The sequence below is a fragment of the Albidovulum sediminicola genome, from assembly GCF_025751575.1.
GTDB lineage: Bacteria > Pseudomonadota > Alphaproteobacteria > Rhodobacterales > Rhodobacteraceae > Albidovulum > Albidovulum sediminicola.
Genome location: NZ_JAOWLA010000014.1, coordinates 54,643 through 110,240, shown reverse-complemented (window position 1 = coordinate 110,240; position 55,598 = coordinate 54,643). Strand labels below are relative to the sequence as shown.

At 67.8% G+C, this 55,598-nt stretch carries 54 protein-coding genes (2 of these 54 only partly in view); 19 read left to right on the top strand and 35 right to left on the bottom strand.

The annotated features are described in order from the left end of the window. From OE647_RS15025 to puuE, 4 genes are all read right to left on the bottom strand, one after another. A protein-coding gene (locus OE647_RS15025) for a nucleobase:cation symporter-2 family protein (protein WP_263722565.1) crosses the window boundary here: on the bottom strand, positions 1–303 show its 5' end (the start). The gene continues 1,185 nt to the left of window position 1, outside the view; the window shows 303 of its 1,488 coding nt (coding positions 1–303); its start codon is at positions 301–303; the stop codon falls past the left edge of the window. Between the two features lie 111 nt (positions 304–414). Next, a complete protein-coding gene (locus OE647_RS15020; protein WP_263722564.1) occupies positions 415–897 on the bottom strand; it encodes an ureidoglycolate lyase in 483 nt (160 codons plus the stop codon). An 85-nt stretch (positions 898–982) separates the two neighbouring features. After that, positions 983–1,822 carry a bifunctional allantoicase/(S)-ureidoglycine aminohydrolase gene (locus tag OE647_RS15015; protein ID WP_263722563.1) on the bottom strand — a complete coding sequence of 280 codons (840 nt, stop codon included), beginning with the start codon at positions 1,820–1,822 and terminating at the stop codon, positions 983–985. Beyond that, entirely contained in the window at positions 1,819–3,234 is a 1,416-nt protein-coding gene (puuE, locus tag OE647_RS15010) for an allantoinase PuuE (protein WP_263722562.1), read from the bottom strand. The genes OE647_RS15015 and puuE overlap by 4 nt, the downstream gene beginning before the upstream one ends. Before the next feature lie 154 nt (positions 3,235–3,388). On the opposite strand from puuE, the gene uraH reads away from it, so the two are divergent. Next, entirely contained in the window at positions 3,389–3,748 is a 360-nt protein-coding gene (uraH, locus tag OE647_RS15005) for a hydroxyisourate hydrolase (protein ID WP_263722561.1), read from the top strand. Here the strand turns inward: uraH and OE647_RS15000 are convergent, their stop codons facing one another. The 17 genes from OE647_RS15000 to OE647_RS14920 all read right to left on the bottom strand — a co-directional run bounded on the left by OE647_RS15000 (position 3,749) and on the right by OE647_RS14920 (position 21,253). Beyond that, on the bottom strand, positions 3,749–4,444 hold the full coding sequence (locus OE647_RS15000) for an ABC transporter ATP-binding protein (protein ID WP_263722560.1): 696 nt from the start codon (positions 4,442–4,444) through the stop codon (positions 3,749–3,751). Next, a complete protein-coding gene (locus OE647_RS14995) occupies positions 4,445–5,143 on the bottom strand; it encodes an ABC transporter ATP-binding protein (protein WP_263722576.1) in 699 nt (232 codons plus the stop codon). Continuing rightward, positions 5,140–6,084: a branched-chain amino acid ABC transporter permease gene (locus OE647_RS14990; RefSeq protein ID WP_263722559.1), complete on the bottom strand. Its 945-nt coding sequence runs from the start codon at positions 6,082–6,084 to the stop codon at positions 5,140–5,142. The genes OE647_RS14995 and OE647_RS14990 overlap by 4 nt, the downstream gene beginning before the upstream one ends. Next, a complete protein-coding gene (locus OE647_RS14985) occupies positions 6,081–6,962 on the bottom strand; it encodes a branched-chain amino acid ABC transporter permease (RefSeq protein WP_263722558.1) in 882 nt (293 codons plus the stop codon). The genes OE647_RS14990 and OE647_RS14985 overlap by 4 nt, the downstream gene beginning before the upstream one ends. A 61-nt stretch (positions 6,963–7,023) precedes the next feature. Next, a complete protein-coding gene (locus OE647_RS14980) occupies positions 7,024–8,319 on the bottom strand; it encodes an ABC transporter substrate-binding protein (protein ID WP_412174961.1) in 1,296 nt (431 codons plus the stop codon). Positions 8,320–8,413: 94 nt separating this feature from the next. After that, a complete protein-coding gene (locus OE647_RS14975) occupies positions 8,414–9,793 on the bottom strand; it encodes a hypothetical protein (protein ID WP_263722557.1) in 1,380 nt (459 codons plus the stop codon). Positions 9,794–9,850: 57 nt separating this feature from the next. Beyond that, positions 9,851–12,205 carry an aldehyde dehydrogenase family protein gene (locus OE647_RS14970; protein ID WP_263722555.1) on the bottom strand — a complete coding sequence of 785 codons (2,355 nt, stop codon included), beginning with the start codon at positions 12,203–12,205 and terminating at the stop codon, positions 9,851–9,853. A gap of 8 nt (positions 12,206–12,213) precedes the next feature. Next, complete coding sequence (gene deoC / locus OE647_RS14965; protein WP_263722554.1) at positions 12,214–13,188, bottom strand: deoxyribose-phosphate aldolase; 975 nt, start codon at positions 13,186–13,188, stop codon at positions 12,214–12,216. Between the two features lie 135 nt (positions 13,189–13,323). Next, positions 13,324–13,641: an N-acetyltransferase gene (locus tag OE647_RS14960; RefSeq protein WP_263722553.1), complete on the bottom strand. Its 318-nt coding sequence runs from the start codon at positions 13,639–13,641 to the stop codon at positions 13,324–13,326. 222 nt (positions 13,642–13,863) lie between these two features. Continuing rightward, positions 13,864–14,538 carry a DUF1523 family protein gene (locus tag OE647_RS14955; protein ID WP_263722552.1) on the bottom strand — a complete coding sequence of 225 codons (675 nt, stop codon included), beginning with the start codon at positions 14,536–14,538 and terminating at the stop codon, positions 13,864–13,866. 7 nt (positions 14,539–14,545) lie between these two features. Then, positions 14,546–14,821 carry a hypothetical protein gene (locus tag OE647_RS14950; RefSeq protein ID WP_263722551.1) on the bottom strand — a complete coding sequence of 92 codons (276 nt, stop codon included), beginning with the start codon at positions 14,819–14,821 and terminating at the stop codon, positions 14,546–14,548. Then, complete coding sequence (locus tag OE647_RS14945) at positions 14,818–16,164, bottom strand: DUF6638 family protein (RefSeq protein WP_263722550.1); 1,347 nt, start codon at positions 16,162–16,164, stop codon at positions 14,818–14,820. The genes OE647_RS14950 and OE647_RS14945 overlap by 4 nt, the downstream gene beginning before the upstream one ends. Beyond that, the gene (locus OE647_RS14940) at positions 16,161–16,652 is read right to left on the bottom strand and encodes a hypothetical protein (RefSeq protein WP_263722549.1); all 492 of its coding nucleotides are present in this window, start codon (positions 16,650–16,652) and stop codon (positions 16,161–16,163) included. The genes OE647_RS14945 and OE647_RS14940 overlap by 4 nt, the downstream gene beginning before the upstream one ends. Continuing rightward, positions 16,652–18,592, bottom strand: coding sequence for an AAA family ATPase (locus tag OE647_RS14935; protein WP_263722548.1), 1,941 nt, complete (start codon positions 18,590–18,592; stop codon positions 16,652–16,654). Before OE647_RS14935 ends, OE647_RS14940 begins: the two co-directional genes overlap by 1 nt. A 76-nt stretch (positions 18,593–18,668) precedes the next feature. Continuing rightward, positions 18,669–19,796, bottom strand: coding sequence for a hypothetical protein (locus OE647_RS14930; protein WP_263722547.1), 1,128 nt, complete (start codon positions 19,794–19,796; stop codon positions 18,669–18,671). Next, positions 19,796–20,176 (bottom strand): Imm10 family immunity protein, encoded by a 381-nt coding sequence (locus OE647_RS14925; protein ID WP_263722546.1) that lies wholly within the window; start codon positions 20,174–20,176, stop codon positions 19,796–19,798. The genes OE647_RS14930 and OE647_RS14925 overlap by 1 nt, the downstream gene beginning before the upstream one ends. Beyond that, a complete protein-coding gene (locus OE647_RS14920; protein WP_263722545.1) occupies positions 20,177–21,253 on the bottom strand; it encodes a hypothetical protein in 1,077 nt (358 codons plus the stop codon). It abuts the gene before it with no gap. 153 nt (positions 21,254–21,406) lie between these two features. Between OE647_RS14920 and OE647_RS14915 the strand changes: the two genes are divergently transcribed. Beyond that, positions 21,407–22,693 (top strand): acetylornithine deacetylase/succinyl-diaminopimelate desuccinylase family protein, encoded by a 1,287-nt coding sequence (locus OE647_RS14915; protein ID WP_263722544.1) that lies wholly within the window; start codon positions 21,407–21,409, stop codon positions 22,691–22,693. 81 nt (positions 22,694–22,774) lie between these two features. Here the strand turns inward: OE647_RS14915 and panC are convergent, their stop codons facing one another. Then, a complete protein-coding gene (panC, locus tag OE647_RS14910; RefSeq protein ID WP_263722543.1) occupies positions 22,775–23,614 on the bottom strand; it encodes a pantoate--beta-alanine ligase in 840 nt (279 codons plus the stop codon). After that, positions 23,611–24,435, bottom strand: a complete 825-nt coding sequence (panB, locus tag OE647_RS14905) for a 3-methyl-2-oxobutanoate hydroxymethyltransferase (protein ID WP_263722542.1) — start codon at positions 24,433–24,435, stop codon at positions 23,611–23,613. Before panB ends, panC begins: the two co-directional genes overlap by 4 nt. A 159-nt stretch (positions 24,436–24,594) precedes the next feature. On the opposite strand from panB, the gene OE647_RS14900 reads away from it, so the two are divergent. Together OE647_RS14900 and OE647_RS14895 are read left to right on the top strand one after the other, a co-directional pair. Then, a complete protein-coding gene (locus tag OE647_RS14900) occupies positions 24,595–26,064 on the top strand; it encodes an ABC transporter substrate-binding protein (RefSeq protein WP_263722541.1) in 1,470 nt (489 codons plus the stop codon). A 60-nt stretch (positions 26,065–26,124) separates the two neighbouring features. Next, a complete protein-coding gene (locus tag OE647_RS14895) occupies positions 26,125–26,466 on the top strand; it encodes a cupin domain-containing protein (protein WP_263722540.1) in 342 nt (113 codons plus the stop codon). Between the two features lie 38 nt (positions 26,467–26,504). On the opposite strand, the gene OE647_RS14890 is transcribed toward OE647_RS14895, so the two are convergent. Further along, positions 26,505–27,299: a L,D-transpeptidase gene (locus tag OE647_RS14890; RefSeq protein ID WP_263722539.1), complete on the bottom strand. Its 795-nt coding sequence runs from the start codon at positions 27,297–27,299 to the stop codon at positions 26,505–26,507. Positions 27,300–27,388: 89 nt separating this feature from the next. Beyond that, positions 27,389–28,594, bottom strand: a complete 1,206-nt coding sequence (locus tag OE647_RS14885) for an aminopeptidase P family protein (RefSeq protein ID WP_263722538.1) — start codon at positions 28,592–28,594, stop codon at positions 27,389–27,391. A 248-nt stretch (positions 28,595–28,842) separates the two neighbouring features. On the opposite strand from OE647_RS14885, the gene OE647_RS14880 reads away from it, so the two are divergent. The 8 genes from OE647_RS14880 (at position 28,843) to OE647_RS14845 (ending at position 36,584) form a co-directional block, all read left to right on the top strand. Then, positions 28,843–29,220: a hypothetical protein gene (locus OE647_RS14880; RefSeq protein ID WP_263722537.1), complete on the top strand. Its 378-nt coding sequence runs from the start codon at positions 28,843–28,845 to the stop codon at positions 29,218–29,220. A 73-nt stretch (positions 29,221–29,293) separates the two neighbouring features. Continuing rightward, positions 29,294–30,241: an ABC transporter permease gene (locus OE647_RS14875; RefSeq protein WP_263722536.1), complete on the top strand. Its 948-nt coding sequence runs from the start codon at positions 29,294–29,296 to the stop codon at positions 30,239–30,241. Beyond that, positions 30,238–31,050 (top strand): ABC transporter permease, encoded by an 813-nt coding sequence (locus OE647_RS14870; protein WP_263722535.1) that lies wholly within the window; start codon positions 30,238–30,240, stop codon positions 31,048–31,050. The genes OE647_RS14875 and OE647_RS14870 overlap by 4 nt, the downstream gene beginning before the upstream one ends. Beyond that, a complete protein-coding gene (locus tag OE647_RS14865; protein WP_263722534.1) occupies positions 31,047–32,654 on the top strand; it encodes an ABC transporter ATP-binding protein in 1,608 nt (535 codons plus the stop codon). Before OE647_RS14870 ends, OE647_RS14865 begins: the two co-directional genes overlap by 4 nt. Next, entirely contained in the window at positions 32,644–34,092 is a 1,449-nt protein-coding gene (locus tag OE647_RS14860) for an aldehyde dehydrogenase family protein (protein ID WP_263722533.1), read from the top strand. The genes OE647_RS14865 and OE647_RS14860 overlap by 11 nt, the downstream gene beginning before the upstream one ends. A 78-nt stretch (positions 34,093–34,170) precedes the next feature. Then, positions 34,171–34,911 carry a glucose 1-dehydrogenase gene (locus tag OE647_RS14855; RefSeq protein WP_263722574.1) on the top strand — a complete coding sequence of 247 codons (741 nt, stop codon included), beginning with the start codon at positions 34,171–34,173 and terminating at the stop codon, positions 34,909–34,911. A gap of 63 nt (positions 34,912–34,974) precedes the next feature. Further along, positions 34,975–36,003 (top strand): P1 family peptidase, encoded by a 1,029-nt coding sequence (locus OE647_RS14850; protein WP_263722532.1) that lies wholly within the window; start codon positions 34,975–34,977, stop codon positions 36,001–36,003. Between the two features lie 29 nt (positions 36,004–36,032). Then, complete coding sequence (locus OE647_RS14845) at positions 36,033–36,584, top strand: hypothetical protein (RefSeq protein WP_263722531.1); 552 nt, start codon at positions 36,033–36,035, stop codon at positions 36,582–36,584. On the opposite strand, the gene OE647_RS14840 is transcribed toward OE647_RS14845, so the two are convergent. Beyond that, a complete protein-coding gene (locus tag OE647_RS14840) occupies positions 36,585–37,373 on the bottom strand; it encodes an alpha/beta hydrolase (protein ID WP_263722530.1) in 789 nt (262 codons plus the stop codon). Between the two features lie 81 nt (positions 37,374–37,454). On the opposite strand from OE647_RS14840, the gene OE647_RS14835 reads away from it, so the two are divergent. The 5 genes from OE647_RS14835 to OE647_RS14815 all read left to right on the top strand — a co-directional run bounded on the left by OE647_RS14835 (position 37,455) and on the right by OE647_RS14815 (position 43,064). Beyond that, complete coding sequence (locus tag OE647_RS14835) at positions 37,455–38,933, top strand: NAD-dependent succinate-semialdehyde dehydrogenase (protein ID WP_263722529.1); 1,479 nt, start codon at positions 37,455–37,457, stop codon at positions 38,931–38,933. Between the two features lie 161 nt (positions 38,934–39,094). Next, a complete protein-coding gene (locus OE647_RS14830) occupies positions 39,095–39,628 on the top strand; it encodes a hypothetical protein (RefSeq protein WP_263722528.1) in 534 nt (177 codons plus the stop codon). Between the two features lie 156 nt (positions 39,629–39,784). Further along, positions 39,785–40,282, top strand: coding sequence for a peptidoglycan-binding protein (locus OE647_RS14825; RefSeq protein ID WP_263722527.1), 498 nt, complete (start codon positions 39,785–39,787; stop codon positions 40,280–40,282). Positions 40,283–40,440: 158 nt separating this feature from the next. Further along, complete coding sequence (locus OE647_RS14820; RefSeq protein ID WP_263722573.1) at positions 40,441–40,980, top strand: RNA polymerase sigma factor; 540 nt, start codon at positions 40,441–40,443, stop codon at positions 40,978–40,980. A 185-nt stretch (positions 40,981–41,165) separates the two neighbouring features. After that, positions 41,166–43,064 (top strand): vWA domain-containing protein, encoded by a 1,899-nt coding sequence (locus tag OE647_RS14815; protein WP_412174963.1) that lies wholly within the window; start codon positions 41,166–41,168, stop codon positions 43,062–43,064. A gap of 160 nt (positions 43,065–43,224) precedes the next feature. Here the strand turns inward: OE647_RS14815 and OE647_RS14810 are convergent, their stop codons facing one another. From OE647_RS14810 to OE647_RS14790, 5 genes are all read right to left on the bottom strand, one after another. Beyond that, positions 43,225–43,689: an Hsp20 family protein gene (locus OE647_RS14810; protein ID WP_263722525.1), complete on the bottom strand. Its 465-nt coding sequence runs from the start codon at positions 43,687–43,689 to the stop codon at positions 43,225–43,227. A gap of 120 nt (positions 43,690–43,809) precedes the next feature. Further along, positions 43,810–44,595 carry a trypsin-like serine peptidase gene (locus OE647_RS14805; protein ID WP_263722524.1) on the bottom strand — a complete coding sequence of 262 codons (786 nt, stop codon included), beginning with the start codon at positions 44,593–44,595 and terminating at the stop codon, positions 43,810–43,812. A gap of 76 nt (positions 44,596–44,671) precedes the next feature. Then, a complete protein-coding gene (gene glcF / locus OE647_RS14800) occupies positions 44,672–45,955 on the bottom strand; it encodes a glycolate oxidase subunit GlcF (RefSeq protein WP_263722523.1) in 1,284 nt (427 codons plus the stop codon). Beyond that, a complete protein-coding gene (locus OE647_RS14795) occupies positions 45,955–47,067 on the bottom strand; it encodes an FAD-binding protein (RefSeq protein ID WP_263722522.1) in 1,113 nt (370 codons plus the stop codon). Before OE647_RS14795 ends, glcF begins: the two co-directional genes overlap by 1 nt. 85 nt (positions 47,068–47,152) lie before the next feature. Beyond that, entirely contained in the window at positions 47,153–48,586 is a 1,434-nt protein-coding gene (locus tag OE647_RS14790) for an FAD-linked oxidase C-terminal domain-containing protein (protein ID WP_263722521.1), read from the bottom strand. An 85-nt stretch (positions 48,587–48,671) separates the two neighbouring features. Here OE647_RS14790 and OE647_RS14785 point away from each other — a divergent pair, with 85 nt between their 5' ends. After that, on the top strand, positions 48,672–49,373 hold the full coding sequence (locus OE647_RS14785; protein ID WP_263722520.1) for a DUF599 domain-containing protein: 702 nt from the start codon (positions 48,672–48,674) through the stop codon (positions 49,371–49,373). Positions 49,374–49,410: 37 nt separating this feature from the next. Continuing rightward, positions 49,411–49,770 carry a hypothetical protein gene (locus OE647_RS14780; RefSeq protein ID WP_263722519.1) on the top strand — a complete coding sequence of 120 codons (360 nt, stop codon included), beginning with the start codon at positions 49,411–49,413 and terminating at the stop codon, positions 49,768–49,770. Between the two features lie 9 nt (positions 49,771–49,779). Here the strand turns inward: OE647_RS14780 and OE647_RS14775 are convergent, their stop codons facing one another. The 4 genes in view from OE647_RS14775 to OE647_RS14760 are tightly spaced (each overlapping or abutting the next) and all read right to left on the bottom strand, a layout consistent with a single transcriptional unit that may run on beyond the window. Then, positions 49,780–51,861, bottom strand: coding sequence for a hypothetical protein (locus OE647_RS14775; RefSeq protein WP_263722518.1), 2,082 nt, complete (start codon positions 51,859–51,861; stop codon positions 49,780–49,782). After that, the gene (locus OE647_RS14770; RefSeq protein WP_263722517.1) at positions 51,858–54,617 is read right to left on the bottom strand and encodes a DUF4159 domain-containing protein; all 2,760 of its coding nucleotides are present in this window, start codon (positions 54,615–54,617) and stop codon (positions 51,858–51,860) included. Before OE647_RS14770 ends, OE647_RS14775 begins: the two co-directional genes overlap by 4 nt. Further along, positions 54,614–55,507 carry a DUF58 domain-containing protein gene (locus OE647_RS14765; protein WP_263722516.1) on the bottom strand — a complete coding sequence of 298 codons (894 nt, stop codon included), beginning with the start codon at positions 55,505–55,507 and terminating at the stop codon, positions 54,614–54,616. The genes OE647_RS14770 and OE647_RS14765 overlap by 4 nt, the downstream gene beginning before the upstream one ends. Next, positions 55,504–55,598, bottom strand: the 3' portion of a protein-coding gene (locus tag OE647_RS14760) for an AAA family ATPase (protein ID WP_263722515.1). It continues 913 nt past the right edge of the window; 95 of the gene's 1,008 nt are visible here — the last part of the coding sequence; the start codon falls outside the window, past its right edge — the gene reads right to left on this strand; it ends in the stop codon at positions 55,504–55,506. Before OE647_RS14760 ends, OE647_RS14765 begins: the two co-directional genes overlap by 4 nt.

The following is a 55,598-nucleotide window of genomic DNA, read 5'->3' as shown; positions in this document are numbered from 1 at the left end:
ATGGGCAAGCCCGATCGAGATCATCGGCCCGACCGAGGCAAAGGTCACCCCCATCATCACCGGAAGCTTGATGCCGAACCACTGCGTGGCACCCAGCGATTGCAGAAGCGTGACGATCCCGCAGACGAACAGGTCCGCCGAGATCAGGAAGGCCACGTCCTGGGGCTCGAGTTTCAGAACGCGCCCGATGATGAGCGGCACCGCGATGGCGCCGGCATACATGACCAGCACATGTTGCAGACCAAGGGTGAAGAGCTTGGGCACCGGAAGGAGTTCATCCACCGGATGGGTCTTGTCGGTCATCATTGTCCTCCGTGGGGCGGATGTTATTCGCGCCGTCTTCGCATCGCCCCGATGATGCGCTCCGGTTAGCGCGCTGCCCCGCCCTGTTTTCCTCCCCGGGCGGGACGGCGCTCAGCCGGTGACCCGCCAGGTTGCGGGATACCGGTATTCCTCCAGGTTGGGACCCTCACCGATGCGGTCGACGACGGCGAAAAGACCTGGCGCCGAAAGCGGGGTCAGGACGCCGTGCCAGGTGCCACGGTGCAGGTTGGCCCCCTGCCCCGGCGCCGTCAGGAAGGCCCGCGGTTGCCCGGGGATCCCGCCCTCGTCGGGGGCGACGATGACGAGGAACGGATGGGCCGTCATCGGCACGAAGGCCTGCGAACCGTCCGGGTGACGTTCGACCAGGTCGAAGTCGTATGGAAGCGCGCGTGGCGCGGCGTCGAAGATCGAGATCCCCGCTCGGCCGGTTCCGAAGTCGAGCATCGCGCGATCGTGGTGGCGCCGGCAGAGCCCCTCGTTGATCAAGCGGAAGTCGCCGCTGGCCTCAAGCACCTCGCCGAAAGGGGCGAAGGCTGGCGCGGTCAGCGGTTCGGCGCGGATCGTCCGGGTCATGGCCGGGCCGGACCGCTGGGCCGGGGGCTCTGCCCCCGGACCCCCGGGATATTTGCGAAAAGAAGAAGCGGAGAGACACGGGAGATCATCGTCCGAAGCCCCCCGGGCCGCGCAGTTTCGCGTGGCGGTTCACGTCTTTGTAGAGCAGGTAGCGGAAGGGGCCAGGGCCTGCGGCGTAGCAGGCCTGAGGGCAATAGGCCCTGAGCCACATGAAGTCGCCGGCCTCGATCTCGACCCAGTCGCGGTTGAGTTTATAGACAGCCTTGCCTTCCAGAACATAGAGCCCGTGTTCCATCACATGGGTTTCCTCGAACGGGATCAGGCCGCCGGGCTGGAAGGTCACGATGTTGACGTGCATGTCATGGCGCAGGTCGGACGGATCGGCGAAACGGGTCGTCGCCCAGCGGCCATCGGTATCGGGCATCGCGATGGGGGTTACGGTGCGGTCGGAGCTCACGATCGGGTCGGGCGTCGCGATGCCTTCGGCCGGTTCGTAAAGCTTGCGGACCCAGTGGAAATGCACCGGCGCGCCGGAGCGGTTCCAGAGCCGCCAGGCGCGGCCTGGCGGGATGTAGGCGTAGCCGCCGTCGTCGAGCACATGATCCTGACCATCCAGGGACAGCGTGGCTGTGCCCTTGGTCACGAAGATTACCGACTGCGCGCCCGGTTCGTTGTCGGGCGCGTCGGAGCCGCCGCCGGGGGCGACCTCCATCACATACTGGCTGAAGGTCTCCGAGAATCCCGTCATCGGGCGGGCGATGAGCCACATCCGCGTCTCGCTCCAGCCCGGAAGATAGCTGGTCACGATGTCGGAAAAGCAGCCCTTGGGGATGACGCAATAGGCCTCGGTAAAGATGGCGCGTCCGGTCATCAGGGCGGTCTGCGGCGGCAAGCCGCCGGTCGGAGCGAAATAGGGGGCGGTCATCGGGGCAGAACGTCCTTCAGGCGGATCTCGGCGATGCGTTCGACTTGGGCGCAGGCCTCGGCAAACTCGGTTTCGGTGTCGTTGGCGATGCGGCGATGGAAGGCGTCGAGGATCGAGGCCTTGGTGTTGTCGCGCACCGCGATGATGAAGGGGAAGCCGTGGCGGGCGACGTAGGTTTCGTTCAACTCGGTGAAGGCCGCGCGTTCGGCGTCCGTCAGCGCGTCAAGCCCGGCGCTGGATTGTTCCTGCGTCGATTCCGCCGTCAGCCGCCGCGCCTGCGCCAGCTTGCCCGCAAGGTCGGGATGCGCGGCCAGGACGCCCAGGCGTTCGTCCCGGGTAGCGGAGCGGAAGATGCGGGCAAGCGCGTTGTGAAGCCCCGTGGCACTGTCATGGGCGGGGCCCAGCTCCAGCTCCCAGGCGCGTTCGGCGATCCAGGGGGAATGTTCGAAGATGCCGCCAAAGCGGGCGACGAAGGTGGCCTTGTCCATGCGGCTCGGGCGGTCGAAGCGGCGGGGCGGGTGGGTGGCCGCCCAATGCCGGGCTATGTCGAGGCGGCGCGGGAACCAGACGCCCTCGTGCCCGCGGGCGTAGTCAAGGAACCGGCGCAGACCCGCGATCTTGCCGGGTCGGCCGATCAGGCGGCAGTGCAGCCCGACGCTCATCATCTTGGCGCGGCCCGCCTGGCCTTCGCGGTAAAGCTCGTCGAAGGCATCCTTCAGATACTGATAGAACTGCTCGCCCGTGATGTAGCCCGGCGCGGTGGCAAAACGCATGTCGTTGGCTTCGAGCGTGTAGGGAATGACAAGCTGGTCGCGGTCCCCGGCCTCGATCCAGTAGGGCAGGTCGTCGTCATAGGTGTCGGAGATCCAGTCGAGCCCCTGTTCCGCCGTCAGCCGCACGGTGTTGAGCGAGCAGCGCCCGGTGTACCAGCCGGTCGGACGGCTGCCCACGACCTCGGTGTGCAGGCGGATCGCCTCGGCGATCTGGCGGCGCTCCTCCTCCTCGGGCATGTCGCGGTGTTCGACCCATTTCAGCCCGTGACTGGCGATTTCCCAGCCTGCCGCCTTCATCGCGGCGACCTGTTCGGGCGAGCGCGCCAGCGCGGTGGCGACGCCGTAGATGGTGACTGGGATCGCCATTTCCGTGAACAGGCGGTGCAGACGCCAGAATCCGGCGCGGGCGCCGTATTCGTAGATCGATTCCATGTTCCAGTGCCGCTGGCCCGGCCAGGGCTGGGCGCCGGCGATGTCGGACAGGAATGCCTCGGACCCGGCATCGCCGTGCAGGACGCAGTTCTCGCCGCCTTCCTCGTAGTTCAGGACCAGGCTGACCGCCACCTTGGCGCCGCCCGGCCATTGCGCGTCCGGGGCGTCGGGGCCATGGCCGGACATGTCACGGGGATAACGGTTCATCGATCGGCTCCGGCTTGAAAGGTCGGTTCAGGCATACGCGCGCTGCGACATGAATATTATCAAAAAAATCCAGAAAGTCTTTTCGGCTTTACAGGAGGTCGCATTCCGCAAGCACCCGTCGCATGATGCGCGCGAGGATCAAGGAGGGCGGATCATGTCCGAGGGCTATCTGACGACGCATGTTCTGGACACCGCACGGGGCGTGCCTGCCGCGGGGCTTGAGATCGAGTTGTTCCGGCTTGAGGGCGGTGCGCGCCAGCCCTTGGCACGGATGCGCACCAACAGCGACGGCCGGACGGACGGGCCGATCCTGCCCAAGGGCGATTTCGCCACAGGAGCATATGAGCTGGTGTTCCATACGGGCGCCTATCTGGATGCGACGGGTGCGCCGCCGGAGGCGCCGCGTTTCCTCGACGTGATCCCGATCCGCTTCGGCATCTCGGACGCGGCGGCGCATTATCATGTGCCGCTTCTACTCTCGCCCTTCGGCTATTCGACCTACCGCGGCAGCTGATCACACGCCGACATAGGTGGCGAACTGCGGCGCGGCGGGCGTCAGGCCCGCGGCATCGACCGTTTCGGCCACGGTGCCGCCGGTCATGAAGGCCACGCGATCCGCGACCGAGAGGACCGCATCGACGCGCTGTTCCACCAGGATCGTGGCGACGCCGGTGGCCTTTAGCGCCACCACCGTGTCGCGGATGAGCGCGATCATCGAGGGTTGCAGCCCCTCGGTCGGCTCGTCCAGAAGCAGCACCTTCGGCTCCAGGCAAAGCGCGCGGGCGATGGCCAGCATCTGCTGTTCGCCCCCCGACAGGGTTCCGGCGGCCTGGCGCAGACGTTCGCGCAGGCGCGGGAACAGGCTCAGCACCTCTTCCCGCGTGCGGTGGCCGCGCTGCCGGGTCATCAGGCCGATCTCGATATTCTCCGCGACCGTCAGCTCCGCGAACAGGCGGCGGCCCTGCGGCACGTAGCCGATGCCGTGGCGGGGCACCTCATGCGCGGGAAGGTGGCCGATATCCACCCCGTCGAGGACGATCGACCCCGCCGAGGCCGGAACCAGCCCCATGATGGTCTTGAGCATGGTGGACTTGCCCGCGCCGTTGCGCCCCATGACGCAAAGCACCTCGCCCGAGCGCGCCTCGAGCGTCAGGCCGCGCAGGACCTGGACCGCGCCGTAACCCGCATCGATGCCCGTCAGCGTCAGCATTCAGCCCCCCAGGTAGGCGGCCTGCACCGCCGGGTTGGCCCGGATCGCCTCGGGCGTGCCGGTCGCGAGGACCTCGCCGAAGTTCAGGACGGTGATCCGCTGGGCCAGGTCCATGACCACGTCCATGTTATGTTCGATCAGCAGCACGGTGGTCTCGGGCACGATCTGGCGCACGAGGTCCTTGAAGGTCTCGATCTCGGCATTGGCGAGGCCCTGCGTGGGCTCATCGAGGATCAGGAGCCGTGGTTGCAGCGCCAGGCCCATGGCGATCTCCAGCACCCGCTGGTGGCCGTAGCTCAGCGTCCCGGCGATCTGGCCCGCGCGCTCGGCAAGACCGACGCGGGACAGGGCGGCCTGCGTCTCCTCCGCCAGGTGGCCGCCGCGGCGCTGCACGGCCAGCGCCACGTTGTCAAAGACCGTGAGGTTGGCGAAAACCTGCGTGATCTGGAAAGTGTAGGCGATGCCACGCCGGACCCGGCGGTGGGCGGGCATCCGGGTGATGTCGGCCCCATCGAAGCGGATCGAGCCCGATTGCACCGGGATGCGGCCGCACAGAAGGCTGACAAAGGTCGTCTTGCCCGCGCCGTTCGGGCCGATCAGGGCGTGGATCTCCCCCTCCGCCAGGGTGAAGTCGACCCCGTCCACGGCCTTGAGGCCGCCGAAATGGCGGGTCAGGCCGCGCGCCTCCAGCAGCGTCACGGCAGCCATTTCAGCCACCTTTCCCTGAGCGTGCCCAAGATGCCCTTTGGCGCGAACAGGACCAGAAGCACCAGCGCCACGCCGACGACCAGAAGGCTCGCCGTGGTAACGGCACTGGAATAGTCGATCAGGTAGAACATGAGGAGCGCACCGACGAAGGGCCCCAGGACCGTGCCCGCCCCGCCCAGCAGGACCCACAGAAGCGGCAGGATCGAGTACTGGGTCGAGGCGAGGCTCGCGCCCACATAGCCGAAGAGCAGCCCGTAGGCCGCCCCCGCCGCCCCGGCATAAAGGCCCGAGATCACCAGCGCGGCAAGCTTGCGCGCATAGGGGTCGTAGCCCAGCATCCGGCTGCGCTCCTCGTTCTCGCGCAGCGCGATCATCACCCGTCCGCTGGGCGACCGGACGAGCCAAAGCTTCAGCACCAGCCCGGCGGCGAAAAGCGCGAAGGCCGCGAAATAGCGCGGCAGGTCGGCGGACAGGTCGAAGCCCAGAAGCACCCGCGCCTCGCGCGCGATGACGATGCCTTCGTCGCCGCGCGTCCAGGCGGTGTTGTAGAGGATCGTCAGATAGCCCGCCTGGGCGAACATCAGCGTCACGATCATGAAGGCCACGCCCTGCGTGCGCAGCGCCAGCAGGCCGACCACCCCCGCCATCGCACCCCCGGCCAGCAGCCCGGCGATGGCCGCCGGACCCGCCGCGGCACCTGCGTGCTGAACCAGCATCCCGGCACCGTAAAGCCCCGCACCGAAGAACAGCGCGTGCCCCAGGCTCAGAAGCCCCGTGTAGCCGAAGGCGATGTTGTAGCCCATGGCGTAGGTGGCCAGCACCATGACCTTGGCGAAGTTGGTCAGGTGATAGGCGGGCAGCAGCACCCCGCCCGCCGCCAGCAGGGCCAGCGCGGCCAGGTGAAGCGCCCAGATCCTTGCGCCCGCACTCATAGCGCCCGCCTTCCGAAGAGGCCCTGGGGCCGGAAGACCAGCACCAACGCCACCGCCAGTGTCGCCACGATCTTGGCCAGCGTCGGCGCGAAGAAGGTGGAGATGACGCCGTCCGAAAGCCCGATCAGAAGCGCAGCGATCACCGTTCCGCGCAAGGACCCCAGCCCGCCGATGATGACGACGATGAAGGACAAGAGCAGCGGATCGGTACCCATCAGGTAATGCGCCTGCTGGATCGGCACGATCAACACGGCGGCGAGCGCGGCAAGCCCGCCCCCCAGCGCGAAGACGCCGGCATAGACGCGGTCCACATTGATGCCGAAGGCGCGCGCGGTTTCGCGGTCGTACTGCGTTGCCCGCATCACGAGGCCCACGCGGCTTTTCGCCAGAAGCCGCCAGACCCCCAGAAGCACCACGGCCGAGGCCGCCACGACCGCGATCTTGTAGCCCGAATAGCCGAACCAGGGCAGTTGGACGCGCAGGTTGAAGGGCGCGGGCACCGGGCGCGCATCGGGGCCGTAAAGCGACAGCGCCGCCTGCTGGAGGATATAGAGAAGGCCGATGGTGGCGACGATCGTCGCCTCCGGCTCATAGTTCAGGCGCTTGAGGACCGTCATGTCCGCAAGCGCCGCGATGGCGCCCACGAAGAGCGGGCAGAGGATCAGCGCGGCGGCAAAGCCCACCACGGGCGGCCCCGGCACCCATTGCGACACGAACCAGGCCGAGACGGCGCCCAGCATGAAGAATTCCCCATGCGCGACGTTGACGACCCGCATGATGCCGAAGACAAGGCTGAGACCGACCGCCGCCAGTGCCAGCACCGCCGAGGTCACCATGCCCTCCATCAGGGCCAGAAGCAGGAAAGGTCCGAAGCTCACGCAGGTCTCTCGGCGTCAGGGTCGCGGGGGCGACGGCCGCCCCCGCGTTGTAGGTACGGGATCAGAACGACTGCGTGGTGTAGTCGACCTCGTCCGGGTAGTACCCGTCCTCGAGGCTGGTCCGGTGGACGCGGATCAGCTTGCCGCCCTGCACCTGCGAGATATTCTGGTGCCCGAATGCCTGGTGGGTCTTGCCGTTGAAGGTCTTGTCGCCCTGCGGATGTTCGCGGCTTTCCGCGAACGCCGTCATCGCCTCGATCGCCTCGACCAGTTTCTGGCGGTCGGCCGGACCCTGGTAGCCTGCGGCCTCCATGCCCGCCTTGATGACAAAGAGCGTCTCCCAGACCGAGAACATATGCGCATAGGTCGCCACGTCCGCCGGATCGGTGACCGAGGCGCCGTTGTCATCGACCCCCACCGCGTTGCGGTAGAACACCTCATGCTCGGAGGCATCGGCCTGCTTGTAGCGCGGATGCGCCTCCCAGAAGTGCGAGCCTTCGAGGAATTCAAGCCCCGGCGAGGCGATGTCCACCGCTTCGAGCGAATCGATGAAGCCGAAAAGCTGCGGGCGCGCGCCCGAGCCGTAGAACTCCCCCAGCTCCTTCACGAAGGTCAGGACGGCGGGGCCGACCATGACGTGGTAGATCACCTCGGTCTCCGCCGGGATCTGCGGGAAGTAGCGGGTGAAGGAGGTCTCGGTCGGCGGGATCGCGATCTGGGCGATGACCTCCCCACCCTGCGCGGCGCAGGCGGCGGTGAAGTAGTCGCGGTGATCGTGGCCGAAGGCGAAGTCGGGGAAGATCATCGTGACCTTCTTGCCGAGGTTCTGGGTCACGAAGGGCGCCATGCCCTGCACCTGGCTCTTCACGTCGGTGATGCCCGGCTGAAGCGTCCAGCGGTTCAGCATGCCAGAGGCGACGTGGTGCCCCTCGGAGCAGACCAAGTAGGGTACCTTCATCTCGGCCGCGCGCGGTGCGGTGCCGATCACGACGTGGGAAAAGAGCGCGCCGAACACCAGATCGCAGTTCGACTGCGTGGCGAGCTTGCCGAAGACCTCGGCGCCGCGGGCCGGGTCGGTCCCGTCATCCTCGAACAGGATCTCGACCGGGCGGCCGTTGATGCCACCGGCTTCGTTCAGGACGTTCAGCGCGGCGGTCGCGGTCCGTTCGTACCACCGGCCGTAGGAGGCGCCGATGCCCGTGCGGTGAAGCTGGAAGCCGAGTCGAATGGGCTCTGCGCTTTGCGCATGGGTATAGCCGGGGAAGAAGGTGGGCAGCGCCAGCGCCCCTGCGCCCGCCGCCATACCCCCGAGAACCGAACGCCGGTTCGGGGTCTTTCCGATCAGTCTGGATGTCATCGGTCATCTCCGCTGCTGGAACCCGGCACGTGGCTTTCATCGCCCGCGCCTTGGGTCAAGATTGTGCGTACACGAACAAAAAGTCCATGCCTTTCTACCCTGAGGCAGGTGCTGACAGGAGCCACAGACCGAAGACGGTGTAAAGCACCATCAGCGCGGCGACCGGAAGCTGTGCGATTTTGCGGTTCTCGGCACCGGACGTCTTCGCGATATGGGCGGCGAGGAAGACCGCCAGCAGATGGGCCGTCAGGATGATCGCCCACTGTGCCTGCCAGATCAGACGGACGGAGCTTTCCCGCGCAAGGAACCCGAACCCCACCCAATGCTCCGGCAGTCCAAGAAGCGCCCAGCCGCGATGAAGGGGATCGTTCAGGGCCACCAGAACGTACTGGCCCGAGGTCAGAAGCGCGACGAGGTAATGGGCGATGTGGTAGCCCGTCGCGATGGGCAGGAAGGACAGCGCATAGGGTCCGGCGGCGCGGGCGAACCCTTGCGTCCCCGTCCCGGCAAGGGCCAGTTCCGCCCGGATCGCCGCGGCGATCAGCCCGGCCATCGCGGCCCAGGTCAGGAAAAGCCCGGCGCTGTTCACCCCCATGACCGCCGAGCGCCCCGGCACGTCGAGCGGGTTGATGCCGATCCACGCCAGCCACCAGAAGGTCTCATGCAGCCCGTCGAAGCTGACGGAGGCCAGGATCGCCGTCACGAAGGCCGCCTGCGACAGCGTGAGCGGCGCCATCGCGACGATCTGCGCGCCCGGCCAGCCAAGGCGCAGGACGACCCGGCCATCGTGCCGCTCGGCCCAAAGAGGCGATATCTTCGACACGAAGGCGAAATAGACGCTCAGGAACTCCCCCCGCTCCAGCCAGTCCTCGCCCTCGGCGGTCGCGAGGGTCAGGATGACGAGGTAATAGACCAGCGCCGCGCGGGCGAGCACGGCCGGATCGGCCGGGGCAAGCGACACGATCTCGAACCAGGCGAAGGCGAGGTAGCCGGCGACGGCGGGCCAATGCCCCAGGCGGGACAGGCCGATGCCGCCGCGCAGCCCCAGCACCCCGCGCAACGCGCGCACGGGGCCGCGCCAAGGGTCCAGCCCACGCCAGAGGTTGCCAAACACCGCGACAGCCAGCGTCAGCGCCACCCAAAGGACGACCCAGACCGTCAGCGTCAGCAGATTGCCATAGGGATCGCGGCTTCCGAAAAAGCCGATGGCGATCAGCGCCGCGAGAAGCGCGGCGGCGCACCAGCTGCCCGGATCGGACGGCACAGCGCGGCGCGACAGGAGCACCATCGATCGCGGTGCCGGCAGGCGGGGTGCCACGGCCACCATCAGCGCCGAAAGCGCCACGGCGATCCCGGCGCCGATCACATAGGGCCCCGTCGGCAGAACATGGAGGATCGCGCGCTGCGTCGCATGCGCCAGCGCCGCGCCCGGCACCCACATGATCGTTAAAACCAGGACCGCCAGCCGCACCATCACCGCCCCCTTCGGAGCCGACCTTGGCCGAATGCGGCGACGCGGGCAACCGATGCCTTATTCGCCGTAGGGCACCCAGATGTTCTTGATCTGCGTGGCGCGGCTCAGGAAGCCCCGGCCCTGACCCTCGGCCCCCAGCCAGTCGCGGTTCTGGACCCGCCAGGTCACCTTGAGGTTGCCCGCGCTTTCGGCCTCGACCATCCGCGCGCCCTCGGGGCTGCCGCAGTACCACATGGCGGCCACGTCGTCATGGGCGGCGAGCGTCTTTGCCAGGTCGTCGCGCGGGCCGGTGACGATATTGACCACGCCGCCCGGAAGGTCCGAGGTGTCGAAGACCTGGTAAAGATCCGTCGCGGACAGGGGCATGTTCTGCGACGGGACCGCCACCACGCGGTTGCCCATGGCGATGGCGGGCAGGATCAGGCTGAGAAGCCCCAGAAGCGGCGCATCCGTCGGGCAGGCGATGCCCATCACGCCGAAGGGCTCGGGCATCGCCAGCGTCACATGCGCGGATTTCGTGGCGTGGACGGCACCGTCGAACTTGTCGGCCTGCGCGGCGTAGTAGAAGGCGCGGCGGATGGCGGTCGCCACTTCCTCTGCCGGTTTCGGGGATCCGGCGGACTTCAGGCGCAGGGCGAACTCCGCCTCGCGCGCGGCGAGATTCTCGGCCAGGTAGTAAAGCACCTGGGCGCGGTTGTGCCCCGTGGCCCTGCCCCAGCCCGCGGCCTTGTGCGCGGCCTCGACCGCGTTGCGGATGTCCTTGCGGCTGCCCAGACCGGCCAGCCCGATGACACCGCCCTTGCCCCGCACGGCATAGGAATAGCCGCTGTCCGGGCGCTTCTGGGCGCCGCCGATGTAGAGCTTTGCGGTGCGGTCGATCGGTTCGACCCCGGCAGGCGCCTCCGGCACGGGGCCGGTTTCGAGCGTGACCGGCGCGGATTCCGCCTTGGCCTTGACCGGTGCCTCCGACAGGTATTCGCCCACCCCCTCGCGACCGCCCTCACGGCCAAAGCCGGACTCGCGGTAGCCGCCGAAGCCTGCGCCCGCGTCGAAGATGTTGGTGGCGTTGACCCAGACGACGCCCGCCTTCACCCTGGCCGCCACATCGAGCGCGAGGTTGATGTTTTCCGACCAGACCGAGGCCGCGAGCCCGTAGCGGGTGTTATTCGCCAGTTCCACGGCCTCATCGGGGGTGCGGAAGGTCGTCAGCGTGGCGACGGGACCGAAGATCTCGACCTCAGACACGATATTGGCGGGGGCGACATTGGTGAAGAAGCCCGGGGCGAAGAAGCTGCCCCTCGAGGGCAGCTGGCACGGCGCCTGGTGAAGGACGGCGCCCTCCGCCTGCCCCTGGGCCACAAGGTCGCGGATGCGGGCCAGTTGCACCGGATCGACGATCGCGCCGATGTCCGTGGACTTGTCGAGCGGGTCGCCAAGGCGGAGCTTGCCAAGCCGCGCGGTCAGGCGTTCGGTGAAGGTCCCCGCGATGCCCTCCTGCACCAGGATGCGCGAGCCCGCGCAGCAGACCTGGCCCTGGTTGAACCAGATCGCATCCACCACGCCCTCGACCGCGCCGTCGATATCGGCATCGGCGAAGACGATGAAGGGCGACTTGCCACCCAGTTCCAGCGTCAGCTTCTTGCCCGTGCCAGCGGTGGCCTTGCGGATCGCGCGCCCTACCTCGGTCGAGCCGGTGAATGCGATCTTGTCAACATCGGCGGCGACCAGCGCCGCGCCCGTGGCTCCGTCGCCGGTGACAATGTTCACGACGCCCTTGGGCAGGCCCACCTCGGCACAGATTTCGGCGAAGGCGAGCGCCGTCAGGGGCGTGTATTCGGCGGGTTTCAGGACCACGGTGTTCCCGGCGGCCAGCGCGGGCGCGATCTTCCACGCCAGCATCAGAAGCGGGAAGTTCCAGGGGATGATCTGCCCGCAGACCCCTACGGGTCCCTGGCCGGGGAATTCCTCGGCCAGCATCTCGGCCCAACCGGCGTGATGGTACAGGTGGCGCGCGACTAGCGGCACGTCGATGTCGCGCGTTTCCCGGATCGGCTTGCCGTTGTCGAGGGTTTCGAGCACCGCAAGGAAGCGTTCCCGCTTCTGGATGTGGCGGGCCAGTGCGTAAAGATGCCGCGCCCGGTCGTGGCCCGACAGCTTCGACCAGCGCGGAAGGGCCGCGCGGGCCGCCTTCACGGCGGCGGCCACGTCAGCCTCTCCCCCCTGAGACACGCGGGCCAGAAGGTCGCCCGTCGCGGGGTTCCGGACCTCGAACGTCGTGCCCGGCGGGGTGAATCGGCCATTGATGTAGTGCCCGAAATCCCCACGGGCAGAGAGCCATTTCAGCACCTCCCCCGCCGCTTCCGGGGCCGGTCCGTAATCCATGGTTTCGAGAATGTCAGAAACGGATGGCATGGGGCCCCTCATGCAAGCGCGTGACGCGAGGACGCGGCGTAGCGCCCGGTCACATGATGTTCCAACTGCCGTTCAATGTCGCCCAGCATCGACGACGCGCCAAGACGGAAGAGGTCGGGCCTGAGCCAGTCGTTGCCCAGTTCCTCCTTCATCAGGATCTGCCAGGCGATCGCGTCCTTGGCGGTCTTCATGCCCCCTGCGGGCTTGAACCCGATACGGAAGCCCGTCCGCGCGCCGTAATCGCGCAGCGCCCGCGCCATGACGAGCGAGACCGGAAGCGTGGCGTTCACCCCCTCTTTCCCGGTCGAGGTCTTGATGAAATCCGCGCCCGCCTGCATCGCGACCATCGAGGCCTTGTAGACATTGCGCAGCGTCTTCAGGTCGCCGGTGGCGAGGATCGCCTTCAGATGCGCCGCGCCAGCGGCCTCCCGCATCGCGGCGACCTCGTCGTAAAGGGCGCTCCAGTTGCCGTCCAATACATGGGCGCGGGTGATGACGATGTCGATCTCCTCCGCGCCCTGGTCGACGGCGTAAAGGATCTCGGCCAGCCGCAGGTTCAGGGGCATGAGGCCGGCCGGAAACCCGGTCGCGACCGAAGCCACCGGGATACCCGACCCGGCCAGCGCCTTGACGGCTGTCGAGACCATGGTGGGATAGACGCAGACCGCGCCCGTCGTCACGCGGTCAAGCCCGAGCCCCACCAGGATGCGATCGGCCAGCGGCTGGCGCGCCTTGGCGCAAAGCCGGCGCACCCGGTCGGGCGTGTCGTCCCCCGACAACGTCGTCAGGTCCATGCAGCGGATCGCGTTGACGAGCCAGGCCGCCTGCCATTCCTTCTTTACCGTCCGCCGGGTCGTCAGCGTGGCTGCCCGCCGCTCGGCTGCCGGGGTGTTGACGGCGATATGATCAAACCAGTCGGGCGTCAGAGGGACACCCGGGTTACGCTCGTTCCGGGACAGGGAATGGACCGCTTCGGCCTGCATGGGCATGTCCTTGAAGATGCGCTTGCGCGCCTATCCTAGCGCGTCACGCTAGCGAAAGTCGCGTCCCTTCGCAATCACGATACTTGACCTTTTGGTCAATTTTTCAAAGCCTGCAACGGTTGACTACCAGGCCCCTCAGTCCTTCAGCATCAAAAGCCATTCAGCGTAGGGTGCACTCCAGTCTCTTCTGACGACGGATCGCTTTCCGCCATAGCGATAGCCAAGCTTGCGATAGAAGGCCTGTGCCGCGACGTTGGCATCCCAGACGGTCAGACAGATCCCGCGCGGACCGCGGCGGGTGTCGGCGACCCAGAGCTTGGAATACGACAATGCAGAGTCAGCGCCATTCATGCGCGATACGGTGTAGCCCTCGACGGGCGTTCCCGACGGGGCCGACTTGGCGAAGAGCGCTCGGACAAAGCCTGCGCTGGCAATATCCATCAACACCAGCATTACCGGTGTATCGCGTTCAGAAGCCTGTCGAATCCGAGCGCCTGACATTGTCTTTCCCTCATGCCCTGAGGGCGATAGCGGTTCACGCCACCCCCCGAACCACGCGCCTGCCGGCGCGTGTTCCAAAAGAGTATCACAGCGTGTCGGGCCTGCCGCGCAACAATCCACGGCGGCGGCATCGCTGGCCTTGCGGGCGCTTCGCGGCGCGCGCCCGGTACCGCACTACCGGCGCGGCTTGCTTTTCCAAGTGCCGAGCCAGGCCCTGAACCGCCCCCAGATCCCGCGGGCCTTGGCCGTCGCCTGATCGGCCTGCGCATCGACGCTGTCCCAGGCCTCCTCCACATCCTCGATCACCGGGTCGATCATGCGTTCACGGAACTGGAGCCACATGCGCCGCAGCATGAAGAGGATGAAGGCCAGGAAGGTCAGGATGACGATGTTGACCCAAGGGATGATCGTCACATCGGGGCCCGCCACGGGCTTGATGCCGACCGCGTTGGGGAAGGTGGAGAAGTAGACGTTGCGCCAACCATAATGGGTGACCGACACCCATTGCGGCGCGGCGGAGGTGGATTTCAGGTCCTCCGCCTCGGTCTGGAGGTTGGCGGTGTCGAACTTGAAATACGGCGGCCAGTGCCAGCCAGTATCTTCATTGCGGTAGACGCGCGGGTCGCCGTCGGCATCGACCGCCTGGATGAACTGCACGTCGCGGTTGATGAGCCCTGTTGCCTGGTCATCCGGCGTCGCCCAGAAGATCCGCGTCCAGTCGTCCAGGTCCTGGCGTTCCTGGTAGGTGTTCACGATCCGGACGATGTCATGCTGCGGCAGCGTGTAATGGAAAAAGCCGAAGACGATCAGCGCCAGAAGCGTCAGGATGGTCCATTTCGCGTATTTCATCTTCGCCTCAGGTGTCATTCAGATAAACAAGGAGCAGCACGATCACGGTGGGGATCACATAGACCAGCCAGATCAGCTTGCGCCTCAGGCTCTTGCGGTAGTCCTGCAAACCCGCCTCGATATAGGCATCGCGCGCGGCCGGATCATCCCCGGAGACCGGGTCGTCGTCCCATTCCCTCTCCAGCCGCTCCCGCTCGACCGAGCGCGAGTAGACCGACAAGAGGAAATAGGCGGCCGTCATGCCGATGAAGCCGAAGACGGCAAGCCGGACGAAGGCGATCATCTGCGTTCCCTCCTCACCGCGCCCCAGGGGCCGACGACCTCGACGATATCGCGATCCCAGGGGCCGACGGTCATCCGCGGCTCATCCCCGAACAGCGCGCGCCGCGTGCCATCCTTGTCCATCTGGTATTCACGGGCAAGGAAGTCGGCGACATAGGCCTTTTTCGCCTCGGGCCAGCTACGGTAGATGTCGTAGAACAGTTCCTTGTGGCAGATGAAAAGCTGCCGGATGTCGAGTGGCGACAACTCCGCCAGAAGCATGTTCACCAAATCGCGGTCCTTCGACGGGCGGGCGCGCAGGGTGTAGAAATAGGCCGGGTGGCTGGGGCCGATGCGCGGGCGCCTGCCCCCCGTCTCCACCCAGCGCAGGAGCGCGGCCAAGCCCTGGAACGCCTCCGGCAGCCGGGGCCCCAGCGCGGTCGCCACCTGCCGAAGCTCCCGCCTTGTGCCGGCGCCGGTCTCCAGCCCCAGCCGCGTCGCGGCATCGACCAGGATGAAGTCCATCTTCTGCCGGAGGATCGCGCCCGCATCGAGCCCCCGCGCGCCCACGATCGGCTCCACCAGGTCATTGAGGTCAAGAAACTCCGCAACCGCGCGATGGTCGGAGAGATCGAGCACATACTTCATCGGCAGCGTGCCCAGCGCCGCACGCGGACCGACGGAGATCAGCGCCGGGTGTTCGACATCGCGGAACAGGTAGACGCCGCCGAAATGCGCGGTCCAGAAGTTGCCCTGATCGAAGGTCGTAGATTTCAGGCTGACCGGGTTCTTCGTCACGTCGCCGGTCTTTTCGGCCAGCCCGATCATCTCGGCGATCAGCACATCGTCCCACCAGCCGTCCTCCTCGGTCCGGAACCGTTCGATCAGGCCCGCGAGCTTGCGCCCTTCGGCAATGTGGTTGCCGGTGGTGTCGGCCACGACGGTGACGCGGCGGATGTCGAACAGGCGCTTCGGCTCGGTCAGGTCGAAGACGGTGTTCTCCAACTCCCCCGCCACGGCGTCACGGGCGGTCAGGGTGAACAACTCCGCCTCGTTCTCCTCGATGAAGCGGGTGAGGATGCCGCGAGAGGTCGAGAACTTGGCATTCAGCAGCGGCGCGGTCTTCTGGTCGGTCGTCAGCAGGATGAACTGCCGGTTGCAGCCGTTCGGGTTGAGGTAGAGGTCATCGCCCAACTCATCCCCGATCTCCGGCGAATAGCCCGACAGGTCGATATGGAAGTCCGTGAGGCCTGTGGTCTGCCCCGTCAACGCCTTGAGCGCGCGGTTATACCGCTCCACCAGCGCGGGGCTGTCCACCGCGATGAGGTTGCCGAACATGAGGCCTTTGGCGATGAGGCGGTTCATTGGAGCCCTCTTTCTAGCCCCAATCGGTCAAGAGTTTCCTCCCACATCCGAGCTACCGCGTTCACACAGTCGGGTATTTCGCGATATTGACCGTCGTGCAGAACATACCAAAACTGATGCTCCTGCTTTCCCGCCATCAGGGCATTCAGGTCTAAACGCAAGGCTAGAATCCAGTGTTTATCTGTGGGATTTTTCTTTAGATCATAGTGCCTTGATCGGTTGGCAAGATCACGGCAAATGGACCACTCGGGTCGATCCGCAAGCAATTGATCGATCTCGACCTTTTTGACAGAGCCAGTTTCAATTAACCATTCTCGTAGAGAGTGCGCCCACAGAAAGTACGCTAGGACGAAATCTACCGCTTCATCGTTTGCATAGTTAAGAGGCCCCTTTGCGTAGCGAACGGCACGCTCTTGCCAACGACGCATACGTTTATAGTGGCCGATCCAGCCTTCGTAAGTGTCAAAACTCTTGTGAAGCGGCGTCATCACCCCCGCCCCTCCAGATACCGTCTCTTCGCCTCTTCCATCCGCCGCATGTCGCGGACGGCGCCCTCGATGGCCACCTCGTCGGACTTGTCGGCGTAGCGGAACTCGCTGTCGGCGTAGCGGTTGATTTCCTGTACCACCATCTCGACCGTGATGGGGCGGCGCAGCTCTCCGATCATCGCGCGCTTTTCGTCGTAGGGCTTGAAGAGGAACAGATCGGGGTTCTCCATCCATTCGTCGGGCAGTTCGAAGTCCATCGCGCGGACCTTGACCGCGTCGGTGATGTTCTTGATCGCGCGGCCGGTGAAGCGGTCGTCCGCCTCCTGGATCGCCTTGAGGTAGGTGCCAAGCTTGGCGATGGTGTCCAACTCCCCAATCCGCCCCCGGACCGCCTCATAGACCCGCACCAACCCGTCCTCCTTGGGGCGGGAATGGGTCTCGAAGCTTTCGGCCACCGCCCGCTTGATCTCCTGCGCGGCGTAAAGGTCGTGATCGCCCAGCTGGATCGTGTGGTTGCGCCCCAGCAGCAGCGCGAGGATGTCGATGTAATCCTCCCGCGTTTGCGGCCCGTCCACCAGGAACCGCGCGCCCGCCCGCTGGCGCAGCGCGTCGTCCACGTTCTCCGGGTAGTTCGAAAACATGCCGAAGGTGCAGTTGCCGCGCACGACGGTGTTGGCGCCGGCGAAAGCCTCCATCAGCACCGCCGTGATCTCCTGCTGGCCGGCAGAGGACTGGCGATCCCCGCGCTTGCCCGCGATCTGGTCGATGTCGTCGACGGTGCCGAAGCCGATGACAGAGGGGTCCATGACGGCCTGGATGAAGGCCTTGGCGTTCTGCCCCGACTTGCCCTGGTAGCTGTCCACGTTGTCGATCGACAGGTTCTGGTAGCGGAAGGGGTATTTCGCGGCCTGGCAGTAGTCGTTCAGAAGCCCCGCCATCATCTGGATCAGCGTGGTCTTGCCCGTCCCCGGCTTTCCGTCGCCCATGAAGGTGAAGATGAAGCCCCCCATCTCGGCGAAGGGGTTCAGGCGCTTCTCGAAGTCATAGGCCATCAGCATCTTGGCCAGGCGCATCGCCTGGTACTTGGCGATATGGTTGCCCACGACTTCCGAAGGTTTCTTGAACGCCATGACCAGTGCGGTCCCCCGCGCCTTGCGGGCAGGCTCGAAGCCGGAAATCGGGAAGTCGTCGGCCTTGACGCGGTAGTTGGCGCCGGTGAAGGCCGCCAGCCTCGGCGCGCCCTCGGCCCGCGCGCGCACCTTGTCCATAAGCTGTTCCGCATAGCCCAGGATCGTCGCGACCAGAAGCGTCTCATTCGTCGCATGCATCCCGATCTTCTGGTCCAGCTCCCACAGCGCCCCGTGCAAGGCGAGGGGCGCGTTGTCGGTCAGCACCTCCTCGGCCGCTCCGACCTCCACCGCCTGCTCGCTCGCCTGCGCGGCCAGAAGGAAGGCCATCGCGTTGCCGAAGGTATAAAGCACCGCCAGCGCCTCGGCCGCCAGAAGTTCCGAAAACTCAACCACCCGTTCACGGGGCAAGCGGTTCTCCAGGTTGGCCTTCTTCAACTCGATCAGCGCCGTCTGACCCGCGAAATGCTCCCCAACAGCCAGCGCGATCGAAAGCGCCCGGCGCAGCCCATGTGCGACCGCCGCCTGCGTGGCCGAGGTCAAGGGATCGTCCCCGTCGGTCTCCGCGATCCGGTCCAGAAGGCGCACCCCTTCGGCCCGCGCCATTGACCGCGTGACCAGCCCGGGCGTCGTCGACCGGAAACGCCGCTGCATCGAGGCGACCTCGGGCGACTTCTCCGCCGACGTCAGGCTCAGCCGCGGCGTGCCAAGGCGGGGCGTGTGGTCGATCCCCATCAGCATCTCCGTCGCCGCCGGATAATGCCCCCGGATCTCCTCTTCCTTAAGCTCCATCTCGTTCAGCGGCGTCGTCATCGAAAGCCCTCGATCCTGTTCTTCTTTTCACAAATATCCTCGGGGGGTCCGGGGGGCAGACAGCCCCCCGGCGCCCTCAGCCATAGACCAGCACCCGGCCCTCGCGCCCCACCACGAACTTCCGGACCGACCGGAACCCCTCCGGGTCCTTTTCCGCCAGCACCTGGAAGGGCCGCTGCGGCAGGATCAGCGACCGCGTCACGCGCGTGGCACCCGTCTCGGCGCCCATCCCGGCCAGCGGATCCAGGCGGAAGACCTGCCGCTCGGTCGTGGAAAACCAGCCCTTCTCGACCTCCACCCGCTCGCTCTCCAGATCCTCCACCGTCCAGGCCAGTGCCCAGTCCTCGCCCGCGGGCGACCGCGCCTCCTCCAGCACCTCGCGGATCGGGCCGGTCTGCAGCGTGAAGGCCGAAGAATACATCGGCCCCAGGTGCAGGCGGCGCAGACGCTTGGGGTGCAGGTCGGCAAAATCCGCATCAAAGCCGCGGGCAACGGTCAGCAGCTTCAGCCCGCCCGCCGACTGCGCAAGAAGATGCGCCTGCGCCTGCGGCCAACGCCCCTCGTCAAGCGGCAACGCCTTGCGCCCTGAATCCTCGACATCCATCAGGTAAAGAACCGGCACGTTCAGCTGGCTGTCATAGACGCCCCAATGCAGCAGGAACCCCCGCCGGCCCGAGGGCGCCTCGCCCGTGAACTGCGCCTCGGGATGCATCTGCGCGAAGTAGAGCCCTCCCTGCGCCAACGCCTCGTAGTAAAGCCGCTGCGACATCGCGTATTGCAGCCGGGTGGGCACCACCCGCTCGCCCAGGATCTGGCGCACCATCTCGTCCTTGAGGCGCGCCGCGTCCGGCATCCCGGCCAGATGCTTTCCCGCCTGGGCCGCATCGTTGGCCATGGTCACGATCTCCTGGAAGATCGGGAAGCCGCTTTCGTGCAGGTCGATGGTCAGGTGCCGCTGCCCGATCCCCGCGATCCGGCCGGAAACGAGGTACTTCAGGCTCAGCGCCTTGAAGCTCGCCGCGATCGCGCGGACATAGGCCTCCACCACATCGCTTTCGAGCGCGGAAAGCGCCCGGTCCCGCTCCATCGCCTCCGCGACCCCGGCAAGGCGGCGGGTGATGTGCTCGAACTTGGCGAAGTAGCGCCGCGCGGCCAGGTCGTCGTCCAACGCCTTGTGATCTGTGGTCAGGTCAAGCTCGGGCATCAGATCTCCTTGACGTCAACCCCGGCAATCGCCGCCAGCCGCAGGGTCATCGCCCGCGCTTCGGCATCCGCGTCCGAGGTCAGCACGACCATGCCCGGGACACCCGCGGCGCTTTGCCCCTCCGGCGAAAGGGCGATCTCGATAACGCCGCCGGGGCTCAGCCGGATCGCGGCGACGGCGCGGTAGGCGCTGTTCGATGGGTCATCCAGTTCGACGTGAAGCCCCGTGTGCCCCAGGTCGATGTCCTGCTGTTCGACCATCCGGGCGGCGGAAACCACAACGTAGCGCTCCTGCCCAGTGTCATCGCGCCACTGAAAGCCGACGCCAAGTGTGAATTCGTCGTCGATGACACCCGACCGCGCCGGCACGATCCTCAGCATCTAGCCCCCATACAGGTTCTTGTCGTGCTTCTCGACGATCGCGGCGAAGCGCCGGGCGAAGCGTTCGTCGGCCTTCGCCTTCTGCTCCAGCACCTTGCGGGCGAAGACCATCTGGTCCTCGTGGGCCTCCATCATCTCGGCCATGCGCTGGTTGGTCGCGGTACCGATCCCGGCCATGGCGGCCTGCGCCTCCTGGTCGGTCTTCACTCCAATCTCGTTGATCCGGTGCGCCACGTCCTGCTGCTGCGCGGTCTTGAGGGACTTCGTCAGCGCATCATAGAGCACCACCCGCTGGCGCGTGTCGGTCTGAAGCTTGTTGATCAGCACCATCTGCGTCGCCGCCTGGTTCTGAAGGCTGTCGACCCAGGTCTTGCCCTTCTCGATATAGCGCTCCAGCGTCTGCGACTTGGCAAGCTTCACCTGTTCGTCCTGCACCATCGCGTTGTAGCGGGTGTTCAGCGCGGCCAGCTCGCTTTCCAGTTTGGTGCGGGCGGCCGCGTCCTGTTCGACGCTGATCTTGTTTTCCAGTTCGATCAGCCTGGGGTCCATCGCAAGGATCTCGGCGCGCAGGCTCTCCAGCTCGCCCACCGTCGCCTCGCGGTCCGAAAGGGTCTCAGTCAGGTTCGCCTCAACCCGGCTCTTGTGGTCGTTCAGGACCGCAAGCTGGCCCTCCAGCAGCTTCACGATCACGTCCGACTTGCCGATCAGGTCCTGAAGCTTGTCGTCGATCGAGGCGCCCCTCAGCCGCTCCTGCCGCAGCGATTCCGACTTGCCGCGCGAAAAGATGCCGACGAAGCTTTCCCAGCCCGTCTTGTTGCGCATCTCGTCGAAGTCCTTCGAAAAGCCCGCCGTCACGTCGTCAAGCCCCATGATCAGCTCGGCGATGTTGGCGTTCATGACCTCGGCATGGCGGTGCACATCGGCCAGCGTCGCGTTCTCGATGTCGATCGAGATGTCGTCGCCCGTCTTCAGCTTGGAACGCGCGCTGTCGATCCGGCCCGTCAGATCCGCGATCTTGGCCTGCGCGTCCGCGACCTGCCTCTGGCTTTCGCGTATCTGTGCGTCGAAATCGGCCATGTGGTCCTCCGATGTTAATTCTCGTTACAATATGTGCGCCCCGATGCCGCAAGGAAGGGCCGTATGAGGGGAATATTCCAGAACCGCTCCCCCCCGTCACCCGCCAATCGCGCGCGGCTTGCAGCTTGGCGGGCCGGGCGCTAGCGTCCTTGCATGGATGATGCGCTGGGAACACGGATTGCCGGGGAAATCGCCGCCCGCCGCGACGACCTGATCCGGCTGACGCAGGATCTGATCCGCATTCCCACGCTCAATCCCCCGGGCCGCAACTACCGGGCGATCTGCGATTACCTGGCCGCGCGCCTTGCCGCGTCCGGTTTCTCGGTGGAGTTGATCCGGGCGGAGGGCGCACCTGGCGACGCGCCCGCACACCCGCGCTGGAACCTCGTCGCCCGGGCCGAGGGGGCAGCCCGGGGCGACTGCGTCCATTTCAACTCGCATCACGACGTGGTGGAGGTCGGCCACGGCTGGACCCGCGATCCGTTCGGGGCGGAGATCGAGGGCGACCGCATCTACGGCCGCGGCGCCTGCGACATGAAAGGGGGCCTTGCGGCCTCGATCATCGCGGCAGAGGCCTTCCGGGCCGCCTGCCCCGGCCATCGCGGCGCCATCGAGATCTCCGCCACCGCGGACGAGGAAACCGGCGGCTATGGCGGCGTAGCTTATCTGGCCGAACAGGGCCGCTTCTCGCCTGAACGGGTCCAGCACGTCATCATCCCCGAGCCCCTCAACAAGGACCGCATCTGCCTTGGCCATCGCGGCGTCTGGTGGGCCGAGATCGAGACCAAGGGCCGCATCGCCCACGGCTCCATGCCCTTCCTCGGCGACAGCGCCGTGCGCCACATGGGCGCGGTCCTGGCCGAGATGGAGGCGACCCTCTTTCCCCTGCTCGCCACCAAGCGGACCGAAATGCCCGTCGTGCCGGAAGGCGCGAAACAGTCGACGCTCAACATCAACTCCATCCACGGCGGCGAGAAGGAGCAGGAGGAAGGCTACACCGGCCTGCCCGCGCCCTGCGTCCCCGACCGCTGCCGCATCGTGATCGACCGCCGCTACCTGATCGAGGAGGACCTCGCCGAGGTCAAGGCCGAGGTGACAGCCCTGCTTGAGCGCGTCAAGGCCGCGCGCCCTACCTTCCAGTACGACATCCGCGACCTCTTCGAGGTGCGCCCGACCATGACCGAGCGCGACGCGCCCGTGGTCCGTTCCACCGCCGCCGCGATCGAGCGGGTGCTCGGCCGCCAGGCAGGCTACGTCGTCTCCCCCGGCACCTACGACCAGAAGCACATCGACCGGATCGGCCGGCTTCGGAACTGCATCGCCTACGGGCCCGGCGTGCTTGACCTCGCCCACCAGCCCGACGAATGGGTGGGGATCGGCGACATGACGGACAGCGCGAAGGTCATGGCGCTGGTCTTGGCAGACCTTCTCGCGCCCTGATCTTCTTCTTTTTCCAAATGCCCCGGGGGTGTGGGGGCAGCGCCCCCACCCGGGTCCGGGGCACGAGCCCCGGAAACCCGCTCACACCTCGATGTTGTCGATCAGCCGCACGGCCCCAAGCGTCGCCGCTGCCAGAAGCCGTACCGGGGCGGTGTGGGCCTCCAGCGGCTCCAGCGTCTCGGCGCCGCGCAGGTCCAGGTACTCCACCGCCGCGAAACCCGCTGCCAGAACCTGCGATCGCGCCGTCTCAAGCGCCTCCGCGACCGGGGCGCCCGCCCGGATCGCCTCCGCCGCGCGCTGCATCGCCTGGTGCAGGGCGGGCGCGACCGCCCGCTCCGCCGCCGTCAGGCGCACGTTGCGCGACGACATCGCCAGCCCGTCCTCTTCCCGGATCGTCGGGCAACCGATGATGTGGATCGGAATGTTCAGGTCCCTGACCAGCCGCCGCACGACCTGCAACTGCTGCCAGTCCTTCTCGCCGAAGAAGGCGCGGCCCGCCTGGGTCATGCCGAAAAGCTTCGTCACAACGGTGGCCACGCCGTCGAAATGACCTGGGCGGAACGCCCCCTCCATCGGCGCCGAGATCCCCGCCACCGTCACCTTCGACGCAAAGCCGCCCGGATAGACCTCCTCCGGCCCCGGCGCGAACAGCACGTCCACCCCGTCAGCCTCCAGAAGCGCCAGGTCATGCGCCTCGTCGCGGGGGTACTTCGCGAGGTCGTCGGCATTGTTGAACTGCATCGGGTTGACGAAGATCGTCACGATCACCCGGTCCGACTGCGACCGGGCCGCCCGCGCCAGGCTCAGATGGCCGTCATGCAGCGCCCCCATGGTCGGCACCACGCCGACAAGCGCGCCCGCGCGCTTCCAGCCAGAGACCTTTTCGCGCAGGGCCTCCGCGCTGCGGATCACTTCGGTCATGCCGGCGTCTCCATGGCGAAGACATGTTCGGGGGCCGGGAAGCGGCGCGCGCGGACATCGGCGGCATACTCCGCGATGGCGCGATCCGCATCGGCCCCAAGCTCGGCGTAGCGGCGCACGAATTTCGGGCGGAACTCGGTGAACATGCCCAGCATGTCGTCCACGACCAGCACCTGCCCGTCGCAATCGGCGGAGGCACCGATGCCGATGGTGGGCACCTCCAGCGCCTGCGTGATCTCGCGCGCGAGCGCGTCCGGCACCTTTTCCAGAACGACCGAGAATGCCCCTGCCGCCGCCACCGCGGCCGCGTCCCGGCGGATCCGGTCCGCATCGGCGCCCCGGCCCTGAACACGGTAGCCGCCCAACTGATTGACCGCCTGCGGCGTCAGCCCGACATGGCCCATCACCGGAATGCCGCGCGCGGTCAGGAAGGCCACGGTCTCGGCCATATGCGCGCCGCCCTCAAGCTTCACGGCGGCGGCGCCCGTTTCGGCGATCAGGCGCGCGGCGTTGCGGAAGGCTTGCTTCGGCCCTTCCTCATAGCTCGCGAAGGGCATGTCGATGACCATGAGCGCCTGAGCCAGCCCGCGCGCCACCGCCTGCCCGTGCAGGATCATCATCTCCATCGTCACGCCAAGGGTCGAGGGTAGCCCGTGCAACACCATGCCGACGCTGTCGCCCACCAGGACGATGTCGCAATGCCGGTCCACGAGCCGCGCCATCGGGGTTGTGTAGGCCGTCAGAACGACAAGCGGGGCGCCGCCCTTGCGCGCCCGGATATCGGGCGGCGTCGCGCGCCTCTGGTCTGACATCGCGCTCATCGCGGTCCCTCCCCTCGCAATTGCAGGGGCACTTTAGCTGCGATGCAGCATTGCTGCCAGCCTTTCGTGGAGGCCTCGGGACTTGATCGGGGCGCGAATGCCCGACACAGTCGAGCCAGCCGCCCGCCACCGGACGCGGGCCGGAGGGAGGGATGCGAGATGCTGAACCGACTGAGCCTGAGCGCGTTTCTGGCGATGACCGCAGGGACGGCCTTTGCTGCGCAGGACACGATCACCCTGGGCATGGTGCTGGAGCCGCCAAACCTCGACCCGACCGCAGGGGCCGCGGCGGCCATAGACGAGGTCGTATATGCCAATATCTTCGAGGGCCTGACGCGCTTCGGCCCGGACGGCTCCGTCCGTCCCGCGCTTGCCGCAAGCTGGGATGTGGAGGACGGCGCCAGCACCTATGTCTTTCACCTGCATGCGGGCGTGACCTTCCACGACGGCACGGCGATGGATGCGGAGGACGTGAAATTCTCGCTCGACCGCGCGCGGGCCGAGGACAGCGCCAATGCGCAGAAGGCGCTCTTCGCGGGGATCGAGACGGTGGAGGTCATCGACCCGCTGACCGTCAAGGTCCGGCTTTCCGCGCCGAACGGCAACTTCCCCTTCAACATGGCCTGGGGCGACGCGGTGATCGTCGCGCCCGAATCCGTCGAGACCGATGCGACGGCCCCGGTCGGCACCGGCCCGTTCCGGTTCGCCGAATGGGTGCAGGGCGATCACGTCACGATCGAGCGCAACCCGGACTACTGGGGCGAACCGGCGGCGCTGTCGAAGGCGACCTTCCGCTTCATCTCGGACCCGACGGCGGCCTTTGCGGCGATGATGGCGGGCGATGTCGATGCCTTCCCGAACTTCCCCGCGCCCGAGACGCTGCCGCAGCTGGGCGCCGACCCGCGCTTCCGGGTCATCGTCGGCTCGACCGAGGGCGAGACGATCCTGGCCATGAACAACAGGCAACCGCCACTGGACGATGCCCGCGTGCGTGAGGCCATCGCCCATGCGATCAACCGTCAGGAAATCATCGACGGCGCGATGTTCGGCTACGGGACGCCCATCGGCACGCATTTCGCGCCGCACAACCCCGATTACGAGGATCTGACCGGGCTTTCGGCCTACGACCCGGAACGGTCGAAGGCGTTGCTGGCCGAGGCCGGCGTCAGCGACCTGAAGCTGCGCCTGGCGCTGCCGCCGCCGACCTACGCCCGCCGGGGCGGAGAGATCATCGCCGCCCAGCTTGCCGCCGCGGGCATCGCGACCGAGATCACCAATGTCGAATGGGCGCAATGGCTTGAGCAGGTCTTCAAGGGCAAGGATTTCGACCTGACCATCGTCAGCCATACCGAACCCGCCGATATCAACATCTACGCCCGGCCGGATTACTACTTCCAGTATGGCAAGACCGAATTCGTGGCGCTGATGGACCGGCTGAACCTCGCGACCGACGCGGGCGAACGCAGCGCGATCCTGAAAGAGGCGCAGGAGATGATCGCGAAGGACTATGTCAACGGCTACCTCTTCCAGCTGGCCAAGACCGGCGTCGCCAACGCCAAGATCGAAGGGCTTTGGGAAAACGCCCCGACCCAGGCCAACGACCTGACCGCCGTCCACTGGACAGAGTGATGGCGACACGCCAGAAGCGAGATCTCACGCTCGGGTGCGCCCGACCATACCGGAGAGACCATGACCAACTTCCTGCGCATGACCGCCGAGGCGGCCACGCCCGAACACGAACGCCCGGACCCGGAAAAGGTGATCTCGGGCGATCCCCAGTTCACCACCTGGAATCTGGAGGACCGTGACGGACTTTATTGCGGCCTCTGGCAGGCGACGCCGGGCAAATGGCGGATCTCCTATGAGGAATGGGAGTACATCCGCATCCTTGAGGGCCGATCCGTCATCACCGCGGACGACGGCACCGAATACCCTCTGGGCCCCGGCGACAGCTTCATCCTGCGGCCCGGATTCTCGGGCACTTGGGAGGTGACGGAAACCATCCTCAAGGAATACGTCATCAAGATCTAGGACCGGTCCTCCAGGACCGGCCCGGCCCCCGGCATCCGTCAGACGCCGGGATCCTCTGCACCGACCTCGGTCGCGCCGTAGATCGATTCCGGCGACACGATCGTGGGCGGAAGCTCCACCCCGCGCGGCGACATCGTGGGGCCAAGGAGCCGCAGCGAATCCGCCTCGGTGCGGATGTTCACCTCGGTCGGGATGCTGACACGCTCGTAAAGGTCGATGATGTCGTGGTTGAAGAGCCGGATGCAGCCCGCCGAACCGGAATTGCCGATCGACTTCATGTCGTTCGTGCCGTGGATGCGGAAGTAGCTGTCGCGCCCGCCGCGGTAGAGATAAAGCGCCCGCGCACCCAGGGGGCTCGCAAGGCCGCCCGGCACGCCGCGCGCGAAGGGCCCGTAGACCTCGGGCTGGCTGCGCAGCATGTTGGCGGTGGGCTGCCAGCCCGGCCATTCCTTCTTCTGCCGGATAACCGTCTGCCCGCGCAGCGCCAGGCCCGCCCGGCCGACCGCGATCGGATAACGCCAGGCGGTTCCGTCGCCCAGGACGTAATAAAGGAACTTGGCATAGGGATCGATCTCGATGGTCTGCGCCGGGCGCTCGCCCTCATAGAAGACAAGCTGCCGGCGGTTCGGCCATTCGAGATATTGCGGCGGGACCGGCGGCAGGGAATATTCGCCGTCAACAAGCGGACCGTAGCCCTCGATCGGGGCGAAGCCGTAGCGGGTGACAGGGTCGTCGGGATCGACCTCCGGCGCGCGGGCGCAAGCCGCAAGCGCCGCCGATCCGGTGAGGGCAAGGAAGGAGCGCCGCGAGGGCTTCGTGATCAGGTCTGTCATCTTGTGTCCGCGCGTTTTTGTCGGTTTGCGCATCCCTAGCAAGATTTCCACCCGATTTGAAAGCCCTTCGCGCGGCGCTCCGGTTTGCGTCAGCCGATCACGTTGAAGCCAGGACCATAGGGATAATGGGTGATATCCTCGGCCCCATCCTCGGTGATCACGAGAATGTCATGCTCCCGGTAGCCGCCCGCGCCCGGCTGGCCTTCGGGAATCGTCAGCATCGGCTCCATCGAGATGACCATGCCCGGCTCCAGGACGGTGTCGATATCCTCGCGCAGTTCCAGCCCAGCCTCGCGCCCGTAGTAGTGGCTGAGCACGCCGAAGGAATGGCCATAGCCAAAGGTGCGGTATTGCAGCAGCTGGCGCTCTTCGAAGAAGTCGTTGATCTTGGCCGTCACCTCGGCGCAGGACACGCCGGGCTTGAGCAGGCTCATCCCGTATTCATGCGCCGCCACGTTGGCTTCCCAGATCTTGAGCGAGGCCGCGTCGACCTCACGCACGAACATGGTCCGCTCCAGCGCGGTGTAATAGCCCGAGATCATCGGGAAGGTGTTCAGCGACAGGATGTCGCCAACCTCAAGCTTGCGCGCGGTGACGGGATTGTGCGCGCCGTCGGTGTTGATGCCCGACTGGAACCAGACCCAGCTGTCGCGATATTCGGCATCGGGAAAACGGCGGGCGATCTCGCGCTCCATCGCGTCACGGCCCGCCATCGCCACGTCGATTTCCCGCGCGCCGACGGCAACCGCCTCGCGGATGGCGTAGCCACCCACATCGGCGGTGTTGGCGCCCGCGCGGATCAGCGCGATCTCGGCCGGCGATTTCATCATCCGCTGCTTCATCGTCGCGGGGGCGATGTCGAGCGTCTTCGAGGGCGACAGGAAGGACTTCAGCTTTTCGGATTGCAGCAGCGTCAGGTGATCGGCCTCGTAGCCGATGACCTTGCCGGGGCCCGTCACAGACAGGATCGCTCGCCAGTAGTTGTCACGCTGCCAGTCGGTATAGGTGATGTTGTCACCATGGCTGCGCCGCCAGGGCTGCGCCGCGTCGATCCCGGCCGAGATCGTGACATCCTGCGTTGCCGTCACGACCAGGCCGTAGGGACGGCCGAACGAGCAATAGAGGAAGCCCGAGTAGTAGGAGATGTTGTGCATCGAGGTGAGCACGCAGGCGTCCACGCCCTGCTCGGCCATGCTGCGGCGCAGACCGGCCAGGCGCGCCTCGTATTCGGATGCGGCGAAGGGCAGGATCTTCTCGCCCTGGTGGAAACGGTATTGCTGGGGACGTTCCGTCATTTCTTCAGACCTCACTTGATGGGGCCCGAATATGTCGCGGAACCCCGAAAGGTCCCGGCGTACAGGACTTGGGCGGATCGCTCCGCAAGCGTTGGGGCACTGGCCCCTGCGGCGACGCCATCGCCACGGCTTGGGTCGTCTTTACCGCGCGCCGATTGCCTCGGCCAGCCAGAAAACGACACCTTGCGGGCCTTCTTGTCGCGGGTTTTCACTGTTATTCAGATTGTGAGGCCGGATGAGGGGCAGAGATGGGCCAAGCGCTCGGAAGACTGATCCTGGCGTTGATCCTGGGCGCCGCCGCGACCCCTGCGGCCGCGCAGCCCCTCAGCCAAAGCATGTCAGAATGCGCCGCACTTTACGAGCTGACGGCCTGCCAGCTCAGCGACCCGGACCGCGCCGCGCGCCTGTCGCGCCATGCCGCGGCCTGGAGCGATGCCGCAACCGATCTGGCCCGTGCCGAGGGGCGCGCCGATCCGCAGGGCTTCGTGCTGCAATCCACCGCGACCAAATACGCCGAATGGGACGCGAAAGGCGCCCTGTGGCTGCTGTCGGGGGACTTCCGCGACTGGGCCGCCTACTGCCGGTCCCTCGGGCGCAGCCGGGGCCTCGACTTCGAACTGAACTGAGCCCGCGCTGCCACGCCCTCTGGACCGCCCGCCCCCTTCGCCATAGCCTCGACCCCACGGAAGGGGCGGAGGCATGGCACGATATCTTTTCAGACGCATGCTGTCGCTGGCGCTCAGCCTTCTGGCGGCAAGCCTGGTGATCTTTCTGGTGATCGAGGTCGTGCCGGGCGACCCGGCCTCCTACATGCTGGGCCTGAACGCCAGCCCTGAAACCGTGGACGCGCTGCGCGACCAGCTTGGGCTGAACGCGGCGGCGCCCGCGCGCTATCTTTCCTGGATTTGGGGCATGGCGCAGGGTGATTTCGGCCTCTCCTATACCTACAAGGTTCCGGTGTCCGGGCTGGTCGCCCAGCGGCTTGAGGTTTCGCTGCCACTGGCGCTTTACGCGCTGGGGCTGAGCGCGCTGGTGGCCTTTCCGGCGGGGCTTCTGGCGGCGGCCCGGCGCGGAAGGCTCGCCGACACCGCGGTTATGGGGGCGACGCAACTGGGCATCTCACTACCGAACTTCTGGTTCGCGATGCTGCTGGTGTTGGTCTTCGCGCTGCACTGGCGGATCTTCCCGGCAGGCGGCTTTCCCGGATGGGACGGCGGCATCGGGGCCGGGCTTGCCGCCCTGACGCTGCCCGCAATCGCGCTGGCCCTGCCGCAGGCCGCGATCCTTGCGCGCGTCCTGCGCTCGGCCCTGATCGAGACCGAGGGTCAGGACTATATCCGCACCGCCCGCGCCAAAGGGCTGACGCGCACGCAGACCATGATCCGCCATGCGCTCCGGAACGCGATGATCCCGGTGCTGACGATCCTCGGCATGCAGTTCTCCTTCCTGCTCGCCGGAGCGATCATCATCGAGAACGTCTTCTACCTGCCGGGCCTCGGCCGCCTGATCTTCCAGGCGATCACCCAGCGCGACCTGATCGTTGTGGAATCGGTCGTCATGATCCTTGTCTTCGCGGTGATCCTCGTGACCTTCCTCGTCGATCTGGCCTATGCCCTGATCGACCCCCGCCTCAGGCGGCGCGCATGAGGCTTTCGCTGCATCTCGGTCTCGCCCTGACGCTGGCGGCGCTTCTGGCGGCGGGCGTGTCGCTTCTCTGGACGCCCTATGATCCCGCCGCCCTTTCCATCGCCGAAAAGCTTCGTCCGCCCTCGGCCGCGCATTGGCTTGGCACCGATCACTTCGGGCGCGACATCGCCGCGATGCTGATGGCGGGCGCGCGCACCTCGATCGCGGTTGCGCTGGTGGCGGTGGGCATCGGGATGGGCTTTGGCGTGCCGCTGGGCCTGCTGGCCGCCGCCCGGCATGGGGGAACGGTGGACGAGGTCGTCATGCGCGGCAACGACCTGATCTTCGCCTTCCCCTCGCTGGTGATCGCCATCCTGATCACGGCCGTCTTCGGGCCGTCGGCGCTCAACGCGATCCTGGCCATCGGCATTTTCAACATCCCCGTCTTCGCGCGTGTGGCGCGCGGGGGGGCGCTGTCGATCTGGACGCTCGACTTCATCCGCGCGGCCGAGGTGGCGGGCAAGGGCGCCGCCCGGATCTCGGCCGAACATATCCTGCCCAACATCGCGAACCTGCTGATCGTACAGGGCACGATCCAGTTTTCGCTGGGCATCCTGGCCGAGGCGGGCCTGTCCTATGTCGGCCTTGGCGCCCAGCCGCCCACGCCCAGCTGGGGCCGGATGCTGGCCGAGGCGCAGACCATGGTGACGCTCGCCCCACATGTCGCGATCTTCCCGGGACTGGCCATCGTGCTGACGGTCTTCGGGCTGAACCTACTGGGCGACGGGTTGCGCGACCGGCTCGATCCACGCCTGAGGGCGCGGCCATGACGCTGCTTTCGGTTCGCGACCTCTCGCTATCCGTCGGCCCGGCGCCGATCCTGTCGGAGGTGTCCTTCGACATGGCAGAGGGCGAGGTCTTCGGCCTAGTCGGCGAAAGCGGATCGGGCAAGTCGATGACGGCGCTGGCCCTGATGGGCCTTCTGCCCGGGAACGCCCGCGTGACGGGGGCCGCACGCTTCGGCGCCATCGACCTTCTGGCGCAGGGCGAAGGCGCGATGACCCGGCTGCGTGGGCGCGACATCGGCATGATTTTTCAAGAGCCGATGACCGCGCTCAACCCGATGAAGACGATCGGCGACCAAGTGGCGGAGACGCTCCTGATCCACCGCGCGGCCTCGCGCGGCGCGGCGCGCGAGGCCGCGCGCGAAAAGCTCGACCGCGTGGGCCTGCCGGGGGACCGCTTCCCCCTGTCGCTTTACCCGCACGAACTGTCGGGCGGCCAGCGCCAGCGCGTCGCCATCGCCATGGCCATCGCGCTGCGCCCGAAGCTCCTGATCGCGGACGAGCCGACGACGGCGCTTGACGTGACGACCCAGGCGCAGATCCTCGACCTGCTCGGCGGGCTGGTCCGGCACGAGGGGCTGGCCTTGATGCTGATCACCCACGATCTGGCCGTGGTCGCGGGCATGGCAGAGCGGCTGGCGGTGATGCAGCGTGGCCGCATCGTCGAGGCGGGCGGAACCGAGGCCCTGTTTCGCGCGCCCTCGCAGGATTACACCCGCCGCCTTCTGGCGGCCTCAGGCCACAGACCCGCCCGAGCCGCACGGACCGCCGGGCAGCACTCGGCACCCTTGCTTCACGTGGAAGATGCGGTGCGCGAATACATCCTGCCCCGCCCGTCGGCGCTGGCCCCACATCCGCGTTTGCGCGCGGTCGATGGGGTGAGCTTCTCCATCGGGGCCGGCGAAAGTCTGGGCCTCGTCGGCGAAAGCGGATGCGGTAAGTCCACGCTGACGCGGGCGATCCTCGGGCTCGATCCCTTGCAGGGCGGCAGTATCCGGCTGGGGGGCAGCACGGTTGCCGTGGGCCGGATCATGCCCGCCGCGCTGCGCGCCCGGATGCAGGCGGTCTTCCAGGACCCCTATGGCAGCTTCAACCCGCGCCACAGCGTCGGCCGCCTCGTGTCGGAACCCTTCCACCTGACCGGGCGCCCGCCCGACGCCGACGACCGCATCGCCGCCGCGCTGGAGGAGGTCGGCCTGGCCGCCGCCGACCGCCATCGCTACATCCACGAATTCTCCGGTGGGCAGCGCCAGCGTATCGCCATCGCCCGTGCCCTGATCATCCGGCCCGACCTGATCGTTCTGGACGAGGCCGTCTCGGCCCTCGATGTGCGGGTCAGGGCGCAGGTTCTCGACCTGCTGGCGCGGCTTCAGGAGAGCCACGGGATGGCCTATCTCTTCATCAGCCACGACCTTTCGGTCGTGCGCGCGCTGACGGATCGCGTCCTCGTCATGCAATCGGGCCGCATCGTCGAGGCGGGACCAACCGAACGGGTCTTCGCCAGTCCCGACCACCCCTACACCCGCCGCCTGATCGCGGCGACGCCCACGATTCCCGCCGCCTGGAAGGAGGCCGCCCATGCCGATTGACCGCATCTGGTTCGACCCGACCGAAATGCTGATCGGCGGGGCCTGGCGCCCGGCGTCGCAGACGCTGCCGGTCGAGGACCCCTCGACGGGGTCCGAGATCGGGGCCATCGCGCGTGGGACCGGCGAAGACATTGACGAGGCCGTGGCGGCCGCACAGGCCGCGCGCGAGGGCGATTGGGGCCGCATGACCGCGGCGGAGCGGGGCCGGGTGCTGAGCCGGATCGGTCGCCTCATCCTCGAACGGGCCGAGGATCTTGCCGTGCTGGAGGCGACCGATGTCGGCAAACCCCTGAAGCAGGCGCTGGCCGACGCGCTGGCGCTCGCCCGCTACATGGAGTTCTACGGCGGCGCGGCCGACAAGGTGATGGGCGAAACCATCCCCTATCTTGACGGCTACACCGTCTATACGCTGCGTGAACCGCACGGGGTGACCGGCCATATCGTGCCCTGGAACTACCCGATGCAGATCATCGGCCGATCCGTCGGCGCGGCGCTGGCCATGGGCAATGCAGCCGTCCTGAAGCCGGCCGAGGAGGCCTCGCTCACCGCGCTGGCCTTTGCCCGTATCGCGACGGAAGCGGGGCTGCCGCCGGGCGCGCTGAACGTGGTGACGGGCCTGGGCGAGGAAGCGGGGGCCGCCCTGCCCGCCCATCCCGGCGTCAACCACCTGAGCTTCACCGGGTCGGTCACGGTGGGCAGCCTCGTTCAAGGGGCGGCCGCGCGCAACATCGTGCCGGTGACGCTGGAATTGGGCGGCAAGTCGCCGCAGGTCCTTTTCGCCGATGCCGATCTGGACGCGGCGTTGCCGTTCCTCGTCAACGCCGGGGTCCAGAACGCGGGCCAGACCTGCTCCGCCGCCTCGCGCATCCTGGTCGAGCGGTCGCGCTACGACGAGGTCGTCGCCCGCATGGCCGCACGTTACCGGGCGCTGTCGGTCGGCCCGGCCAAGGCCGACAGGGATGTGGGGCCGCTGATCTCCGCCCGGCAGAAGCAGTTGGTGGAGGGTTATCTCGCGCTTGCCGATTCTGCCCGGATCGCGGCCCGCGCGGCGCTGCCCGACGACTTGCCGGCGGGCGGCCACTACGTCGCCCCGGCGCTGATCGAGGGGATCGGGCCGGACCATCGCCTGGCCAGGGAAGAGATCTTCGGCCCCGCGCAGGTCGTCCTGCCCTTCGCGGACGAGGAGGAGGCCGTGGCGCTTGCGAATGGCACGGACTACGGGCTTGTCGCCTCGGTCTGGACCGACAGCGGCGCGCGGCAGATGCGGATGGCGCGACGGCTGCGCGCCGGGCAGGTCTTTGTCAACAACTACGGCGCGGGCGGCGGAGTGGAGCTGCCCTTCGGCGGTGTCGGGAAATCCGGCCACGGGCGCGAGAAAGGGTTCGAGGCGCTTTATGGCTTCTCGACGCTGAAGACGGTCGCGGCGCGGCATGGTTGAGCGGGCCATAACCGCGGCACGGCGGCCTTTCCGTTTCGTGCCGTCGCGTGCATGGTGGGCATGACAACGGAGGCAATGGTGCGGCTCGAAGGCAAGACAGCGATCGTGACCGGGGGCGGATCTGGCTTCGGCGCCGGTATCGTGCGGAAATTCACGGCCGAGGGCGCCCGCGTCCTCGTGGCCGACATCAACCTCGACGCCGCGCAGGCCGTGGCGAATGAGGTTGGCGGCGAGGCGGCGCAGGTCGACGTGGCCGACGGCGCGAGCGTCACGGCGCTGGCAAAGGCGGCGCGCCGCGCGTTCGGGGCCCTCGATATCCTGGTCAACAACGCCGGCATCACGCATCTGCCGACCCCGCTCGACGAGGTGGAGGAGGACGCGTTCGACCGGGTCTTCGCGGTCAACTGCAAGTCCGTCTACCTGACCGCGCGGGCCTTCGTGCCAAGGATGCGCGCGCAGGGCGCGGGCGCGATCCTGAACGTCGCATCGACCGCCGGGCTGTCGCCCCGCCCGCGCCTGAACTGGTACAATGCCTCCAAGGGCTGGATGATCACGGCGACCAAGGCGATGGCGGTGGAACTGGCGCCCGACGGTGTGCGGGTCAACGCGATCTGCCCGGTGGCGGGGGAAACCCCGCTGCTGAAAAGCTTCATGGGCGAGGACACGCCGGAGAAGCGTGCGAAGTTCCTTTCCACCATTCCGATCGGGCGCTTCTCGACCCCCCAGGACATGGGCAACGCGGCCGCCTTCCTGTGTTCGGACGAGGCATCGATGATTACCGGTGTGGCGCTTGAGGTCGATGGCGGGCGCTGCATCTGAGGGCGGACCGGGGGCCAGCCCCCGGACCCCCGGGATAATTGGGAAAAGAAGAAGGGAGGCGCGATGCGGCCGGGGCCGAGGAACCTGATCACCGATGTCGAGGGGCTTCTGGTCGGCAACGCGGAGGATCACCGCATCCGGACGGGCACGACCGTCCTTCTGGGCGCGCGGCCCTTCACGGCGGCGGTGCATGTGATGGGCGGCGCGCCCGGCACGCGGGAGACCGACCTTCTGGCGCCCGACCGGCTGGTGCAGGAGGTGGACGCGCTGGTGCTGTCGGGCGGATCGGCGTTGGGGCTCGATGCGGGCTCGGGCGTGGCGGATGCGCTGCGCGCGGCGGGGCGCGGCTTCGATGTGGGCGGGCAGAAGGTTCCGATCGTGCCCGGCGCGATCCTCTTCGACCTGTTAAACGGGGGAGACAAGGATTGGCGCGAGAACCCCTACCGCAGCCTTGGGGCGCGCGCGCTTGAGGCCGCGGGGCATGATTTCGCGCTTGGGACTGCAGGGGCCGGGACGGGCGCGACGGTGAAGGGGCTGAAGGGCGGGCTCGGGTCTGCCTCGGTGGTGATGGAGGACGGAATGACGGTCGGTGCGCTAGTGGCCGTGAATGCCTTGGGCACCGTCACCATGGGCGCAGGGCCGCAGTTCTGGGCAGCGCCTTGGGAAATGGGGACGGAGTTCGGGGGCCTCGGCCCCGGCCCCACGCCGGACCCGGGTCAGGAGCCAATGCCCGACAAGGGCCCCGGCGCGGCCACGACCATCGCCATCGTGGCCACCGACGCCCGCCTCACACAAGCGGAGGCACAGCGCCTCGCGGTGGCCGCCCATGACGGCATGGCACGCGCCATCGTCCCTTCGCACACGCCCTTCGACGGCGACCTCGTCTTTGCCGCGGCGACCGGGGCGCGGCCACTGTCCGACCCGGTGGTCGGCCCGTTCCGGCTGGGTCACGCCGCCGCCGTCTGCCTTGCCCGTGCCATCGCCCGCGCGGTTTATCTGGCCGAGCCGCGGGAGGGTGATATCCTGCCGGCCTGGCGGGCCCGTTTCGGAACGTCCCCAAGCGGACCGGGCACCCGCGATCCGCACCCTTGACCCAGATAGACGCAGGAGAGACCAGGATGATGAAACGTGCACCCGCCCTACTTGCCGCCGCGCTCTGCGCCCTGCCCGCCGCGGCGGACGAGGTCGTTGATACGCTGAACTCCGCGATTGCCGCCTATGAGGGTGGCGACGTGCAATACGCGCTTGAGGAACTGGGTTACGCACAACAGCTTCTTCTGACGATCAAGACGGATTCGCTGCAGACCTTCCTGCCAGAAGCGCCGGAAGGCTGGACCCGCACCATCAACGAAGAGATGAACACCGGCCTTGCGATGATGGGCGGCGGGGTCGGCGCCGAGGCGGTCTATGAGGGCGGCAGCGACCGGATCACGCTGCGTCTGATGATGGACAATCCCATGGTTGGGGCGCTGGCCAGCATGATCCCCAACGCCACGATGATGGGCGCCAAGATGGAGCGTGTGGGGCGTGAGAAATTCATGAACCAGAACGGCGAACTGACCGGGCTGATCGGCAACAGGGTGCTGGTCCAGGTCAGCGGCGGAGAGGTCGAGGCGATGCTCGGCCTGCTCCAGGCGATGGATTTCGCGGCGCTGGCGGGCTTCGGCCGCTAGTCAGCCCAGAAGCGCCTGCATGAGCGGCGTCTCAGACGCCTCCAGCCCTTCGATGACATCGAAGTGGTGACGGCCCGGTTCGATCGTCACCGGGCAGGCCCAGGCATTTCCCAGGCGGCGCGCCTGGTCGAGGAAGGCCGGGCGTTCGGCGCCGCCAACCCAGACATGGGCCGAAAAGCCCGGTCTGCGCGGCAGGAGTGCGAGGCTTTCCGCCCGCGCCTCGGCCGCATTGAGGTGCAGGTCGGCGTTCATCGCGGTCTCGATCAGCGGCGTCAGGACCGAGAGCGGAGAGATCGGTACGATCCGCTGAAGCCGGGCAGCAAGCTCGGCTGGCAGGGCCGCATCGACATTGCCGAGCCGGGCGGACAGGTGCCCCCCTGCGGAATGGCCGGTCAGGACGATGGGACCGGGCACCTCTGCCGCGATGCGGGGCAGCGCGCGGCGCATCTGCGCCGTGATCGCGGCGATGCGGGCGCCGGGGGCGAGGGTGTAGGCGGGCAGGGCGCAGGCCCAGCCGCGCGCGAGCGATCCGGCCGCCAGATGGGAATAGTCGCGCGGGCCGAAGGCGCGCCAGTAGCCGCCGTGGATGAAGATCACCACGCCCTGCGGCTCGCCTTCGGGCAGGAACAGGTCGAACCATTCGGCCGGCGCCTCGCCGTATCTCAGGCCCGTCCGCGCCCGGTCGCCGCAGGCATCGCGGAAGCGCGCGGCCGCCTCGGCCCAGCGCTGAGGAAACTGATCACCATTGATAATATATTTTGCATTTGCGAACGCATCGTCATATCTCATCGCCGTCATCCGTTCGTTGCACCGCTGGACAACGCCTCCATGCCGGTGCATTTGATCAAATGCAAACATGAGGGGGCTGCCATGCTCGATTCCGCCACCGATCTTCGCGCGCGTCTCAAGGACCCGTCGCTTCTGGTTACCAAAGCCTATGTCGCCGGCCAATGGATCGACGCAGACGATGGCAAGACTTTTGCCGTCACCAACCCTGCCCGTGGCGATGTCATCTGCACGGTTCCCGACCTGACCCGCGCCGAAACCGCCCGCGCGATCGCCGCGGCGGAAGCGGCGCGCCACGAATGGGCCGCCCGCACCGGCAAGGAACGCGCGGCGGTTCTGCGCAAGTGGTTCGACCTGATGGTCGCCAATGCCGACGACCTGGGCGCGATCCTGACCGCCGAGATGGGCAAGCCGCTGGCCGAGGCCAAGGGCGAGATCCTCTATGGCGCCTCCTTCGTCGAATGGTTCGCGGAAGAGGCCAAGCGCGTCTACGGCGAGACCATCCCCGGCCACCAGCGCGACAAGCGCATCACGGTGATCAAGCAGCCGATCGGCGTCGCGGCCTCCATCACGCCGTGGAACTTCCCCAACGCGATGATCGCGCGCAAGGTCGCCCCGGCGCTTGCCGTGGGCTGCGGCTTCGTCGCGCGTCCGGCGGCGGAAACGCCCCTTTCGGCGCTGGCGATGGCGCTTCTGGCCGAGCGCGCAGGCCTGCCGGCGGGCGTCTTCTCGGTCATCACCTCCAGCCGGTCCTCGGACATCGGCAAGGAGTTCTGCGAGAACCACGCGGTGCGCAAGCTGACCTTCACCGGCTCGACCGAGGTGGGGCGCATCCTGCTGAAGCAGGCCGCCGACCAGGTCATGAAATGCTCGATGGAGCTTGGCGGCAACGCCCCCTTCATCGTCTTCGACGACGCCGACCTCGACAAGGCGGTCGAGGGGGCGATGATCTCCAAGTTCCGCAACAACGGCCAGACCTGCGTCTGCGCGAACCGCATCTATGTGCAGGCGGGCGTCTATGACGCTTTCGCCGAAAAGCTGGCGGCGGCGGTGGGCAAGCTGAACGTCGGCGACGGGCTTGAGGACGGCGTGACCACCGGCCCGCTGATCAACGAGGCGGCCGTCGCCAAGGTCGAGGAACATATCGCCGACGCGCTCGCGGGCGGCGGCACCGTCGTGACCGGCGGCAAGCGCCATGCGCTCGGCGGCACTTTCTTCGAGCCGACCGTCGTCACCGGCATCCGCCCCGACATGAAGGTCTCGACCGAGGAGACCTTCGGCCCCCTCGCCCCGCTCTTCAAGTTCGAGACCGAGGAAGAGGTCATCCGCCTCGCCAACGACACGATCTTCGGCCTGGCGTCCTACTTCTTCGCCCGCGACATCGGCCGCATCACCCGCGTGCAAGAGGCGCTGGAATACGGCATGGTCGGCGTCAACACCGGCCTGATCTCGACCGAGGTCGCGCCCTTCGGCGGCGTCAAGCAGTCGGGCCTTGGCCGCGAAGGCTCGCACCACGGGATCGAGGACTACCTGGAGATGAAATACATCTGCCTGTCGATCTGAGAACCGGACAAACGCGATCAATGGAAGCGAGGGCCTTTGCCCTCGCTTTTCCTTTAGGCGCAGGAAGATTCAAGCCGCACCGCGTTGACCTCGATCAAGGAACAGATCCGAAAACGCTGGCTGAATGGCGATGTCAGAGCAAGGTTCTCGGAGGCCATGTCATGAAGGGAGTTCTGCCCATTTGGGTGGCGATCCTGTGCATCTGCCTTGCCACCGGCGCCCAGGCCGATCTGAAGCAGCGGGGCGGCCGTTCCGTGTCGCACAAGATCGGGCCCTGGTACATTGGCAAGGCCCACTACGAGGATGGCTCGCGGGTCTGCTTCGCTCATAACCTCAACCACGGACGATCGCCCCCGCTCTTTTCCTTCAAGACGGCGGTCGGTGGCACATACGTCGGATCTTGGATCAGCTTTCAGTCAAAGAAACTTGCCGCCGACGGCGAGACCGTGCGCCTAAGCATCGGGGCCCTTTCGCTGGACCTGAAACACGAAGCGGGCGATGCGAACTACCTGTTCGGCCCGACCTACAAACGGGAAAACCGGCAGATCATAGAGGCCCTGCTTCAGGCTGAGCAAAGCGGCAGGCGTGCATTCTTCGTCGTCGACAAGGATGGCAAAACCTACAATTACAGCGCGGCCTCGACAGAAAATATGCTGGATTACATGAAGGGGGAGTGCGGTTTCAAGGCAGACTGATTGCTGCAAAGACCGGCTCCGGGCGCCGGTAATCCGATAACACGGCGCCGATTTTGCCTATCACGGCGCCCGATCGCAGGTTGGGGTCATCGAACAACAGCGCGGCGCAAAGGCACAGACCTGGGGGCGCGCCGCACGACCCCGAAAGGAACGAGGATGAAGATCAACCTGCGCAAATCCATGATCGCCGCGACCGCTGCCCTGTCGCTGGCCGCCACCTCTGCCACGCCTGTCCATGCGCTTGGCAAGAACGAAAAGAACTTCCTGCTGGGCGCGGGCGCGGCGTTGCTGCTCGGCTCGCTCTACCTGAAAAGCCAGCAGCGCGCGCAGACGCAGCAGGCCTACCGCACGCCCACCTACCAGCAGCCGACCTATCAGCAGCCCAGCTACCAGCAGCCGACCTACTACCAGCCGACGCAACCGGCCTATGCCAGCAGCGCCGCATCGCAAGCCTTCAACAGCTATTCGGCGGCTGAGCGGCGCCAGATCCAGGCCAAGCTGCAATCCTACGGCTACTATCGCGGCTCGATCGACGGCAGCTTCGGCCCGCAGACCTACCAGGCGGTCTCCGGCTACGCCGGCGCGACCCTGGGCACCGCCAAGCTTTCCTCGGTCAGCGGGGCTTACGAGGTCTACAGCAGCCTGCTGTACTGATTGAACGCACCCGCACTAAGCCCATCGCGCCCGCCCCGCAAGGGCGGGTGTTCGCGTTTCCACCGAGACCGAAAAGCGGGACCGAAAAGCGGGACCGAAAAAATCTCGCCCCGCCCCAAGGATTGACGCCGCCCTTGCGTCATAGTTCCGTCATGCGCATGCAAACACCGGACGAGGCCCTGGCGATTGCCGCCGCGAACGGAGACCGCGAGGCTTTCGCGGCGCTCCTCGATCGGCATTACGACCGGGTCTTCGCGCTGTCCTTCCGCCTGACCGGCGCGCGCAGCGAGGCCGAGGATCTGGCGCAGGACATCTGCTGCGCCCTTCCCGCCAAGCTTGCCAGTTACCGGCAGGAGGCACGCTTTTCCACCTGGCTTTACCGGGTCACGGTGAACGCCGCCCATGACCGCCGCCGCCGCGCCGCCACACGGGCCCGCGCCGCCGACGGCTGGGGCGACTGGGAAGTCAACCGCCGTGCCGGGATCGCGGAGGAGGCAGAGGCGCAGGACTGGCTGAGCGCGACAATGGCCCGGCTTTCGCCGGAACTGCGCGACACCGTCGCCCTCACCCTCGGCGAGGATCTGAGCCAGAGGGAGGCCGCCGAGGTTCTGGGCGTCTCCGAAGGCACCATCGCCTGGCGGATGAGCGAAGTGAAGAAGCGCCTGCGGGACTTCGCGCGGGCGGAGGGAATGCTATGACCGACGACCTCGACAAGCTGCGCACGGGCCTCGCGTCCCTGCCCCCGGCACCCGACCCGGCCGCGAAGGCCAAGGCCGTCGCACAGGCCATGGAAAGTTTCGAGCGCGCCCAAGAAACGGCGCAGCCGCCGCGTCCCATCTCGGACCGCTCCCAACGGGCGGGCTTCGTGACAGGAGTACGCGAGATGCTGATGAAACTGACCACCCGCCCGGCGCTGACCATGACCGCCTCGCTTGCCGCCATCGCGGTGGCGCTGACGATCTATCCGACGCTCCGGCAGGGGGCGCCGCTGCCGCAGGCCGCCGCACCGAAACCCGTCGCCGCGCCGGCTACCGCCCCGGCTGCCGCGTCCCTTCCCGCGCCGGAGGACACCCGGACCACCACCGGGGAGGTGACCGCCGCCCCCGCTACGCCACCGGCCGAAATCAAAGGCCAAGCCCCGGCCCAACCCGCCCCCGGCGTGGTCCTGCTCGAACAGCGGGCCGAATCCGATGCTGTGGCGGCGGTGGAAGGCCCCTCACCGCAGGATTTCGCCGACACCGGGCTCGCCGGGGGACCGCTGAGCCTGACGGATGCTGCCCCGGAAATGGAACCGATGATGGAGGCCGCCCCGGCCACCGTCGCGGCCAAGCGTGTCCTTCCGGATGCCCTGGTCCCGCTGCCTGAACCCGACACCGAGGCCTTTGCCAACGCCCCCAGCAACCCGGTGATGATCGCGGCCGAAGATCCGGTCTCGACCTTCTCGATCGACACCGACACGGCCTCCTACGCCGTCATCCGCTCCTCGCTCTCGCGCGGCGCGCTCCCCCCCCCCGAGGCCGTCAGGATCGAGGAGATGGTGAACTACTTCCCCTACGGCTATGCCGCGCCGGATGCGGGCGCGCCCCCCTTCCGAACCTCGGTCAACCTTTTCCAGACACCCTGGAACGCCGATACGGAACTGCTGCGCATCGGCATCCAGGGCCGGTTGCCCGCGATCGCGGAGCGCCCGCCCCTGAACCTCGTCTTCCTCGTCGATACCTCCGGCTCGATGCAGGACGCCGACAAGCTGCCGCTCCTGAAACAGTCGCTTCGCCTCATGCTCCCTGACCTGCGGGCCGAGGACCGGGTGGCCATCGTTGCCTACGCGGGCTCCGCCGGAACGGTGCTGGAACCGACCGCCGCCTCCGACCGCGCCACGATCCTCGCCGCGCTCGACAGGCTCGACGCGGGCGGCTCGACCGCCGGGGCCGAGGGGCTGGCGCTTGCCTACCAGGTGGCCGAAGCCATGGGGGGCGACGGCGCCGAGGGCCATGTGTCGCGCATCCTTCTGGCCACCGATGGCGACTTCAACGTCGGCCTGTCCGACCCCGGCGCGCTCAAGGACTTCGTGGCCGCGAAGCGCGACGGCGGCACCTACCTCTCGGTCCTGGGCTTCGGGCGCGGCAATCTCGACGACGCGACGATGCAGGCGCTTGCCCAGAACGGCAATGGCACGGCGGCCTATATCGACACGCTCTCAGAGGCGCAGAAGGTCCTCTCGGACCAGCTTTCCGGCGCGCTCTTCCCCATCGCCAACGACGTGAAGATCCAGATCGAGTTCAACCCCGCCGTGGTCGCGGAATACCGCCTGATCGGATATGAGACGCGCGCCCTCGCCCGCGAGGACTTCAACAACGACAAGGTCGATGCCGGAGAGATCGGCGCCGGCCATCAGGTGACCGCACTTTACGAGGTGACGCCGGTCGGAAGCCCCGCCATTCTGAATGACCCGCTGCGCTATGGGGCGGCCCAGGACAACGCCCTGCCCGACGCCACGGGCGACCTCGCCTGGCTCAAGCTGCGCTACAAGGACCCCGGCGCAAGTACTTCCCGGCTGATCGAGACGCCGGTCTCTCCGGTCGCAGGCGCGGCCGACGCCGACGCCCGCTGGGCCGCCGCCATCGCGGGCATGGGCCAACTTCTGACCGGGGCCAGGTATCTGGGAGACTGGGGCTGGGACGAGGCCATCGCGCTTGCCGGCGGAGCAAGGGGTGACGACCCCTTCGGCTACCGGGCCGAGGCGCTCCGGCTCATGCGGCTGGCCCAAAGCATCGCGCAGTAGACTTCTTCATTGCCCGAAATACCCCCGCCGGAGGCGGTGGGAGTGCCCGCTGCCCAGGCAGCGGGCGCGACAGATCGCTTGCGCCCCTGAAAGGGGCGCGCCGAATGTGAAAAAGGGCGCGCTCACCGCGCGCCCTTCCGCTCCGATCAGCGGGCCCTGCTCAGGCGTGATGCGTTTCGACCGCCCGGGCCTCGACCGTATCGCCCTTGGCGATCTCGATCCGGCGGGGCTTCAGCGCCTCGGGCACCTCGCGCACGAGGTCGATGTGCAGCATCCCGTCGACATGGCTCGCACCGGTCACGCGCACATGGTCGGCCAGCGCGAATCGGCGCTCGAAGGCGCGGGTCGCGATGCCGCGGTAAAGGAACTTGCGTTTGGACTCATCGGCCGACTTGCGGGCCGAAACCAGAAGCGCGCCTTCCTTGACCTCGACGTTCAACTCGTCACCCGAGAAGCCCGCGACGGCGATCGAGATGCGATAGGCGTTCTCATCGGTCTTCTCGATATTGTAGGGGGGGTAGGTCTGTTGGCCCACATCGGTGGACAGGACCCGGTCCATCATGTCGGCGATCCGGTCGAAACCGACGGTCGCGCGGTAAAGCGGTGCAAAATCGTAGTTGCGCATTGTCATCCTCCATCGAGCGATGCTGACGCCCTCCCAGGCAGGGACGGGCAGGAAAGCCGGGACCCGTCACGGCGCCCCGGTTCCTTCGATTTGGGTAGGGATTTGCAGGCTTTCAAGCCCTCAGGGCTTCACGAACTTCGCGCCCGAGGTGCCCTTGGTGAAGGCCGGAAGCCCCTTGGTCCCGCTCTGGTCGAAGATCGCCCGCAACTCCGCCAGACGCTGCTCCAGGTACATGCCCAGCGCCACGGTTCCCTCGGGCGTCGTGGCCATCCCCGACACGACCGAGACGATCCGCGGCGCACCATCCGTCAGGCTCAGAACCGGTGAGCCGGAGGCGCCGAAATCAACCTCGCAACTCAGCACCACCACCCCCTCGGCGCGGTCCTTGGTCCGGCATTCGGACTGGAAGGAGGGCGTCTCGGACCGCTCCCGCGCGTAGGAAAGGACCGCGACCCGGTCGCCCCGGCGGGGGCTTGTCCCGGTCGGCAACGGATTTGCGGTGGGCGGGCGGATCGGAAGCTCAAGCTCGATCAGCGCGACATCGGCCGAAACCTTGGAAATCCAGTTCTCCGCCCCGAAGACATAGTCCGGATGCGGCAGCACCCGCCGCGCCGTCCGCACGGCGGCCGCATGCCCGCTTTGCCAGCCCGCCCGGAACTGGAATGCGGCGGGCGGCATCAGGGCCTTGGTCGTCGGATCGAAAAGGCAGTGCGCGGCAGTCAGCACCAGATCGGGCTCGATCAGCGTGCCGGTGCAAAAGCCGCGCCCGTGGCCCACATCGACGCGGCCCACCGCCTCCCATCCGCGCACGGAATCGAGCGTGGTCAGCGCGCGCAGCGCAGCGTCCTCCGCGCGCGCGGCCAAGGGCAGAAGCGCAAGAATCAGGGGCAAGATCACGCGGCGCATAGGGCCATCCCATCCATGGCCCCATTTTCGCGGGCACTTCGGGCAAGATTAAGGCCGTGGCGCCGCGCCGCAAGCCTCAACCCAGTGCACGGGGCCTCGGCCCCCCGGTCGCCCAATCGATCAGTTCGACCGTGTGAACGACCGGCCGCTGCGTTCCCGACCCGATCTGCATCATGCAGCCGATGTTTCCGGCGGCGATCACGTCAGGCGTCTTCGCCTCCAGCGTCGCGACCTTGCGCCGCTTCAGTTCGCCCGAGATTTCGGGCTGAAGCAGGTTGTAGGTCCCGGCGGAGCCGCAGCACAGATGCGGGTCGGCAGGTTCGACCACCTCGAACCCCGCCGCCTTCAGCAGGTCCTTTGGCGCGGTCTTCACCTTCTGCCCATGCTGGAGCGAACAGGCGGCATGATAGGCCACGCGCAGCGCCTCGGGCGCGCGGGCCTCGGGCGCCAGCCGCACCAGAAGCTCCGAGATGTCACAGGCGAGCCCGGCGACCTCCGCCGCCTCATCGGCAAGGGGGGTGGTGCGGAACATATGGCCGTAGTCCTTGACCGTCGTTCCGCACCCCGAGGTGTTGATGACGATCGCGTCGAGCCCGCCGGCGCGCTTCTCGGCCATCCAGGCGTGGATATTGGCCGCGGCCGAGGCGTGGCTTTCGTCCGTGCGGCCCATGTGATGGGTCAGCGCCCCGCAGCAGCCCGCGCCTTGGGCCACCACAACCTCGCACCCCAGACGGCGCAGCAGCCGGATCGTCGCATCGTTGATGTCCGTGTTCAGCGCCTTCTGCGCGCAGCCGGTCATCAGGGCCACGCGCAGCTTGCGTTCGCCGCGCGCGGGGAAAACCTGCGGGTCGTCATTGCGGCTGACCGGCGGGATGGCCTTCGGCGCCATCGCCACCATCGCCCTGAGCCGCGGGTCCGGCAGGAACCGAGCGAAGGGCCGCGCCATCTTGGCCCCGAGCAGCGAGAGCCGGAAGGCCGTCGGGTTCGGGATCACCTTGGCCAGCACCCAGCGCAGCGCGCGGTCACGCCAGGGCCGGCGATAGGTCGCCTCCACATGCGCGCGGGCATGGTCGATCAGGTGCATGTAATGCACGCCCGAGGGGCAGGTCGTCATGCAGGCCAGGCACGACAGGCAGCGATCGATATGCTTGACCGTCCGCGCATCGGCCGGCCGCCCGGTCTCCAGCATCTCCTTGATCAGGTAGATGCGGCCGCGCGGGCTGTCCAATTCGTCGCCCAGCACCTGGTAGGTCGGGCAGGTCGCGGTGCAAAACCCGCAATGCACGCAGGAGCGCAGGATCTGGTTCGCCCGCGCGATGCCCGGGTCCTTGAGCTGGTCTTCGGTGAAATTCGTCTGCATCAGCCCATCCGCCCCGGATTGAGAATGCCCCGGGGATCGAACCGCGCCCGAAGCCCGCTTGTAATTACCTGAACCGCCGGCGCTTCCGGCTCGAAGACAGGAAGTTGCCCGCGCGTTCCGGCATCGGCGCGAAACAGGGTCGCGTGACCGTGGTAAGGCCGCGCCAAGGCGCGCGCGTCCGTCCCAGCCGGCAGGAGCGCCCAAAGAAGGCCGCCCCCCCAGTCCAGCACGACCTCCCCCTCAAGCCGCCGCGCGACTTCCGCCGCCTCCGAGGGTTTGAGCGAGAAGCGCCAGACATCGCCGGCCCGACCTTGGAAGGGCGCGACCTCCGCGACCTGCCGCCACAGCGCGGCCCCGTCCTCGCGGCGCACCACCTCGCCGAACCGGGCGAGATGCGCCTCCAGCCGCCCAGCGCGATAGGCGACCGATTGCGCGAATCCCTCGATCCGCACCAGCGCCCCCGCCCCCGGCAGGAACGCGGCGCCCGTGATGTCATAGGGGGAACCCAGCGCGGCCGAAAGCGCCGCCGCGGCGTCCTCGACCCCCACGCCCGGCAGCGCCAGCGTGGCCGCGGTCTCCGCGGCCGGCAGCACCTTCAGCGACACTTCCGTCAGGATGCCCAGCGTGCCCCAGGATCCCGCCATCAGCCGAGCCAGATCGTAGCCGGTGACATTCTTCATCACCCGCCCGCCGTTCTTCACGACCGCGCCCGCCCCATCGACGAAGCGCACACCCAGAAGCGCGTCGCGGCAAGCCCCGGCCTGCGCCCGACGCGGGCCCGAGACATTGGCCGCGACCATGCCGCCAACCGTCGGCTCGCCCCGCGTCCCCAGAAGGCCACGCCAGTCCGCAGGCTCGAAGGCCAGACGCTGCCCCTCGGCGGCAAGGGCCGCCTCGACCTCCGCCAAGGGCGTCCCCGCACCCGCGACAAGCGTCAGGGCGCCCGGCTCGTAAAGCCTGATGCCCGACAGGCCAGAGGTGTCGATTGCTCCGCCGCCGGCCATCCCCGCCGTCGCAAGTCCGACAGCGCGCGTCCCGCCGCCGCTGATGGTCAGCGGCCCCTGAGCGGCGCGCACCGCCTCGGCCAGTTCCGCCTCGTCTGAAACCCTCACGATCAACCCTTCGTCCCCCAGCCCTTCTTCATTGCGGAAATACCCTTCCGGGGGTGCGGGGGTGAAAAACCCCCGCTGCCCGGCCTCATGCGGCGCGCCGCGTGGCGCTGATCGACAACGGGAACACTTTCGCGGGATTCAGCAGCCATTTCGGATCGAACACATCCTTCACCCGCATCTGCGCTTCCAGATCCTCGGGCGAAAACTGCACGGTCATCAGGTCGCGTTTCTCGATGCCGACGCCATGTTCGCCGGTCAGGCAGCCGCCCACCTCGACGCAGAGCTTCAGGATCGCCGCGCCCAGCGCCTCGCAGCGTTCCAGATCGCCCGGCTTGTTGGCATCGAAGAGGATCAGCGGATGCATGTTGCCGTCGCCCGCATGAAAGACATTGGCGACATCCAGCCCGAATTCCCGGCTCATCTCGCCGATGCGCTTCAGAACCAAGGGCAGGGTCGAGACCGGGATGGTGCCGTCCAGGCACATGTAGTCGTTGATCTGGCCCATCGCGCCGAAGGCGGACTTCCGGCCCAGCCAGATCTTCGCGCTTTCCGCCTCGGACCGGCTTTCGCGAAACTCCAGCGGGTTGTGGCGCGCGGCGATCTGGCGGATCAGGCCCAGCTGTTCGTCGATCTCGGCCGGGCTGCCCTCGACCTCGACGATCAGCAATGCCTCGCAGTCGGGATAACCCGCATGGGCGAAGTCCTCGCAGGCGCGGATGCAGGGCCGGTCCATGAACTCGATCGCGACGGGCAGGACGCCGGCCTTGATGATGTCGGCCACGCAGGCCCCGGCCACCTCGTTCGACCCGAAAGCGATCAGCACCGGGCGCGCGCCCTCGGGCTTGGGCAGGATGCGCAGCACCGCCTCGGTCACGACGCCCAACTGCCCTTCCGACCCGCAGACCACGCCCAGAAGGTCAAGCCCGCCCGCATCCATATGCGCGCCGCCAAGTTCCACCACGGTCCCGTCCATCTGGACAAGCGTCACGCCCATGAGGTTGTTCGTCGTCACCCCGTACTTCAGGCAATGCGCCCCGCCGGAATTCATCGCGATGTTCCCGGCGATCGCGCAGGCCAGCTGGCTGGAGGGATCGGGCGCATAGAAGAAGCCATCGGATTCGACCGCGCCGGTCACCGACAGGTTCGTGCGGCCCGCCTCGACCCGGATGTAGCGGTTGGGGTAGTCCACCTCCAGCACCCGGTTCATGCGGGCGACGCCGAGGACCACGCAATCGGCGGTCGGAAGCGCGCCCCCGGCCAGCGAGGTGCCCGAGCCGCGCGGCACGACCGGCACACCCTCCTCGTGGCAGACCTTCAGCGCGGCGGCGACCTCTGCCGTCGTGCGGGGAAGAACGGCCGCGAGCGGCGGGCAGCGATAGGCGGCCAGCCCGTCGCATTCATAGGCGCGCGTCTCTGCCGGGTCGTCGATCACGGCGTCTTCGGGCAGCACGTCCCGCAGGCGGGCAACGATGCGCGCCTTGTTCGAAAGGACCTCGGAATCAGGCGGGGGCAGGTGCATCGGCTCCTCCGGCAAATCTGGTAAATTAATATTACCAATATTAGCATATAGCAAGCAATCTCGCGACAAGCTACGCTGCGGCGCGATGAATCTTCAATCCGCCCTCACGCATTTCGGCGCCATAGACCTCTCGGCGGTCGGCCTGATCCTCGTGACCTGGCTGGCGATTGGCTGGCGGATCGAGAATCCCGCGCCGGGCAGCCCATCGGTTGCCGTGCTGATGGTGGGGTTTCGCCGCGAATGGATGCGCCAGTTCGTCGCCCGCGACGCGCGGATGTTCGACGCGGCGATCATGGCCAACCTGCGCCAGGGGACCAGTTTCTTCGCCTCGGCCTGCATGATCGCCATCGGCGGGGGGCTGGCGCTGATCGGCAATACCGAACGCCTGTTGGGGCTGGCGCAGGACCTGACACTGTCGACCGCCCCCGCCATCGTGTGGGAGGTCAAGATCCTGCTGGTCCTGCTGTTCCTGACCAACAGCTTCCTGAAATTCGTCTGGGCGCACCGGCTGTTCGGCTATTGCGCCATCATCATGGCGGCGGTGCCGAACGACGCCGGGCACACGGATGCCGCGCTTCGGGTCGAACAGGCGGCCGAGATCAACATCTCCGCCGCAAAGAACTTCAATCGCGGCATGCGGTCCATCTATTTCGCGCTTGGCGCGCTCGGCTGGCTGGTGGGGGCCTGGGCGCTTCTTCTGACGACCCTGGCGACGGGTGCCGTCCTGTGGCGGCGCGAATTCGCCTCGCAGTCGCGCCAGACCCTGATGCGGGGAACGCCGATGTGAAGGGCAACCGGCCCCGATCTATGCCAGAATGCCGCCCATGACACGCATCACGCTCCCCCTCCTGATCGCGCTCGCCGCCGGTCCGGCCACCGCCGACACGGCCGAGGTTCTGGCCGCCCATGCCACGCGCACCGGCGAGGGCTGGTCGATCTCCGTGACGCTCGCCCATCACGACACCGGCTGGGATCACTACGCCAACGCCTGGCAGATCGAGAGTGCCGACGGCCAGGTGCTGGGCACGCGCCTGCTGAGCCATCCCCATGTCGAGGAGCAGCCCTTCACCCGGTCGCTCGCGGGGGTCGCGATCCCCGCGGGGCTCGACCATGTGCTGATCCGGGTGCGCTGCAATCTTGACGGGTGGTCGCCCCGGCTGGTCCGGCTGGACCTGCCGAAGTAGCCCCGGGGTCTAGCGCCGCCCCTCCCTCAGCCAGGCCGCGACGCTGAGACCGGCGGTCAAGAGCAGAAGCAGCCAGGCCGGCAAGAGCGGCAGCACCCGGATGTCTTGCGTCACATAGGCGTCGCGCGGCGTGATGCCGACCCAGCCACGCCCCGTGGCGGGACGGCCCGCGCGGACCTGCCGGACATCGGGCAGACCGTCCTCCAGCCGCAGGAAGCCGCCATTCGTCGGTGCCACCACGGGGGCGAGCTTTCCCGTGGTGGCGATCGTCTCCTCGAACTCGCGGGGCGCGGCGGGGCCGACCACGACCACCCGCGTCAGGTCCCCGTCGCTCAGCCGGTAAAGGCCCATGCCCGGCGCGGCCCAGGTCGAGGTGAACCGCCCCGGCTCCGCCTCCGTCAGCGGAACATCGGTCACGGCACCGTCGGGTCCGGTCACGGTCACCTGCCGCGCGCCCTCGGCCAGCGACCGGCGCGTGATCGTCAGGTCAAGCCCCTGCGCCTCCGCCAGCAGCGCCTCTTCCTCCAGCTCGGGCTCCTTCATCATCCAGTGCGCCAGACGGCGCAGCAGTTCCAGCTGCGGCCCTCCGCCCTCAAACCCCCGGCTCCAGAGCCAGGCCTGGTCCGAGGCGACAAGCGCGATCCGCCCCTCGCCCACCCGGTTCAGGACCAGGAGCGGCCGCTCCCCCGCCCCTGCCATCACGACCTGCCCCTGCGGCGGCTCAAGCTCGACCATGCGCAGCCAGCGACCCCAGCCGGGACTGCCGTCCGCAGCTGCGGGATCGGGCGCGAAGTCCTCGAGCCCCTCGGTCACGGGATGGCGGCGACCGAGGTCGGTCAGCGCGGGCTTGAAACCCCCGTCGATCACGCGGCCCGTGGGCGCGGCGGGCAGGATATCGGCCAGCGACGAATAGTAGATGCTCTCGGCGGAGGCGAAATCCGGCCCCGCCGCCACCAGCACCGCGCCGCCGTTGCGCACGTAGTCCCGGATATTGGCGAAGTAGGAGGCGGGCAGGATGCCGCGCAGCTTGTAACGGTCGAAGATGATCAGGTCGAACTCGGTGATCTTCTCGACGAAAAGCTCCCGCGTCGGGAAGGCGATCAGCGACAGCTCGCTGACCGGGACGCCGTCCTGCTTGTCGGGCGGGCGCAGGATCGTGAAATGCACGAGATCCACGGCACTGTCGGATTTCAGCAGGTTGCGCCATGTCCGCTCGCCCGCATGCGGCTCGCCCGAGACGAGGAGGACGCGAAGCCGGTCGCGCACCCCGTTGATCTCGACCACCGCCATGTTGTTGCGGTCGGTCAACTCGCCCGCGGCCGGGGCGACGACGAACTGAATGACGTTGTGGCCGCCGTGATCAAGCGTCAGCGGCAGTTCAATCTCGGTGTTGACCGGCACGACCACGGCCTGCGGCTCGCCACCATCGACCGTTACCGAAAGCTGAACGAAACCGCCCGCCTCGGCCGCCGGCACGCGCCCCTGGTCCTCGACCTTCAAGCGGATCGAAAGCGGCTCGCCGATGATGCCGAAGGCCGGGGCGGACAGGACGCCGACCCGGCGGTCCCAATCCTCGGCGCGGCCTGTCAGCAGGACGTTCATCGGCGCGGGCAGCGCGGGGGCGGCGTCCAGGTCATGGATCTGGCCGTCGGTGATCAGGATCGCCCCGGCGAGGCGGCCGCGTGGTTCCTCCGCCAGAGCCTGGGCAAGCGCGGTCATCGCGCGGGTGCCGGTGTCGCCCTCCCCGTCGCCGACCTCGATCACCCGCAGGTCGGTGTTGGGCAGCGCCGCGACCTCGGCGGTCACGCTGGCAAGCGCCGCCTCGGTCTGGTCGGCGCGGCCCGGCAGGCCCTGGCTGGCGCTTTGGTCGACCAGCAGAAGCACGATGTCCGACAAGGGCTTGCGGTCCTCCCGCTGAAGCGCGGGCTGGGTCAGGGCAAGCGTCAGCGCCGCCGCCGCAAGCGCCCGAAGCCACCAGCCCGACAGCCCGCGCCAGAGCGCCAGCGCCGCGACGGCAAGGCCCAGACCCGCCGCGAGCCAGACCACCGGCCAGGGCAGGAGCGGGTCGAAGATCACCGTCGATCCGGTCATTGCCCCAGCCTTTCAAGAAGTGCGGGCACATGAACCTGGTCGGACTTGTAGTTGCCGGTCAGCACATGCATGACCACGTTGACGCCGAAGCGGTAGGCGATCTCGCGCTGGCGCTCTCCGCTCAGGCCCCGGCCCACCGGGAACATGGGCCAGCCGCCGTCGTCTACCGCCCAAGCGGCCGCCCAGTCGTTGCCGCCGATGATCACCGGCGTCACGCCGTCGTTGAGGTTCCGGAACGGCATCCCCTCGGCCAGTTCGGCGTCGGGCGGCGCGGCCTCCACCCAGACCGGCGGACCGGCGTAACGCCCCGGGAAATCCTGGAGAAGGTAGAAGGCGCGGGTCAGCACATGGTCCTGGGGCACCGGCTCCAGCGGCGGGATCTCCAGCGGCGCGGCCAGCGCCTGGAGCCGCCGCCCCTCGGGCGTGGCGGTGCCGAAGCCCGCGACATCGGCATCGCGCGTGTCGAAAAGGATCATCCCGCCCGAACGCAGGTAGCGGTTCAGCCGCAGGTAGGCCGTGGGCGAGGGCGTGGGCGCATCCGCGGTGACGGGCCAGTAGAGCAGCGTGAAGACCGACAGTTCGTCCCCTTCCAGATCGACCCCCATGGGGGCATCGGGCTCGATCGCGGTGCGGTAGAAAAGGACATCCGACAGCCCGCGCAGACCCGCCTCCGACACGCGGTCGACCTCGGCATCGCCGGTGCGAACGTAGGCCAGCACGACGTTGCCCGCAGCGTCGATCAGGCGCTCCTCCGACATCTCGGCGCGCGCCTGCGGCGCGGGCAGAAGCAGCGCGGCCGTCAGGGCCAGCGCCGCCCCACGGCCCGCGCGCCAGCCGGCAAGACGGCCCGACAGCGCGAGCGCGGCCAGCGCATCAGCAAGAAGCAGACCAAGCCCGAAGGTCAGAAGATAGCCCGAAAGCGGGCGCTCGCGCGCGGGGACCAGCCCCTCGACCGTCACGCCCTCGGGCCAAACCGCCGGGGTCAGCACACGCTCCGCGCCGATGGCGTTCAGCGCGACGGTCCGGTCGCCCGAGGCATAGAGCCCCGGCAGGATCCGCGCGCTTGGCCTCGCCCCGGCCAGGTCCTCGCCCGGAATGCCGGGCCGGTCGCCCGCGTCATCGAGCGCGCCAAAGGCGTCCAGCACACGTTCGACCGACCAGACGGTGCCCTTCATCTCTTCCGCGCCCAGGGCGGCCTGCCGCGTCGAAACCGCAAGACGCTCCAGCATCTGGACGAAAAGTCCCGAAAGCGGCAGGCCCGACCACTCGGCATTCGCGGTCACATGGAAGAGGACGACGGAGCCCTGCCCCAGCGCCTTGCGGGTGACGAGCGGGGTGCCATCCGCCAGCGCCGCGATCGTGTGCGCGGCGAGATCCGGGCCGGGCTCGGCCATGACCTGCGAGGTCACGCGCACCTCGTCCGGCACCGGGAGCCCTGCGAAGGGGGAACCTTCGAGGAAGGGCGCAAGCGTCTTCGGCTCGCCCCAGCTCAGCGCGCCGCCGACGCTGCGGCCGCCGCTGCGCAGCCGCACCGGCAACAGCGGGTCGGCCGCGTTGTCCCAATCGGCGGCGGCCATGTGCGGCCCGGCAAAGCGCACCAGAAGCCCGCCCTTTTCCACCCATTCGGCCAGCGGCTCCGCCGCCGCGACCCGGGCCACATCGGCCAGGATGATGACATCGGGATCGGCCAGGATCATGTCCTCGACCGTGCCCTCGATGACATCGGCGGTGGGGGCCAGCGCCTGGCGCAGGTAGTGCCCGGGCGCCAGAAGCTCCAACCCCTCGCGCCCGATGCCGCCCTCGACCAGCGCCACCTCCCGCCGGCGGATCGCGTCGTCGGTCAACGCCACGGCCCCGGCCGTGCGCTGCCCCGCGATCTCCAACCGGGCAATCCGGTTGCGCAGTTCCGCGGGAAGGTCGAAGGCGGCCTCCGCCTCGCCCGTGCCCGCGCCGAAGGTCACGACCTGGCGCGCCAGCTCCCGTTCCACACCGGCGGGATCGAGGCCAAGGCCCACAACATCAACCGCGACCTCCCCCGCCGGATGGGCGCGCAGCACGCCCAGCGTCACCTGGCCGTCACCGTAGACCGCGGGGCGCAGCGCGAAGACCTCGCGCGGGCTTTCGAAGACCGTGACGCGGCCGCGCGCCTCAAGCGCCTCCAGCAGCACCTGCCGCCCGTCCCGCGCCAGCCCGTCCGAGAGCCAGAAGCTGTCGAACCCGCCCGACGGCAGCGCGGCGGCAAGCGCGGCATAGGCCGCGGCGTCGGGTTCGTAGGGGGCGGGCGCGAAGCCCGGCAGCCCCGCCGCGACCACGCCGGCAGAGCGGAAAACAACCTCCGGCGCGTCACCGGTCACGGCCACCAGCGCCGCGGCCCGTCCACTGCGGCCGGCCTCTTCCAGCGCCGCCGCGATCCGGTCCTTGCGCCGTGGCCAATCCCGCGCGTCGGCCCAGCCACCATCCGCAACAATCAGGATCGGGCCGCTGCCAGGCTCGCGCACTTCGGGGTGCAGAACGGGGCCAGCGAAGCCCAGGATCAGCGCCGCGACGGCCAGCATCCGCAGCAAGAGAAGCCACCAGGGCGTGCGGTCGCTTTCATGATCCTCGTCGGCAAGGCCCAGGAGCAGCGCGACGCCGGGGAAGCGCCGCCGGATCGGCGCAGGCGGCACCACCCGCAGCAGGAACCAGAGCACCGGCAGCGCGATCAGCCCCGTCAGGAGCCAGGGCGCGGTAAAGCCGATGGGGCCAAGCACCATCATCGCCGCACCCGCTCCAGCGCGTGGTAGAGCCACAGAAGCGGCACCTGTGCCGGCTGGTCGGTATGGTGGGTGGAAAACTGCCAATCCACCCGCCGCGCGAAGGTCGCCAGCCGGTCCTTGCGCTCGGCCAGACGGGCACAGTAGCGGTCGCGCAGGTCGCCCGCCCGCCGTGTTTCATGCCGGATCGCGCCGGTCATGCTTTCGAAGATCGTGCGGCCGTCGAAGGGAAAAGCCTCCTCCACCGGGTCGAGGATCTGGAGAATCGCACCCCGCACGCCCCGGTCCGCCGCAAGCGTCAGCGCGCGTTCGACGCCCGACGGATCGCCAAGGAAATCCGAGATGAAGACCGCCCGCGACCCGTGCAGCATCGCGCGCGCCTCTGGCGCGCCGTAGTCGGCGTCGCCTGCGGGCGCGGTGAAGGTCTGGGCCAGCCGCACAAGCTGCAACTCGCCCGAGCGCGGCGGGGCGACGGGATCGGCAAGGCCCACCCGTTCGCCCGAGCGGATCAGCAGAACCGAGATCGCCAGCGCCAGCAACCGCGCGCGGTCGGCCTTGGTGGTGCGGCGCCCGTCCCCGGAAAACTCCATCGAGCGGGCGTCATCGACCCACAGATGCACCGATTGCGCCGCATGCCATTCCTTTTCGCGCACGAAATGCTGGTCGGCCCGGGCCGAGCGGCGCCAGTCGATGGCGCGCGCCTCGTCGCCCGGATGGGCGGGGCGGAACTGCCAGAATTCATCGCCCAGCCCCGCGCGGCGGCGGCCGTGTTCGCCCATCTGCACCGTCATCGCCAGATGCCGCGCGTCCGCCAGAAGCGGCGGCAGCGCCGAAGCCAACGCCTCCGCCTTCCGCCGCAGACCGGCGGGGCGCGCAGGCGCGGGCTGGGTCATGCCGCAGCCTCGATCCGGCTGACGTCACGCGCCACGCTGTCGATCAGCTCGGCCAGGCTTTCGCCGCGCGCCCGCGCCGCGAAGGACAGCG

What these genes read in the sequence shown, in the direction of transcription:
- OE647_RS15020 (WP_263722564.1), bottom strand. Translation starts at nt 897, where the DNA reads ATGACCCGGACGATCCGCGCCGAACCGCTGACCGCGCCAGCCTTCGCC.
- OE647_RS15015 (WP_263722563.1), bottom strand. Translation starts at nt 1,822, where the DNA reads ATGACCGCCCCCTATTTCGCTCCGACCGGCGGCTTGCCGCCGCAGACC.
- puuE (WP_263722562.1), bottom strand. Translation starts at nt 3,234, where the DNA reads ATGAACCGTTATCCCCGTGACATGTCCGGCCATGGCCCCGACGCCCCG.
- uraH (WP_263722561.1), top strand. Translation starts at nt 3,389, where the DNA reads ATGTCCGAGGGCTATCTGACGACGCATGTTCTGGACACCGCACGGGGC.
- OE647_RS15000 (WP_263722560.1), bottom strand. Translation starts at nt 4,444, where the DNA reads ATGCTGACGCTGACGGGCATCGATGCGGGTTACGGCGCGGTCCAGGTC.
- OE647_RS14990 (WP_263722559.1), bottom strand. Translation starts at nt 6,084, where the DNA reads ATGAGTGCGGGCGCAAGGATCTGGGCGCTTCACCTGGCCGCGCTGGCC.
- OE647_RS14980 (WP_412174961.1), bottom strand. Translation starts at nt 8,319, where the DNA reads ATGACATCCAGACTGATCGGAAAGACCCCGAACCGGCGTTCGGTTCTC.
- OE647_RS14975 (WP_263722557.1), bottom strand. Translation starts at nt 9,793, where the DNA reads ATGGTGCGGCTGGCGGTCCTGGTTTTAACGATCATGTGGGTGCCGGGC.
- OE647_RS14970 (WP_263722555.1), bottom strand. Translation starts at nt 12,205, where the DNA reads ATGCCATCCGTTTCTGACATTCTCGAAACCATGGATTACGGACCGGCC.
- deoC (WP_263722554.1), bottom strand. Translation starts at nt 13,188, where the DNA reads ATGCAGGCCGAAGCGGTCCATTCCCTGTCCCGGAACGAGCGTAACCCG.
- OE647_RS14960 (WP_263722553.1), bottom strand. Translation starts at nt 13,641, where the DNA reads ATGCTGGTGTTGATGGATATTGCCAGCGCAGGCTTTGTCCGAGCGCTC.
- OE647_RS14955 (WP_263722552.1), bottom strand. Translation starts at nt 14,538, where the DNA reads ATGAAATACGCGAAATGGACCATCCTGACGCTTCTGGCGCTGATCGTC.
- OE647_RS14950 (WP_263722551.1), bottom strand. Translation starts at nt 14,821, where the DNA reads ATGATCGCCTTCGTCCGGCTTGCCGTCTTCGGCTTCATCGGCATGACG.
- OE647_RS14945 (WP_263722550.1), bottom strand. Translation starts at nt 16,164, where the DNA reads ATGAACCGCCTCATCGCCAAAGGCCTCATGTTCGGCAACCTCATCGCG.
- OE647_RS14940 (WP_263722549.1), bottom strand. Translation starts at nt 16,652, where the DNA reads ATGACGCCGCTTCACAAGAGTTTTGACACTTACGAAGGCTGGATCGGC.
- OE647_RS14935 (WP_263722548.1), bottom strand. Translation starts at nt 18,592, where the DNA reads ATGACGACGCCGCTGAACGAGATGGAGCTTAAGGAAGAGGAGATCCGG.
- OE647_RS14930 (WP_263722547.1), bottom strand. Translation starts at nt 19,796, where the DNA reads ATGCCCGAGCTTGACCTGACCACAGATCACAAGGCGTTGGACGACGAC.
- OE647_RS14925 (WP_263722546.1), bottom strand. Translation starts at nt 20,176, where the DNA reads ATGCTGAGGATCGTGCCGGCGCGGTCGGGTGTCATCGACGACGAATTC.
- OE647_RS14920 (WP_263722545.1), bottom strand. Translation starts at nt 21,253, where the DNA reads ATGGCCGATTTCGACGCACAGATACGCGAAAGCCAGAGGCAGGTCGCG.
- OE647_RS14915 (WP_263722544.1), top strand. Translation starts at nt 21,407, where the DNA reads ATGGATGATGCGCTGGGAACACGGATTGCCGGGGAAATCGCCGCCCGC.
- panC (WP_263722543.1), bottom strand. Translation starts at nt 23,614, where the DNA reads ATGACCGAAGTGATCCGCAGCGCGGAGGCCCTGCGCGAAAAGGTCTCT.
- panB (WP_263722542.1), bottom strand. Translation starts at nt 24,435, where the DNA reads ATGAGCGCGATGTCAGACCAGAGGCGCGCGACGCCGCCCGATATCCGG.
- OE647_RS14900 (WP_263722541.1), top strand. Translation starts at nt 24,595, where the DNA reads ATGCTGAACCGACTGAGCCTGAGCGCGTTTCTGGCGATGACCGCAGGG.
- OE647_RS14895 (WP_263722540.1), top strand. Translation starts at nt 26,125, where the DNA reads ATGACCAACTTCCTGCGCATGACCGCCGAGGCGGCCACGCCCGAACAC.
- OE647_RS14890 (WP_263722539.1), bottom strand. Translation starts at nt 27,299, where the DNA reads ATGACAGACCTGATCACGAAGCCCTCGCGGCGCTCCTTCCTTGCCCTC.
- OE647_RS14885 (WP_263722538.1), bottom strand. Translation starts at nt 28,594, where the DNA reads ATGACGGAACGTCCCCAGCAATACCGTTTCCACCAGGGCGAGAAGATC.
- OE647_RS14880 (WP_263722537.1), top strand. Translation starts at nt 28,843, where the DNA reads ATGGGCCAAGCGCTCGGAAGACTGATCCTGGCGTTGATCCTGGGCGCC.
- OE647_RS14875 (WP_263722536.1), top strand. Translation starts at nt 29,294, where the DNA reads ATGGCACGATATCTTTTCAGACGCATGCTGTCGCTGGCGCTCAGCCTT.
- OE647_RS14870 (WP_263722535.1), top strand. Translation starts at nt 30,238, where the DNA reads ATGAGGCTTTCGCTGCATCTCGGTCTCGCCCTGACGCTGGCGGCGCTT.
- OE647_RS14865 (WP_263722534.1), top strand. Translation starts at nt 31,047, where the DNA reads ATGACGCTGCTTTCGGTTCGCGACCTCTCGCTATCCGTCGGCCCGGCG.
- OE647_RS14860 (WP_263722533.1), top strand. Translation starts at nt 32,644, where the DNA reads ATGCCGATTGACCGCATCTGGTTCGACCCGACCGAAATGCTGATCGGC.
- OE647_RS14850 (WP_263722532.1), top strand. Translation starts at nt 34,975, where the DNA reads ATGCGGCCGGGGCCGAGGAACCTGATCACCGATGTCGAGGGGCTTCTG.
- OE647_RS14845 (WP_263722531.1), top strand. Translation starts at nt 36,033, where the DNA reads ATGAAACGTGCACCCGCCCTACTTGCCGCCGCGCTCTGCGCCCTGCCC.
- OE647_RS14840 (WP_263722530.1), bottom strand. Translation starts at nt 37,373, where the DNA reads ATGAGATATGACGATGCGTTCGCAAATGCAAAATATATTATCAATGGT.
- OE647_RS14835 (WP_263722529.1), top strand. Translation starts at nt 37,455, where the DNA reads ATGCTCGATTCCGCCACCGATCTTCGCGCGCGTCTCAAGGACCCGTCG.
- OE647_RS14830 (WP_263722528.1), top strand. Translation starts at nt 39,095, where the DNA reads ATGAAGGGAGTTCTGCCCATTTGGGTGGCGATCCTGTGCATCTGCCTT.
- OE647_RS14825 (WP_263722527.1), top strand. Translation starts at nt 39,785, where the DNA reads ATGAAGATCAACCTGCGCAAATCCATGATCGCCGCGACCGCTGCCCTG.
- OE647_RS14820 (WP_263722573.1), top strand. Translation starts at nt 40,441, where the DNA reads ATGCAAACACCGGACGAGGCCCTGGCGATTGCCGCCGCGAACGGAGAC.
- OE647_RS14815 (WP_412174963.1), top strand. Translation starts at nt 41,166, where the DNA reads ATGCTGATGAAACTGACCACCCGCCCGGCGCTGACCATGACCGCCTCG.
- OE647_RS14810 (WP_263722525.1), bottom strand. Translation starts at nt 43,689, where the DNA reads ATGCGCAACTACGATTTTGCACCGCTTTACCGCGCGACCGTCGGTTTC.
- OE647_RS14805 (WP_263722524.1), bottom strand. Translation starts at nt 44,595, where the DNA reads ATGCGCCGCGTGATCTTGCCCCTGATTCTTGCGCTTCTGCCCTTGGCC.
- glcF (WP_263722523.1), bottom strand. Translation starts at nt 45,955, where the DNA reads ATGCAGACGAATTTCACCGAAGACCAGCTCAAGGACCCGGGCATCGCG.
- OE647_RS14790 (WP_263722521.1), bottom strand. Translation starts at nt 48,586, where the DNA reads ATGCACCTGCCCCCGCCTGATTCCGAGGTCCTTTCGAACAAGGCGCGC.
- OE647_RS14785 (WP_263722520.1), top strand. Translation starts at nt 48,672, where the DNA reads ATGAATCTTCAATCCGCCCTCACGCATTTCGGCGCCATAGACCTCTCG.
- OE647_RS14780 (WP_263722519.1), top strand. Translation starts at nt 49,411, where the DNA reads ATGACACGCATCACGCTCCCCCTCCTGATCGCGCTCGCCGCCGGTCCG.
- OE647_RS14775 (WP_263722518.1), bottom strand. Translation starts at nt 51,861, where the DNA reads ATGACCGGATCGACGGTGATCTTCGACCCGCTCCTGCCCTGGCCGGTG.
- OE647_RS14770 (WP_263722517.1), bottom strand. Translation starts at nt 54,617, where the DNA reads ATGATGGTGCTTGGCCCCATCGGCTTTACCGCGCCCTGGCTCCTGACG.
- OE647_RS14765 (WP_263722516.1), bottom strand. Translation starts at nt 55,507, where the DNA reads ATGACCCAGCCCGCGCCTGCGCGCCCCGCCGGTCTGCGGCGGAAGGCG.